Here is a 47,890-nt window from a genome sequence, read left to right as displayed (position 1 = left end):
CACAAGCGCCCACACGAATTGTCTGATATGTTTTTAAAGAACCTGCTTGAAGCACTCGAAAGCGTCTTAATTCAAACTCTGAATCGGCGTCGGTGCCGATCAGCGAGGCCGCTATATTACCGCGACCGTTTTCGTTGTCAAGCACTGATGTTTCAGAACTTGAAAACACGCTGAACATCTCCTCTTGTTTTCGAAGAAGAAAACCTCGTTCAACGGCGACGCATTTTACTGCGTTAACTTGTTATGTCAACAGCTGCTTTCGCAATAACAAAACAAGTTGTCTGAGCCGGTACATCTCTGCTCCGAATCAGTGGGCATAGACTAAGCGTTAGAATGTTTCTTCGCCAGCTCGGTTTACACGTAATTCTTAATATTTTTATTCAACTAATAAGAGTCATTAGTCCCAACACTACCCATCCTGAAACAGGCTACCAATATAGTGAGCTTTTTCCTCTTTATGCTGGGATACGTTATATAAAGTAGCGATGACAATGATGGTTAGGTGAACGGGATGTATCAGGTCTTTCTGTCTACCCTTATTAAGAGGGGTAGTCCGGAATAGCATTCATGGCTGAAAACACAATAGCGGCGGGGCCGGTAGCAGATTACTCAGCTCCCGCCGATCGTGCTGAAGCAGCCAAACACCCGGAGGCAAAGTTATTCGGGCGGAGACTTACCGTTATCCCTGACAGTAAAGTTCAGAAGTACACCCCTCCTAAAACCGGTAATTCAAATCAACCCAGTACTGCTTCTTCGCAAAAACCTATTTCAGAGCGTATTGTTAAGGCAACACAACCTTCTCCAGTTTTGTCAGCAGATCCTTCAAAGACAGTAGCGCTCTCTACTTCAGCCGAAAAGATTGCTGCTCACCAGTTAGTTACTCGTGCCACTCAGACTGGAGTAAATCAAAGCCCTATTGATCTGGACAACAATCCCTTCCTGAAAACAGAAGGGAAGCAGTTGAAACGCTCAAAATCTCAGGAAACACCTTCCAGAAGAAGGCGCAGTTTTGGCGATGTTGCCAAACAGGTCGCACAATCAAAGACAATCAGCAAAGCTTTCGGCAGCCAGGGGCTGGATAAACATGTACTCATCGGTATGGAAAATGTTGCCAACTATAAAAATCAGGGGATACCAAGGAGTTACCTGGAAGGTTTTCAAAGAGTCGCAGAAAAAGAGAACACGATAGTAGCAGTCAGACCTGTAGAGCGTATTTGCCGAACTTTAATTGAGGAAGGTTATGAGTCAAAAGGTCTTGGTATAAAAGGCAAGAGTTCCAACTGGGGGCCGATGGCTGGATTTATTCCTGTTGATCAGTCCCTTAGCAAGCTGACTGACTCCTCTCCAGAGAAAATAGCCGCTTCGAATGCCAAGAATCATGAGGCGCTTTATGTCACTCACTCAGCCACACAAGAGCAACTTCATATTTCCACTCGTCGTATCGATGAACTTAAAGAGTTGGGTTTACTCGAGAATTCCAAATCAATCACTCCGGCTGATAATTATCAAAAGGCAGAGCAGTTTCAGTCGAGCTCAAAAGGTGGCGTGACTAAGACCTTTGAGGCTCATCAGTGCAGTGATGGTCGATGGGATATTTTTGCAGGAACGGGTGACGCGCGTGAGAAGCTTATGGTTATTCCTAAAACTGCAGACTTCGATCTACTATTCTGCTTTTCTCCTAAAGAGTCTTTGGATCTGGCCACTACCGATAAGAAACGAGCTTTCGATTCGAAACTTGGCGTTCTCTCGGACAGAACCCGTACTGTTATTGATTCTTTAAATACCGAATTTAATCGTGGTGAAGGGAAGGATATGGTTCACCACGGTGCTGACACCGAAAACCCTGTCACCGATATGGATGCAAACTTTCCTTGTACTGTCTTCTTTCCTACTGACATCAGCCGGTCACTCGGAATCTATCAAGAGTCCCCTATTCTTATTAAGACTGAAGAAGAGCTATCGAGAATGTTCCGCGCTATGAGAAGTGCAGGCTTCGACGTTCAGGCTAACCCTTTGTGGGATTTATTGACAGATGTCGTAAAAGAAGAGTTCAGAGAAAAAGTCGCTTACTACGAGAATAAAGGAAACGGAAAAGGAAGAAGGCATTCAACCTGATCAATGTTTTACTTGTCGAGAAACTCTAAGGCATAAAAAAAACCCGACAGGTGTCGGGTTTTTTTTAAACCGCAGTAAAAAGATCGCTTAACAACCCATTTACTTACGAATGTACTGAAGAGTACGTAGCTTGGCAGCAGCTTCTGCCAGCTGGGATGCAGCTCGGGAATAGTCAAATTCACCGCTCTGGTTAGCCAGCTCTTTTTCAGCCAGTTTCTTGGCTTCTTCAGCAGCGGCTCCATCCATATCTTCTGCACGCAGGGCAGTATCAGCCAACACTTTGATCATGTTTGGCTGAACTTCCAGGAAACCACCAGAGATGTAGTACACCTCTTCTCCACCGCCTTGTTTAACAATGCGGATAGGGCCTGGACTCAAATCAGTTAGCAGAGGCGCGTGACCAGGTGCAATACCCAGGTCACCAGAAGAACCAGTGGCAATGAGCATTTCCACCAGTCCGGAGTAGATCTCCTCCTCGGCGCTAACGATGTCACAATGAACTGTGATCGCCATATTGTCACCTCCTAGGTATGAAAGTCTTCCTTCTGCTCTTTATATAGAGAACGAAGAAAGACTTTCAGACAATTACATGGACTTGGCTTTCTCGATCGCTTCGTCGATACCGCCAACCATGTAGAACGCCTGCTCAGGCAGGTTGTCGTATTCGCCAGCCAGAATACCCTTGAATGCAGCAATGGTATCTTTCAGGGAAACGTACTTACCAGGAGCACCGGTGAATACTTCAGCTACGAAGAACGGCTGGGACAGGAAGCGTTCAATCTTACGAGCACGGTTTACGGTCTGTTTGTCTTCTTCAGACAGTTCGTCCATACCCAGGATCGCAATGATATCCTTCAGTTCCTTGTAACGCTGCAGCACTGTCTGAACGCCACGAGCTACGTCGTAATGTTCCTGACCAATAACCAGCGGATCCAGCTGACGGGAAGTAGAGTCCAGAGGGTCGATCGCAGGGTAAATACCCTTGGAAGCGATGTCACGGCTCAGTACTACAGTCGCGTCAAGGTGGGAGAAGGTTGTCGCAGGAGACGGGTCAGTCAAGTCATCCGCAGGTACGTAAACGGCCTGAATGGATGTGATAGAACCTTGCTTGGTGGAGGTAATACGCTCCTGCAGGGCACCCATCTCTTCAGCCAGTGTTGGCTGGTAACCTACCGCAGAAGGCATACGACCCAACAGAGCAGATACTTCTGTTCCCGCCAGGGTGTAACGGTAGATGTTGTCAACGAACAACAGTACGTCACGACCTTCGTCACGGAACTTCTCAGCCATAGTCAGGCCGGTCAGCGCTACGCGCAGACGGTTTCCTGGTGGCTCATTCATCTGACCATAAACAAGGGATACCTTGTCGATTACGTTGGAGTCGGTCATTTCGTGGTAGAAGTCGTTACCCTCACGAGTACGCTCACCAACACCTGCAAACACAGAGAAACCGGAGTGCTCGATCGCGATGTTACGGATCAGCTCCATCATGTTTACGGTCTTACCAACACCGGCACCACCGAACAGACCAACCTTACCACCTTTCGCAAAAGGCGCTACCAGGTCGATTACCTTGATACCGGTTTCCAGCAGCTCGTTAGAAGCAGACTGTTCCGCGTAGGAAGGTGGCTTACGGTGAATAGCCATTCGCTCTTCTTCACCGATAGGGCCCTTCTCATCGATAGGGTTACCCAGAACGTCCATGATACGGCCCAGGGTTTTTGTACCCACTGGAACCTGAATCGGAGCGTTGGTGTTTTCAGCCACCAGACCACGTGCTACACCTTCGGTGGAACCCATGGCGATAGTACGAACGATACCGTCGCCCAGCTGCTGCTGAACTTCCAGTACCAGTTCTTTGCCTTCGACGTTCAGGGCGTCGTAGACCTTAGGGACAGAATCCCTTGGGAATTCGACGTCAATTACGGCGCCGATAATTTGAATAATACGACCGCTACTCATAGCCTTGCCTTTCCTCTACCCTTTAATCTTTTATACCGCCGCTGCGCCACTGACGATTTCAGACAGTTCCTGGGTTATCGCAGACTGACGAGCCTTGTTGTATACCAACTGCAGGTCATCAATCAGGTCACCCGCGTTGTCGGTCGCACTCTTCATTGCAACCATACGCGCTGCCTGTTCACAGGCATTGTTTTCCACTACAGCCTGGAACACCTGAGACTCAATATAACGAAGCAGCAGACCATCCAGTAATGCTTTGGCGTCTGGTTCGTAAATGTAATCCCAGGGCTTGTTCAGCGACTCATTGTCATCAGCTACCAGAGGCAGAAGTTGCTGCACTACTGGAGACTGGGTCATGGTGTTGACAAATTCATTATGAACTACGAACAGACGATCAATGTCGCCTTCTTCATATTTGTCCAGCATGACTTTCACACTGCCGATCAGATCAGCAATGCTGGGCGAGTCACCGATATGGGTTGTGGCTGCCACGACGTTACCGCCGTAACTTTGGAAAAATGAAACAGCCTTGCTGCCAATTAAGCAGAAATCTATTTCAACGTTTTGATCGTCCCACTGCTTCATATTGGCAATGGTTTTTTTGAACAGGTTAATGTTCAAACCGCCACACAGGCCACGATCAGTAGAAACGATGATATAGCCAACACGCTTGGCAGGACGCTCGGTCATGTAAGCGTGTTTGTATTCAGCTCGAGCATGAGCAATATGCCCAACCACCTGACGAATACGCTTTGCATAAGGGCTGCTGGTTTCCCGGCGTTCCTGGGCTCTGCGCATTTTACTCGCCGCAACCATTTCCATGGCGCTGGTGATCTTTTGCGTACTTGTAATAGACGCTATTTGCGTCCGGATCTCTTTTGCGCCTGCCATTGTGATTCCTCAGCTACCTGTTACCGGATGCCCAGGCGGACAACCGGTAACAATAAGCCTGTTTTACCAGGACTGGGTGGCCTTGAACTTCTCAATGGCCTCTTTAATGCCCGCTTCGATCTCGTCGTTGTAGTCGCCCTTCTCGTTGATACGAGCCATCAGGTCGGCAAACTCGGAGTTAATAAAGCTCAGCAGAGCGGCTTCAAAGTCCAGGATCTTGTTCAGAGCAACGTCCTGCAGGTAGCCTTTTTCAGCGGCGTAGATAACTACACCCATATCAGCTACAGACATTGGAGCGTATTGCTTCTGCTTCATCAGTTCGGTAACACGCTGACCGTGTTCCAGCTGGTTACGGGTCGCTTCATCCAGATCAGAAGCAAACTGGGCAAATGCCTGCAGTTCACGATACTGAGCCAGTGCCAGACGAATACCGCCACCGAGTTTCTTGATGATCTTGGTCTGGGCTGCACCACCTACACGGGATACAGACACACCGGCGTTCATTGCAGGACGAATACCTGCGTTAAACAGATCGGTTTCCAGGAAGATCTGACCATCGGTAATAGAAATTACGTTGGTTGGTACGAACGCAGATACGTCACCAGCCTGGGTTTCGATGATTGGCAGAGCAGTCAGAGAGCCTGTCTTACCTTTCACTTCACCATTGGTCATTTTTTCTACGTAGTCAGCATTTACGCGAGATGCACGCTCCAGCAGACGGGAGTGCAAGTAGAAAACGTCACCAGGGTACGCTTCACGACCTGGTGGACGACGCAGCAGCAGGGAGATCTGACGATACGCCCAGGCTTGCTTGGTCAAATCATCAAATACGATCAGGGCATCTTCACCGATGTCACGGAAGAATTCACCCATGGAGCAACCAGCAAACGGAGCCAGATATTGCATGGACGCAGGATCGGAAGCACCAGCAGCAACAACAATGGTGTGATCCATTGCGCCGTGCTCTTCCAGCTTGCGTACTACGTTAGCAATAGAGGACTGCTTCTGACCGATAGCCACATAGACACACTTGATGCCTGTGCCTTTCTGGTTAATGATCGCATCGATAGCGACAGCAGTTTTACCTGTCTGACGGTCACCGATGATCAGCTCACGCTGACCACGACCAACTGGTACCATGGCGTCAATCGCCTTGTAACCAGTTTGAACCGGCTGATCTACACCCTGACGATCAATTACGCCTGGTGCAACTTTTTCGATCGGAGAAGTTTCGGTAGCTTCGAGTGGGCCTTTGCCATCAATGGGGTTACCCAAAGCGTCAACAACACGACCCAGCAACTGCCTGCCAACAGGTACTTCAAGAATTCGTCCGGTACACTGTACGGTCTGGCCTTCAGCCAGATCCAGATAGTCACCTAAAACAATTGCGCCGACGGAGTCTTGCTCCAGGTTCAACGCCATTCCGTATACATTGCCAGGGAACTTAATCATTTCCCCGTACATTACGTCTTGCAGACCATGTATACGAACGATACCGTCAGTAACACTGACGATGGTGCCCTCATTGCGGGCTTCACTGGACACCTCAAGCTGCTCAATGCGGCTCTTGATGATGTCACTGACCTCGGAAGGATTCAGTTGCATAGCTTACCTGCCAAACCTTTAACTATGAAATCATCGCATCGGATAGCTGGTTCAATCGTGCGCGTACGGAGCTGTCTATAACCAGGTCTCCGGCTTTCACGATGACGCCACCGATTAAGTAGCTGTCTATCTGCGTATGCATTCGTACTGAGCGACCAAGACGTTTTTCAACTTGTTTGGCAATTTTCTGCTGCTGATCTTCGTTCAGCGGATAAGCAGAAATTACCTCAATATCTTGATAACTCTGATCCTGTGCTTTCATCTGCTCGAATAAAAATTCGATATAGGGCAACAGCGAGATCCGTTTCTTGTTCGCCAGAATTCGAATGTAGTTTTCAAATTCTGCGGTCAGGCTGCCTTCGCACAGTTTAATAAAAGCGTCAGCCTTACTGTCACCACTACTGGCTGGATCAGCCAATAGTTCAGCTACGGACTCATGCCTGGAAACAGCTGCAGATAAAGTTAGCATTTGAGACCACTCATTGAGTTGGTTTTTCTCTTTTGCTAATTCAAAAGCAGCTTTGGCATAAGGGCGGGCACATGTGGTTAATTCCATGGTCTCCCCCTTTTAGAGTTCCGCAACCAGGTCATCAACCAGTCGACTGTTCGCAGATTCATCCAGGTTTGCACCCAGAATACGCTCGGCACCAGCCACAGCCAGTGTTGCTACCTGAGCGCGCAGAGCTTCACGAGCCCTGTTTGCTTCCTGCTCGATTTCAGCCTGAGCAGCAACTTTGATACGTTCAGCTTCCTGACGAGCTTCTTCTTTCGCTTCGTCAACAATCTGGTTGGCACGCTTGTTAGCCAGCTCAATGATACCTTGAGCTTCACCACGAGCAGCACGCAGCTCTTTACCAGCTCTGTCTTGAGCCAGCTTCAGATCTTTGTGTCCGCGAGATGCAGCTTCAAGACCATCAGCAATTTGTTTCTTACGGTCATTGAGGGCCTGCATGATTGGTGGCCAAACATATTTCATGCAGAACCAGACAAAGACAGCAAACGCTATCGTCTGGCCAATGATCGTCGCATTAATATTCATACGAACTCCACCTGCTCCAGTTTTCTGTTTTCTAACCCTGTTCTATTGCCAGTGACAAAGATCGGGTTGTATTCGGCTTTGTCAGCAAAACCAGAGGACTTTAAGCCCTCCGGCCTGCCTGAAAGCCGGAAACTAACTGCAGCTATTACTGAACCAGAGCTACGAACGGGTTAGCAAAGGTGAAGAACAAAGCGATACCAACGGCGATCATTGGAACGGCGTCCAGCAGACCAGCAACGATAAACATCTTGGTTTGCAGCATTGGAGCAGTTTCAGGCTGACGAGCAACACCTTCAAGGAATTTACCGCCCAACAGACCGAAGCCAATTGCAGTAGCCAGAGCCGCCAGACCCATCATTACAGCAACACCAATTACAGTCAGACCAACTACCAGTTCCATATTTCCTCCCGACTTTTGCGTCGATGATTTAGTTAAATGAAATTATTTAAGTTTCAGGGAGACACTTTTTCCTCAACTTCCTTAGGAAGGATCAGAAAAAATGTCAGGGTTTACTGACACAGACGTATAAAACGAAAGTGTAAATTAATGATCTTCAGACGCCATGCTGAGATAAACAATAGTCAGCGTCATGAAAATGTAAGCCTGCAAAGCAATAACCAGGATGTGGAATACCGCCCAACCGAAGTGCAGTGGCAGCTGTCCATAACCAATCATCGCTATCAAGATAAACAACAACTCACCAGCGTAAAGGTTTCCGAATAAACGAAGGCCCAATGAGATTGGTTTAGCGATCAGGGTTACAAATTCCAGGATAAAGTTAACAGGAATCAGGAAAGCCTGAGCAACTTTATTGCTGGTGTTGAATGGGTGCAGTGTCAATTCACCGATAAAACCACCGATCCCTTTTACGCGGATCGAATAGAAAATAACCAGAGCGAAGACACTAAACGACATTGACAATGTAATATTAGGATCCGTACTTGGTACGATCTTCATATATGGAATGCCTACCAGTGTCGCCAGACCTGGAATCCAGTCTACCGGCACAAGATCCATCAGGTTCATGAAGAAGATCCAGACAAAAATGGTCAACGCCAGTGGTGCAATAAGGTTGCTACGACCGTGATACGTGTCTTTAACACTTTTATCAACAAACTCGACAAGCATTTCAACCAGATTCTGGAGGCCGCCTGGAACACCCGATTCTGCCTTTTTCGCAACAGAACGGAAGAGTGTAATAAACACCAGACCAAGCAATACGGACCAGAATAAACTGTCCACATGAAGCGCCCAGAAGCCCATTGCTTTAGCTTCCGCAGCCGTCTGGGCAAATGTCCAGGTTTCAGCCTGTAACGAACCTAACACATTACCGTGCGCATCAATGCGCTCAAAACCTGCAGGAAGCTTACCGTAGGTAAGATTCTGCAGGTGGTGTCCTATATACTCAGATGCAGTATTTGCCATGGATTTTCCCGTACACCATCATTATCTATATCTATTTCAGTGAGCTGGTTCAGCGGTTCCGAATAATGAACGGTGTAAACCAACTTACTGCTTGTATTAATACAAATGCGCTGAATAACGGCAGTGGTTTCACTGATGGAAACAGCACAAAAATCAGGGTGAATGCTGCAGCGGTCAACATGAATTTGCCGGCTTCGCCTTGATAAAATGACCTGACGATTTTTTTAGCGGAACCAGCTCCACGATAACGAAAGGCCTGCCATACCAGGTACGCATTTGGAATACTACACGCCAGACCACCTGCCAGAGCTGAAACCGCCTCAATATTTCCAAAAGGCAAAACCAACAGCGCTAGGCAAAATGTAGCCAACAACTGGGCAACTACAACCCGATGCATCTTCGGTTGTTGAAGATGTGCATATTGTGCCTGGCTGCTCGAGTTAAACATTATGTTTCGTTACTCTATTACGTCCTGACTTCAGACTCAGAGAACAGCCTTCATTACCTTGCGGGAACAGCTGCTTCAGATCTTCAGCACCTGAGAACCAGTCTGGAAAGTCCTGTGAGTTCGATAAAAAGATGAATCCTCAACAAGACATAACACGTATGACAATTATGAAACTTTTTTTCACTCTTTCCGGCGCGCGCAAGTATACTAGTGACTTGTACCTACGTTCAACTAATATCTTAAGCGTGTCGGATTAACTATTGATCTGACCCATTGCAATTATAACCAAAAAGCTGATAGGCCTTTATTTCAGCTGGGAATTTTTCCTTCCCAGGCTAGAATAAACTCCGACAGTTTTTGTACAACACCGCTCTTATATCTCCTTTTGTTAAGGAGCAGATAAAAGTGTCGTTTCAAAGCCAGCTCTTTCACGTTGATTGTTGAAATCAGCCCCGCTTTCTTCGCTCGCCACACAGCTAAGTGCGATATACAGCCTATACCAAGTCCTGCCATGACTGCCTGTTTAACGGCTTCAGCCCTGTTAAGACTCATCACCATACTGGGCGGTGTTTTCAGGCTGACTGCCAGAACCTCATCAAATAAAGCTCTTGTACCAGAACCACGTTCCCGAAGAATCCAGTGTTCTTCTGTCAGATCTTTCAACTCAACAGTTTGACCTGAAAGCGGGTGACCCGGGCTGCAGATAATCACCAGTTCATCTTCCTGCCAGGCTATCGCCTCAAGGTCAGGATGCAGACAACTACCTTCAACAACAGCTAGATCGACCTCCATAGAAAGTAGACGCTGTTTGATATTTCTGGAGTTATCAATTTGAATTTCAGTACGGATGTTTGGACAGGTTTTCTTGAAGCCTCCTATTATGTGAGGCATCAAATTATTCCCAATCGTTGAGCTGGCACAGATTCTCACGGTTCCCTGCTCATAACAACCACCCTCCATAAACTGGCTTTCTATCTCTCCGGCCCGATCAAGCATTTCTGTTGCCATCGGCAAGAGTGCTCTGCCAGCATCGTTCAAAGTCATGGATGCACCAGAATGGCGATCAAACAATGGTCCCAGGTGCTTCTCCAGTTCGGAAAGCGCCATGCTGGCAGCTGGTTGGGAGATATAGAGGGATTCTGCTGCTGCAGTTACTCTGTCACTTTGAGCAACAGCACGAAATATTTCCAGCTGTCGCAGGGTGATATGCATCGACTTATACAACTCCATGATCGTACGTTATCTGCGATCATCCTTAGCCTCAAGAGCTATAAGTATATCTTATGCCCCGTCATTAACTTATTGATTATTCAAAGTCTTTACATCGGTTTATGGTCTGACTAACAGGTTTGTTGCCAGAGGGCATGGATAGAGTGACTCATAGCGACACAAGATCAGGTAGAAAAACAATGAGCAGCCCAATCAGTAAGTGGATTGAACTGAAAAAAATCAACAATGCCATGCAACTGGTATTACGGACTAAACAAAAGGCCAGGGGCGACCGTCCTTTTGACGACTTGAATAATTTCTTCAAAGAAGCCAATAAACAAATCAAATAATTGACAGATAACAGTTAACTCTTCCTGCTCCCCAAAAAAAGACTGCTCTCAGCCGTCTTTTTTACCACTCATCAAAGTTCTTTCTTCCTTATTAAGCCTGAACTCCGGTTTATCGCCAAACTCAATATTAACTCCTCTTAAATAATGTTGGGATCTATATGCTTGAGTCGGGAAGTACCATTCCAGGTACATACGTTTTCTCCAGAGCCAATGCATTAAAAGCAGCTGGGCTCGCCTATAAAATGGAGCGTGCCGGGCAAGATAGTACTGGCAAAAAAGGCAAAATAGCCAATGCCTTAAGAAAGGGTTGGGCGGCTTTCAGATCCAGACAGGTAACACTTCCTAAACATGAAGATGTGTCCGTAACACAGCCACCTTCAGATATTGACAAAATTATTCAGAAATATACAAAGAAAAGAATCTGTAGAAGAAAGTTAACCCCCTTTGAACTCCCTGCTGGCTGGAAATGGAGTCAAGGCGCCGCTAAAGCATCTCCTCGCCATGTAGTCATAAAACACTGGAGTTCTCCCGGTGTAGAAGACAGCAGTAGACATACAGCAATGACTCTTAGAGACCGACCTCGTGAAATAAATCAGTATGTTGGCCTAATGTACGGGCATGACAAATCTGACTCATGGGTGTATTCCAAAAACCCGCTCAAGAGTCGACTAGCGGTAAAACTAGCCAAACGGTCAGGGTTGAAAATAGCCCACTACTCACAAGATAAAAAACTGTATGTTAAACCTGAAGCGAGAGGCAAGCTCGAAGCAGAGGACCAGAAAAAGGAGTCCATAGAATCATCTAAATCGCGCATGCAGCTTGCAAGCAGTGCATTTAAGGATGGACTACAGATGTTTCGTGAATCAACTTCCTATGGTGAACTTCGTGAAATAGTTGGTTTAACGTGGAAACGCCTGGCTTCCATTCCTGAAAAACAACTTAAGGCCAAAAATATTGAACTTGATCCTAGTATCAGGCCATTTGCCTTTCAAAAGAAAAATAAAAAAACCGGAGAGTGGGAGCGTAGAGCTGAGAAAGTATACCTGCCATGCCAGGGCACAGCGGATTCCAGTGACCAGTTTGTCATGTTTGGATTGCAGTTCGATAAAATGCATGAGTCCTGGGCTCGTTTCACCTCTGCTGACAACCCTGACTTTTATTACAGAGAAGTCAGTAAATACAACAACTGCAGTGGATCTGTATTAAAGGTGATGAAAGATGGTGGTTCTGACCAGTATTTGCCTATCAACCCAATCCTTTATACCGACCAACCAATGGTAGATCGGTACTCCCACAAACTGATGGAACGACTGGAAGCACTAAACGATAAGTCATCACACCTCTTAGCCTTGAGTACAGATGCAGACATCTCTACTCCTTATGAAGCAGCTAACCTGGCAGCAGCCGCACTAAAAAAATCTTCAGGGAAGTTAGGGACAAGGAAGTTCAAAAAATGTCTTTCTTCTCTTGCCTCACAGGCCTTAAAACTTGATCAGAAAAAACAGGATATAGATTCACTAACATCATTCGCCATCAAGTATGTAGAGACGCTAGAACTGGCTTATTCGCAAACAGAAGGAAATTATAACCTGGAGCAAGCACTGAAACCTGCCTTATCTATTTTTATGGACTTAAGAGACAGAATGAAGGTGGCATCGAAAGCAACCACCGAAGTAGATACTCATTAAATTTGACAATTGAACTTGGTGAATGCCTTTATGAACACTGATGGAGCAATAAAATCCGGAATCTATTTATTCTCCAGTCGGGATGCATTCAAGGCGGCAAAGCTTGCATACAAAGTTGAGTTAGCCAGACAGGAAGTTGCAACTGGTAGACCTGATAAATTCAAAGCATTACGCCATGGACTGAAAGCATTCAGATCTCATCGTGTCTCCATTCCAGAATTGAATCCCTCTGAACCAAACTCACCTGAAATCAAAGGTAACTACCATCAAGAAGTCACTCACCTGGTAGGAATGCTTACCAAAAAAAACATATGCGCCAGGCAACTAACACCTTACGAGATACCAGCAGGTTTTAAGTGGCGTGTTGGGCAAGCTCAAGATATGCCTAAACACATCGTTGTCAGGAACTGGGTTGACCCCAGAATCAAGGACAGTAGCCGACACTCGGCCTTGTCTATAAAAGACACAGACAGAAATATTCACGACTATGTATCTTTGGTTCCAGGAGATAATGGTCTGAGCTCAAGTAACCGAATACTCCAAAGTATTCTAACGTTGAGGAGTTATTTCAAACGTATCAAGCCGGACACAATTCCGACTTACGCTAAAGACAAGTATCAATACATTGCACAGAGAGCTCGGAGCAGGTTGGTTCTTGCAGATGAAGAGCTATCAGAAAAGCAGTTCGAGCATGAACAAAAAAGAACAGAGTCTTTGAGAGCTAAAGCGACTTTCAGGCGAATAAGGAGGCATTTGGGCCAAGCATATAACGACTTACGAGGGCTGGATTCGTATAGTTTCAGTCGTTTGAAGTCAGTAGCAGTGCCTCTGATGAAAAACTTATGGGCAACGCCCCAAAAAACTGAGGACGAAAAAGAATTAGAAATACCAAGATCTGTAATACCTTTCGCAACACAGAAAAAGAACAGCAAAACAAAAAAGTGGGAAAGAAGGGCTCAAAAGGTTTACCTTCCATGCCAGGGATTTTCCAGTCAGAGACCAGACAGAAACAATCAGTTCACTATGTTTGGTCTGAATTTTGATGACATGAGAACCTCCTGGAAAGAGTTTAAATCTCCTGATAATCCTGACTTCTATTACAGACCGATGAGTAAATATAACAACTGCAGTGGAGCAGCACTCAGGTTATTAAAAATAGGCGGTTGTGACCACTACTTACCCATCCGGCCTATTCTTTACACTGACCAGAAAATAGTAGAGAGATATTCCAATAAGCTGGTTCAAAGGCTTGATAGCTTAAATATGAAGTCTGACTTTCTAATCAGAAAGTGCAACAGTCCAGAGTTTGAGGCCGCGGATTTTCAAGAAAAAGAAGCTTTACAGTCTCTTAAGCAACACACCAAAGAAGCCTCGAACAAACAGCTTAAAAAACAGCTTCTCACATTAGCTAAACTGGCAAATAAATTAGCCAAAACTGAAGACAAAAAAGAACTATTAACACCTATAGCTGTTGAGTATGTTGAAGCTCTCAGTAGAGCATTCGAAATCACAGCAAATGATCCTACACTCTCTAAGCCTTTAACCCCTGCATTATCAGTATTTGTTAATTTAAGGCGAAGAATGATGCAAGTCAGTAGTCAATTTCCTGACGGGACTAACGACAGCCACTAGCTTAGTCATTATTTTTAAACAATATATTCCTGACAGTCTCTAAAATCAGTCATCCATCAGATTTTCTATTCGTCATGTGCAGGTGATTTGTTTAGAAAGTTATATTTAAAGACAGTACTTTTGAATATGGGTGAGTTATGTCTGGCACAAGGGTTGGCACTGAATCAAATTTTCATACCGCCTCTAACTCTGTTGTTGATTATTTTGAGCCTACTAGTGACTCAACTAACGCAGAGTATAAAACTGTTACTGCCGAAAAAAACATTCCAGATTCTGAACAACGCCCTGACGCGAGCAAACCTGAACAAAAACCCGTTGCTCAACGTTACCTTACCAAAACAGGCTGGTACCCCTTCAAAGGGAGTGTCAACTACGCTTGGAAAAGCCCTATAGGTGCCGAATCTGCCTCCACTGTTGTACCTAGTAAAGTACCTGATAATACAGCAGTGCTGTTATTGCAAGGCGAACACACCGCTATTCTTATGGGAGGCTTTGATTCTGAAGCACTGATAAATCCTTCAGCAAAACCAGACTTCAGCGTTCATGACCAGAAAGTAAAAGAATTGGATTTTTACATCCCACTTTATCAGAAAAAATTATCCGCTCTCACTGAAAAACTTAGTGAGTTAATAACAAATGGGGATGATGAAGAGATTAGAGAAGTACAACCAAAAATTGCTGAACTTAAAGAGACACTTAACAGTAAAATTGCAGAAAGAGATCAAAAAACTCAAGAAAGATCAAAAGCCACAGCAAGCATAGAAGCGGCAAAAGAGCATATTTTCAGTTGGTATCCAGACAAAAAAGTTGCTGGTGCAGAATTTGCAGCCGCTGCAGGCAGTATTCTTGTTGGCAGCCAGGTAGCAGGCAAGGCAACAGCCTATTCTCTGGCTGGTAGTATTATAGCGCCCCTCCCCACCTTTGCCGTTACCGCACTGTCATCAGCTATCAGCTATGCCATATGGGGGCGAGGCTTTAGTACCCCGTCAGAAAATAAAGTTATGTCCTTAACAACCAAACCTGGCAGTAACTACCTCAGGCCCGATGAGGGCGTGTTTGCTATTCCTATACAAGGTTTAGATGTTGAAGCCATGAAGGCAAAAGCAAAAGAAATAAAAGAAAGCCGTAATTTTGAGATGCTGAGTATGAATTGCTCTAAAAGCGTTCTTGAAATCATTAAAGCAGGCCTACCTGCTGAAGCTGCGAGTCAAGTGCCTGAAGCCTGGGGGTGGACAACACCAACTGACGTAGAAAACATAGTTGCTTCCCTGATTGAAAATAGTTCTATCACCTCTGGAGAAATTGATAGCACTGGGGAAATTCACTTTACAGATGATGATGAAGATATTTGGTTTGATGCACAACCAGACTTCCCCACAGCTTAAAAATGAGCACTCAAGAGAGTGGATCTAATACCTATAGCTTAAGCACTTAAGTTTATCCGATAATAATTGGGTAATAGTGAAGCCGGAAATTAATGCATAAACTTTTAAAATTCGACAAATATGAAACTTACCCGAAATAATTCAGTAATTCATGAGACAAAGCGGTGGAATACGAAATAGAAATGTAGGCTTGAAAAACAGGGTCAACAGAACGCTGACCCGAATGGCTTATTTGATATGAGCCAGAACTCCATCCAACTCATCCAGAGAACTGTAAGAGATCACCAGCTTCCCTTTACCTTTGGCACTGTGCTGAATAGCTACGCTTGCACCAATCTTGTCCGACAGGTCATCTTCGAGGCGTTTGATATCAGGATCGATTTTAGTCTGAACCTTCTTCTTGCTCTGCTCTTTCTCCTGCAGCATACGGCGAACCATAGCTTCGGTCTGTCTCACAGAGAGGCCTTTGGCAACAATGGTTCTGGCCGCTTCCAACTGTTCCATATCAGACAGTGACAACAGTGCACGAGCGTGACCCATTTCCAGATCGCCATACTCAAGCATCTTCTTCACATCATCACTGAGCGACATAAGACGCAGGATATTTGCGACCGCAGTTCTGGATTTACCGACAGCTTCAGCCACCTCCTGCTGAGTCAGCTCAAACTCTTTTTGCAGGCGGGAGAGAGCAATGGCTTCTTCAATCGGGTTCAGGTCTTCACGCTGAATGTTCTCGATCAGCGCCATGGCAATGGCAGCTTCATCAGGAACATCACGAATCAAAGCAGGAACTTCAGCAAGACCAGCAATCTGTGCTGCACGCCAGCGTCGTTCACCGGCAATGATTTCATAACGGTTGTTGCTTAGCGGGCGAACCACAATAGGCTGCATAATGCCTTGGGCTTTAATGCTTTCAGCCAGTTCTTCCAGAGCATCCGGGTGCATATCTCGTCGAGGCTGATACTTGCCTCGAGAAATAAATTCGACAGGTAACTCTCTTAACTCTTTGTCTTTCGCAGTGCTTTTAACATTGTCTTTCACGACAGCAGGCTCGTTTGCTACTGCTTCCGGTGCAGAAAGGTCATTGGAAATGGAGGAATCGAGTTTGGCCCCTCCCATCAATGCACTCAGGTTAGTTCCCAGACGTCTTTTAGCCATCAGCTCGCAGTCTTCCTTTCTGTGTTGAGCCCTTTCACCTTATCTTGCCGGCGAACCACTTCTCCCGCCAGTGCCAGATAGGCTATCGCACCTCTGGAGTTCTTGTCGTAGTTCAGAACAGGTACTCCATGGCTTGGTGCTTCAGCTAGGCGAACATTGCGAGGTATTACTGTGCGATAAACCTGTTCGCCAAAATGACTGATCAGCTGTCGGGATACTTCGTTGGTCAGACCGATACGCGGGTCATACATAGTCCGCAGCAGCCCCTCTATATGAAGCCTGGGGTTTATGGTCTGACGAATCCCGGTGATGGTTTCCATCAATGCGGTCAGCCCTTCAAGGGCATAGTACTCGCACTGCATAGGGATAATAACGCCTTCGGCCGCAGCAAGAGCGTTAAGGGTCAACATGTTTAACGACGGTGGACAATCAATCAGAATAAAGTCATAACGATCAGCGACTTCTGCAAGGGCGTCTCGTAAACGAGTTTCCTTGCCTTCCATAGTCATCAGTTCAACTTCAGCAGCAGTGGTGTCGGCGTTGCCCGGCAGAACGTCATAACCGGACTCTTCCGGCTTCTGAATGGCATCATGAATACTGCCCTGCCCTGTCAGAACATGATAAACAGAGCGCTCCAGCTCATGCTTATCAACGCCACTTCCTGTAGTGGCATTGCCCTGAGGGTCCATATCAACCAGCAGCACTCTGCGCTTGGTCGCTGCCAGGGAGGCGGCAAGGTTAATACAGGAAGTGGTTTTCCCTACGCCGCCCTTCTGATTAGTTACCGCTAGAATTTTTCCCACTGCTGCTACCGTTGTTATAGCTATATTCTTTATTCAGTAGCTGACGTTCCTGTCAGCCCCGGGGGGCTCTGCTAGCAGTGCCCCATCCACCAGATAAAAATCTGTTTACTCAAACAGCTTACTGACCTGACCTCAAAATGACCAGATGTCTCTGCGCTTCACAGCCAGGAACTTCCAGAGCATGACTTTCTGTCATGACAATTTCAGGGTGTTTTTCCAGCAAGTCTTTGTACTCCTGATCAGGATAAAGACCTTTCATTGCCAGAAACTTTCCGCCTTTGGCCAGCAAATGTTCAGTACCATCAACCATATCAATCAAAGAGCTGAACGCTCGAGACATAATGACATCAAAAGGTTGGTCAGCTTTAAACGACTCACAACGCTCATTGGTAACAAATACATTTTTCAAACCCAATTCAGCCACTGCCTGAGTCATAAATCGGGTTTTTTTGCCATTGCTGTCAACACAGGTGAACTGCTTTTCAGGATTCAGAATGGCCATGGGTATACCTGGCAAACCGGGACCAGAGCCAACATCCATCAGGTGCTCGCCTTCCATAAACGGCGCGATGCTGAGGCTGTCCAGAATATGGCGAGACACCATTTCTTCAGGGTCGCGGACAGCCGTAAGGTTGAAAGCCTTGTTCCATTTGACCAGTAATTCAACATACCGGGTCAGCAGGTCAGCCTGAGTATCGGATAAAGAAACAGAAAGCGCTTCGGCGCCCTGGCAGATGCGATTACGCAACGACAGAGATGACATCAGGAATTCAGCCCAGAGATATAAAGAGTAGTAGGCTAGTTTATTGCAATTCTGAAACTCAGTCGAATGACAAAGCAGTGGATACTTAGAAGTCATTTCCCCGCATACAGGGGGAAATGACAATCTAAAATTTGACGATGTGTGTGCACACTCGGGAAGGAAAAGTGCGGGCTGTGAATAACCCGCATTCTAATCAATCAGGATGCTTTAGAAAACTTCTTCATGTGGATAAGCAGCAAAGAAACAGCGGCAGGCGTCATTCCCTGAATTCGGGAAGCTCTGCCAAGAGTTTCAGGCTTGTTTTCCAGCAACTTCTGGCGAATCTCGTTGGACAGACCTTCAATTTTCTCGTACTCAAATGCCTCAGGGATACGAGTATTTTCATACCGTCTCAGCTTGGCAATTTCTTCCGTCTGACGATTGATATAGCCTTCGTACTTGGCCGCAATTTCTACCTGCTCTCTAACTTGAGCATTGGAATCAGCTTCACCGGTCAGACTTGAAACATCGTCGTACGACAACTCTGGTCTGCGCAACAGCTCCATCAGGTTGTATTCACGGCTGATAGGATTACTGAGCTTCAGGTTCACTTCTGCTGCCTGATCCGTGCCCGGATGAATAAAGGCACTCTTTAAACGCTGATTTTCCTGCTCTATGCGCTCTTTTTTGTCGCAGAACGCTGCCCAGCGAGCGTCATCGACCATTCCCAGTTCACGACCTTTCTCGGTCAGACGCAGGTCAGCATTATCTTCACGGAGAATCAGGCGGTATTCCGCACGGCTGGTAAACATACGGTAAGGCTCACTGGTGCCGTTGTTGATCAGGTCGTCAACCAGTACTCCAATGTAAGCCTCGTCGCGACGTGGACACCAGACTTCCTGTTCTTTGGCCGCCAGAGCAGCGTTCATACCTGCCAGCAGGCCCTGCGCAGCAGCTTCTTCATAACCGGTTGTGCCGTTAATCTGACCCGCAAAGTACAAACCTGGAATAGCTTTGGTTTCCAGAGAGAATTTCAGATCGCGTGGATCAAAGAAGTCGTACTCAATGGCATAACCTGGACGAGTGATGTGGGCATTTTCCAGTCCACGGATGGAACGGATGAATTCAATCTGCACATCAAACGGCAGACTTGTGGATATCCCGTTTGGATAGAGTTCATGTGTGGATAAACCTTCCGGCTCCAGGAAGATCTGGTGAGAGTTCTTATCCGCAAAGCGGGTAATTTTGTCTTCGATGGAAGGACAGTAACGTGGACCAATACCTTCTATCACACCGGTAAACATAGGTGATCGATCAAGACCGCCACGAATCAGGTCGTGGGTTCTTTCATTGGTATGGGTAATGTGACAGGCCACCTGCTCTGGATGCTGTTCAACAGACCCCATATACGACATAACCGGTGTAGGAGTATCACCCGGCTGCTCATCCATTACCGAAAAATCAACAGAACGGGCATCAATGCGTGCAGGTGTACCTGTTTTTAATCGGTCAACACGCAAATCCAGCTCACGGAGTCGATCAGCCAGTTTAATGGACGGTGGATCACCGGCTCGGCCACCACTGTGGTTTTCCAGACCAATGTGAATACGGCCTCCCAGGAAAGTACCTGCTGTCAGCACCACCTGACCCGCAAGGAAACGAACGCCCATATTGGTGACAACACCGGCTACTCGACCCTGCTCCATAATCAGGTCGTCAGCGGACTGCTGGAATATCGAAAGATTTTCCTGATTTTCCAGAATACTGCGAATAGCGGCTTTGTAGAGTGCACGGTCTGCCTGAGCACGAGTCGCTCGTACAGCAGGCCCTTTTCGAGCATTCAGTACACGGAACTGGATACCACCGAGATCAGTGGCCAGCGCCATTGCACCGCCCAATGCATCCACTTCCTTAACAAGATGACTCTTGCCTATACCACCGATAGCCGGGTTACAGGACATCGCGCCCAGCGTATCAATGTTGTGGGTCAGCAATAACGTTTTCACGCCCATACGTGCTGAAGCCAGCGCAGCCTCGGTACCGGCATGGCCGCCACCTATCACAATCACATCAAACCGAGTCGGAAAATCCACAGCCAAGGGGAAGTCACCTGCTTATTAATAAAACCTTTATCGAACCAGTGATTATACCTCAGCCCGACAACCTGCAACATTGATCATTTTGTTCGGGCAAGCATATCGACAGCACGGTAGTGCTTTCAGTCGTATTGCCCGAAACTGCACTCCGTAGCTGTTGTGGAAAACTACCGATTTTGCCTATTGATGTTTGTTATTGTTGTTATAATTATGTTGATAGTTTCTGTGGATAACTCACTTAACACCTTTATTACCAATAGATTGCAGGTTGAATAACCCTGTCGATGAGCTGTTAGGATACAGTGATTAACCTGTTCTTATCTGGTGGATAACTCACCAAGTTATACACAGACAAATACTCTCTTGAAATTCGTACTTTTGTTTCTGTGCACAAACCTGTGGATTAAGAAAATCACGTTTTTCACAGTTATTCACAGCCTGTTTGTGTCCAGCTACTCAATTACTTCTTATCTACTACGCCCAGAGTTCAGTCCGAGCTGTGTTTTTCTCGTCTCACCTAATGGATGAAATTGCCAACTTCATGGATAAACAAACCAAAACACCGAATCACAAAAAACAAACATGAAAAATTTGATATAAATCAAAGTGTTGATAAGGCATTCGTTTTAAAACCTATATCCAGATTTCCAGTGCAACTGCCCGTGGTCAGGTTAGATCTCATCAACAGACCCGCTACCAGTTGTAAGAACAAATTCAAGAAGTAAGGATTAGTAGTATGGCTAACGTAACCGTAGGCGCTCCTCTGCCAGCTTTCACCCTGCAAAAAGAAGGCAAAAACATTGGCAAGGGCAAGTACGAGCCATTCAGTTCCTCTGAACTGGCTGGTGAGGCAACTATCTTTATTGCTATGGCTGGTCATCCGGCTGTTCCACCAAAAATGGAACCTGTTAACAAAGCTGTAAGTGAGAAGTTCCCTGAATTCCGCGTTGCCAGCTTGATCAACACCAAAGAATCTCCTATGGGTGCTGGCATCTTTGTTAAAGGTGAATTCAAGAAAGCTTACAAAAAAGCACCGACCAACTTGTACCTGTTGGATGCTGAAGCTGTTGCTCGCGACACTCTGGGCCTGGAAAAACTGAGTGCTTTCGTTGCTGTTCTGAACGCTGCCGGTGAAGTCGTGTACGCATTCGAAGGTCAGACCGGTGATACTGAAGTAGCAGCTATTCTGGAAGCTATCGAAAGCGTTAAGTAAGCACACACTTAACTGCCTCAAAAAACCGCCACTTATTAGTTATGACTGGCGGTTTTTTCTAACTCTTTCTAATACCAACCTTTGACCTAAGTCACTCCTTCCTCAATACCTCTTTTTTTATTTCAAAAGTACTGGCGTTCAAGACAAAAATACGTACAATTCGCGAATGATAATGTTTCTTGTTTAGTTTTACGGATACCAACCATGCTCAAGAAGGCTCTTTTTACCCTTTCTACCGCCAGTGTTCTGGCCGCTTCTGTAACTGCTAACGCAGCAGACAAGGAAGTAAACGTTTACTCCTACCGTCAGCCTTTCCTGGTTGAGCCTCTGTTCGCAGACTTCACCAAGGAAACCGGTGTTAAGGTAAACGTTGTTTTTGCCAAGAAAGGTCTGATTGAGCGTGTTGAACGTGAAGGCAAACTGAGCCCTGCAGACGTTGTTTTGACAACCGACATCAGCAACCTGATGAAATTAGTCAACAAGAATCTGAGCCAACCTGTTGATAGCAAGTCCATCAGCGAAGACATCCCTGCCCAGTTCCGTGATCCTAAAGGTGAATGGTTTGCACTGACTACCCGTGTTCGTAACATCTACACCACCAAGCGTGATGGAAAGCCTCAAAGCATTTCCTATGCCGACCTTGCTGACCCTAAATACAAGGGCAAGATCTGTACCCGCAGTGGTAAGAACAAGTACAACGTAGGTCTGGTTGCTTCCTACATCGCTAACAACGGTGAAGCTGAAACCAAACAGTGGCTGGAAGGTGTAAAAGCTAACCTGGCCCGTCGTCCACAGGGTAATGACCGTGCACAGGTTAAGGCTGTTAAAGAAGGCGTTTGTGACCTGGCCATCGGTAATAGCTACTACTACGGCGCGATGCTGAAGAAAGCTGACCAGAAAGCATGGGCTGATTCTGTCTACATCAACTTCCCTGATCAAAACGGTCGCGGCTCACACGTAAACGTCAGTGGTATGGTTCTGACCAAGCATGCACCAAACAAGAACAACGCCGTTAAACTGATGGAATACCTGGCAGACGACAAAGCTCAAGGCATCTACGCTGAAGTAAATATGGAATACCCGGTTAACCCAGCTGTTAAACCATCTGAACTGGTTACTTCTTGGGGTGAGTTCAAGGCTGACTCCCTGCCTGTTTACAAGCTGGCCGAGAACTATGCCTCTGCACAGAAGCTTCTGGATGAAGTAAAGTTCGACCTGTAATTATCAGGTCTTATAACTTTCTTCATAACAAGAGTCTCAATGAAACATAGTATTTCACTGAGCTGGAAAGCTGGCAGTTGGTTGCTGGCTTTTCTGCTTTTTACTCCGGTGCTCTCACTCTTCTATGAAGCTGTGTCACCTACCGGAGAAATCTTCTCTCACCTTCTTAATACAGTCCTCGTTGACTACATCATAAACTCGATCATTTTGATCACGGGTGTCGGTGTTCTGGGCCTGCTCTTTGCTCTACCGCCAGCCTGGATTATGGCCAACTGCGATATTCCCGGTAAACGCTATCTTCAGTGGTTGCTGGTCTTGCCTTTGGCGATGCCTTCGTACGTTGTCGCTTATATTTATACTGACCTGTTTGAATACGCAGGCACTGTTCAAGTATTCCTTCGTGATCTGATGGGCTGGCAAACCGCTGCCGATTACTACTTTCCGGATATCAGAAGCATGGGCGGCGCTGTTTTTATTCTCGCTCTGGTGCTTTATCCCTATCTCTATATGCTGGCTCGAACAGCGCTATTAGAACAATCAGAAAGCCAGAGGCTAGCCAGCCGTTTACTGGGTTGTTCGCCGTTACAAAGTGTTCTGAAAGTATCACTACCCATGGCAAGGCCAGCGATTATTACCGGCCTTTCGCTGATGGGAATTGAGGCGCTGGCTGACTTTGCTACGGTCAGCTATTTTGCGATTCCAACCCTGACTACCGCTGTATACGACACATGGCTGGGTTATGGCAGCCTGAATGCTGCTGCAAAGCTATCAGCCATTATGCTGCTGGTTGTCACACTGCTCATATCCACCGAGAAATATAGCCGCCGACGTTTAAAGCTGTTTCAGAAAACCGCCGGTCATGAACAAAAAGAAATGCTGAAGCTAAAAGGCTGGGCAAACATACTTGCTCAGAGCTGGTGCTGGCTATTAGTCATAGCAGGATTTGCCTTTCCTGCAGCGGTTTTAATGAATTATGCGGTGGATAACTTCGCTATTTCATTTAACACTCAGCTCTTAAATTACGCACTGAACAGCCTGAAAGTAGCTACAGGTGCAGCGCTATTCGCAGTAATCACAGCTATTCTGCTGGGGATATACCAGCGTCTGGAGTCCAACAGGCTGGCATCTGTACCCTCCCGCATTGTATCCACAGGCTACGCACTGCCCGGAAATGTGCTGGCTATTGGCGTTTTGATACCTCTAACTCAGCTCGACCATGGTGTGAATAACCTGATCATGTCGTTTGGTTACGATCCAATAGGACTGATCTTCTCCGGTTCTGTTTTTGCCATTATCTTTGCTTATGCTGTGCGTTTCTCTGCAGTTGCAGTAGGTAGTGTTGAGTCCAGTCTGGGTCGGATATCACCATCACTGGATATGGCCAGTCGGTCACTCGGCTGCACACCAGCCAGTATGGTCAGTAAGGTTCATTTACCGTTGATTCGAAGAGGTATTCTGACCGGCTTTCTTCTGGTCTTTGTCGAGTCTATGAAAGAGCTTCCAGCTGCTCTGTTATTGCGCCCTTTTGGTTTCGAATCACTGGCAACCTGGGTATTCCAGTACGCTTCTGATGAAAAGATGGAGCAGGCTGCAATCGCAGCTCTGTTATTGATAGTGGCAGGTTTGATACCGCTTATTCTGTTAAACCGTTCTCTGGAGTCTGACCAACGATGACTGCACTGGATATTTCAGAGCTGAACTGTCGCTACGGCGACACCGATGTGCTCTCTGGTTTGAATCTGAAAATAGAAGACGGCGAGATCGTCTGTCTGTTGGGTCGCAGTGGTTGCGGCAAAACAACTCTGCTGAAAGCTATATCCGGTCTGCTTCAGCCAGCAAGTGGAGATATTTCACTCCACGGTCAGACAGTTAGTTCTTCAACCAAAACACTGCCACCAGAGCAACGTGGTATCGGGATGATCTTTCAGGATTATGCCCTTTTCCCACACCTTACCGTGGCAAAGAATATTGCCTTTGGCTTGAAAGACCTTTCCCGATCAGACGTTGAGCGTCGTGTGGATGAAATGCTGGAACTGGTCAACTTGCAAGGTTTAGGAAAACGTTACCCTCATGAGCTTTCGGGTGGCCAGCAACAACGTGTCGCTATTGCCAGAGCGTTAGCCAATAACCCTTCTGTGCTATTGCTGGATGAGCCCTTCTCCAATATCGACAGTCAGGTACGACAACGATTAGTGCAGGAAATCAGGGATATTCTGAAACAACAGAAAGTGGCGGCCCTGTTTGTTACCCACAACAAAGACGAGGGTTTTGCCTTTGCTGACTCAGTGGCAGTTATGCACAAAGGACAGATACTTCAGCACGATCGTTCGTTTAATGTGTATAACCATCCGGTCAATAAATTCGTTGCTGAATTGATGGGTGTGGGTAACCTGCTGGACTGCCAAGTTATCAACAAACGACAGGTCTCTACAGCCATAGGCATCATAGAATCTTCTGCAGAGCTTTATGCACAGCCTGGAGAAAAGGCGCAGTTGTTTGTTCGACCGCAAATGCTGCAGATTAAGAAGTCTGCTGATTCTGTGGATAAGCGAATAGTAATTAAAAATCAGCAGTTTATGGGGCAGAATTTAAAAACGGAAGTACAGTTCAATAAACAGGTTTTAGTGGTGGAAAACAGTTATCCACTGCCGTCTGAAACGGCAGTGGATATTTCAGTTCTGCCTCACGACCTTGTACTTTTTGACGACAGTGGATGCACAATTAAAATTTCAGGTTAGAGCTCAGTATGAGCATTATGATGTTGAGTACTTTCTCGTTTAGCCTGCTCAATGGGATAGTTATTGACATCACATGGGATATTAAATGCCTGTAATTTTTTGCAGGCAAATTTTGCTATTTCATAATGAGCTTCAGCACTTGGGTGAACCGAATCAGCATAGAAAGCCGTTCCTTTGGTTGTCTGAAAAGGCGATTCAATACGCTCATTGCCATCAGCACTCATGCTTAAACGCCAGTTGTCTCTGAACGCTGCATTGGCTGCAAGTTCCGCCGTTATATGATCGCCCTTCTTATCGGCTTCTCTGGATAGTTTTTCTTCCGGCTTATCAACTCCGGGAATGGGGATATTCAGCAGTGGAGTATCAAAGTCCCAGCCATCCATTTTCATCAGTTCTATGAACATTTCAGTACCATCGATAGTGACTAGCTGATGGTGGTCTTCCTCTAAAAATTCCTCACGCAGATTGTTTAGTCTCATTGTGAGAAATGTATTGTATTGCTCTATAAGGCTTTTTATTTCCTTTCCTTCCGGAGTACCTTTGAATCTTGGTGTCACAGAAATATCAGGCATGGTTACTACGGCGACTTTACGAGCACCGGAAGCCAGCACGTTCCACACATCATTGTACATTTCCCGGGCAACATCATCAGGCTCCTGCCATTTATTCAGAAAATCATTGGCACTGTTAAAAAACACGACCAGAGTATCTTCAGGAATTATCTGTTCACCCAGTTCTGGTCTGCGGCCAGAGTCATTTCTAAGCTCTTCCCGACGCTGATTAAGATAAGATTTGACGATCAACCCCTGACAGGGAGGAACAATACTGCCCTGAAACAGCTTGGTCATACTGTCTTTCACACCACTGGTACTATCCAGAAGCGTTTTCAACGCCTCAACCTTTGCAGGAGCACAGAGAGTCCAGCTACCAGCCATTGCACGGTTATCAAGACTTACCTTCTGGTCATCAGTCGACATCATCCTGACCAGATACTCTACCCAGACCTTGTCCAGTTCTCTGCCAGCAGTCCACTTACCTTTCACATAGTAATGAGGGTCAGGAATTACCGGAATAAGATCATCCAGATGACCGGTGATGTTCAATAATCTCTCCTCTGCAAAATTTATTATCTCGTCAGCGGCATCGTTATCAATCACAGTAATTAAGTAGTTAACCTGTCTGTGTAATGATTGAAGTATTGATTCTACGGCGGAGCCTGGCCTGTGTTCTTTAACTTCCCTGGCAAGTCGCTCCGCAAGTGGTTCCAGCAGCTTAAGCGCAAGACTATCCATCTTACCTTCCGTGCTTTCAAAAATAGTAACTGCCTTGCTAAGCAAACCTCCTAATGCGACCAGTGAATTTGCCTCAATTTTGGCTAAAAGTTTACCCAAAGGGCCTTTTTCTTCCGCTTCTCGCTCAATCTCTCTGGCATTCAATTCCATAGTGAATTCAATGCTCTTAAGCGTACCTCTGCGACCAATGATTTCACTGACATCCATTGGTTGTACTTTACCGCCATCCTCTGTTGTATTTTCTTCTCCGTTCAATGTACGCAACAGGTTGTAAGTTGAATGAGCGTATTCGGGACGCCGAAAATCATCGCCGTTACTGTCGCTTAAACTGTCTCCAAAGAAGAGAAAATTTGATGGTTGAAAGTGTTTTGGTTCTATAGGAATGGGCCTACTGATCTCAGGATCAGCCTGCACTAATACAGTGAGTATCAGGCTTAAAAGGCTAAGAGGCTTGGCTATCGCTTTGAAAGTCATAACAGGCACTCAAGTTAAACTCTATCTTGTTTAGCACATGGGGATTCCAGCCCTAGTTGAATACATTCTTTGAAAAAAAATACTGACTGCAAAACTGAATATGCAACATTTAAACGACGAAGACTTTTTATGTACAGCCTTAAAAAGAAGGCTACCAGAAAAGCCTGCAGGCTCTTTACTTGATTCGTGAAAGCGCAATAAAAGTTATAAGTCGTATGATGGGATTGATACTGGCAGTTCATGGAGTTCAATTATTTATTGAGGGTATACATGGAGCGATGAAACTGCAGTTTTGATGCACGTCTATCGAATATAGACGTGCATGGATAATTAAATTACTTACCAATACAGAAAGACGAGAAAATTCTGCCTAAGAGGTCATCGCTACTAAAGATTCCGGTGATTTCTCCCAGCGCTTTTTGTGCATGCCTTAAGTCTTCTGCTAAAAGCTCTCCAGCTCCCATGTATTCCAACTGTAAGCGGCCGTTATCAAGAAATTCGCCCGCTCTACGCAGAGCATCCAGATGACGGCGACGAGCAGAGAAACCTCCTTCCATAGCGCCTTCATAGCCCATACAGCTCTTCAGGTGCTCTCTGAGCGCGTCGAGACCATGCTCTGACATAGCGCAGGCTCGAATCATGGGAACCTCTCCAGAGTCATCCAGACCCGCCTGTTCACCGGTCAGGTCAATCTTGTTACGAATTACCGTCAGCTTGTCTCGTGAAGGCAGTCGATCAACAAATTCTGGCCAGATATCATGAGGATCGATGGAACTAGTCGTAGATCCATCCACCATCAGCAAAACCCGGTCCGCGTCTTCGATTTCCTTGAAAGCTCGTTCCACACCAATTTGTTCAACCTTGTCATCCGTTTCTCTGAGGCCAGCAGTATCGATGATGTGGAGCGGCATACCATCAATATGAATATGCTCACGCAAGACATCTCTGGTGGTTCCGGCAATGTCGGTGACAATGGCAGACTCCTTGCCAGACAAGGCATTCAGCAGGCTGGATTTGCCTGCATTAGGGCGACCTGCAATAACCACAGTCATCCCTTCACGCTGAATGGCACCCTGCCCGGCTTCCCGTATAACCTTGCTCAGATCCTCTGTAACGGCTTTAAGGTCACTACCCACCTTGCCATCCGCCAGAAAATCAATCTCCTCCTCAGGGAAGTCTATGGCCGCCTCAACGTAAATTCTAAGTGCAATCAGGGATTCAACCAGTTCATTCACTCGCTTGGAGAACGCCCCCTGCATGGAACGCAGAGCTGAACGTGCTGCCTGCTCGGAAGTACTGTCGATCAGATCCGCAATAGCTTCCGCCTGAGCCAGGTCCATCTTGTCGTTAAGAAAGGCCCTTTCCGAAAACTCCCCCGGATTCGCCATTCTGATACCCAGAGCAACAATACGTTTCAGCAGCAAATCGAGAATTACCGGCCCACCGTGTCCCTGAAGTTCCAGCACATCTTCGCCGGTAAACGAGTTGGGGTTTGGAAAATAGAGTGCCAGACCTTCGTCCAGAGTGTTGCCATCAATATCGTAAAAAGGGCCGTAATGAGCGTAACGAGGTTTAGGCTCAATTCTCAGCACTTCCCTGGCCACTTTCAGGGCATCTTCACCGGAAACCCGAATAATGCCCACGCCCCCCCTGCCGGGAGCGGTAGCCTGGGCTGTAATGGTGTCTTTGTGGAGAGAGCTGAGGTCTGACATGAAATTCTTGCTGAGGCCTTAAAAATGGAGAGCTAGTCTACTGCCAGATCAGCTAAAGATCACTATGAAAGCAATACTAAGACTTGAGTCTAATAAACCAAGGTCACAAGGAACCATCTGTTTATTGCAACTAGTTTTATAAGCAAAGGAGAAATAAAAAACAGCGTTAAGAAGTAGAGCTAAGCCTGTGTCGTGAAAAGAACAAACATGACCTACTGAGCTGTATTTCCAAAACCGAATTTTATGACACAGGGAGTACTCTATATGGCATTAGCGGCAATCAAATCACACCTACCCAACTTCAGCTCTGTACTCAATCGGGTTAAAGAAATCTATCAACAAGTCAAGGCTCAGGGCCTGGGCAGAACTATCCAAAAACTGTTTAGCACTGAAAAGAATTACATGATCAGAAATGGCTCCAGTGGTTGTCACAAAGCTGGAGTGGAATACGAATGGAAGCACAAAAAAACGGGAGACATATTCGTCGAAACTCCAAAGAGACGTGTTTACTTTCTTAAGGATCGTGAGGGATGCGAAGTGAAAAGAAACTTCACTCAGTACTTAGCAGACCATCCTGCAAGACTGTTCTTAAAAGCTGTTCTGCCAGAAGACAAAAGTAAACTGCAGTAGACTTTTCTTTAGCGCATAAAAAACGGCCCTGATATGGGCCGTTTTTTTACTCAATTGAAACGTCAGACTTTCGTGTCTTCAGCCTCAATCTTCTTGGTGATGATGTACTGCTGGATAATGGACAACACGTTGTTGGTTACCCAGTACAGAACCAGGCCAGCCGGGAACCACAGGAAGAAGACGGTGAAGATAAGCGGCATCATCTTCATTACCTTTGCCTGCATTGGGTCTGGCGGAGTCGGGTTCAGCATCTGCTGCAGGAACATGGAAGCACCCATGATCAGCGGCAGAATGAAGTATGGATCCATCTGGGAAAGATCGTGAATCCAGCCAAGCCATGGAGCCTGACGCAGATCAACCGCTTCCTGAAGAGTCCAATACAGAGCAATGAATACCGGCATCTGCACAAGAATCGGAAGACAGCCACCCATAGGGTTCACTTTCTCTTTCTTGTACATCTCCATCATCGCCTGAGACATCTTCTGACGATCGTCGCCGTGCTTCTCCTTCATCTCCTGCATCTTTGGCCCAAGCTTACGCATCTTGGCCATTGAGCGGAAACTGGTCTGGTTCAGCGGATAGAAGACAGCTTTCACACAAACAGTCAGCAGGATGATCGCCCAGCCCCAGTTACCCACAATAGAGTGAATAAACTTCAGTAGAGCAAACAGTGGTTGCGCGATAAACCAGAGAATACCGAAATCCATGGTCAGTTGCAGACCATCAGCCAACTCTTCCAGCTGTTCCTGTTTCTTAGGACCTGCGTAGAGAGTTGCTCCGGTAGTTACTGTTTCACCAGGCTGAACAACCAGTGCATTGTCGTAGAAACCTACGATGAACGAACTGTTGTCACCACTGACATTGCTGTAGTAAGTGTGTGGACGACTTTGGTCTGGCACCCAGGCGCTGACAAAATAGTGCTGCAGCATGGCTGCATAACCACCTGTCACAGACTCCTTGAAAGGAGAGCTGGCGAAGTCATCGAATGGAAGTTTTTCGTACAGTTCATCTTTTGAACGAACGGCAGCACCCAGATAGGTACTGGTTGGCGCATTAGAACTTCTGGAGCTTGGATCTTCAGAACCGTCGCGCTTCAGCTGAGCATAGAACTGATCTTTCCATACCTGCTGACCACGGTTTTCAATCTGATACTCAACATGGAAGTCGTAGACACCACGTTCAAAGGTGTAACGCTTGGTCAGATGAATATCACCTGCTACGCGAGTCAAATCCACAACCAGCTCGTTACGACCTTCGTTCAACTTATAGCTGGTCTGAGCAGTGCTGTAGAGTCCACGCTGGTTTTTTGAATCCGGACCATCGGTTGCAACCAAAGCACTTTGTGCAGTGTATACACAGGTCTGATCAGCAATATTACAGTCCGGTTTGTTAACCATCATCTGGAAAGGGATGGATTTCTCCCCCTTCTCAGGCAGGAAGGCTGGGTACTCAGGCAGGCTGAGACCGATAATATCACCGCCGGCAGGATCGATCTGAACGTTCAGGGTATCGGTATGAACGTTGATCAACTGGGCAGTGGGTTGGACACTAGAGTCCAGAATTTGAGGTGCTGAAGAGCTCGACGTAATTGTGGGTACATCTGAACCGCTCTGCGCAGTAGAGACATTAGCCACAACGGCTTCACTGGCCGGCCGGGTCTGTGTGTAATCTTCATTCCATTGCTGGAGTGTCAATACACCAACAACGGCTATAGCACCTATCAAGAGTGTTCTTTGCAGATCCATGATGTCCGAGCCAAAGATTCTTGGTGATGGGGTTGATTGTCTGATTCTGTCTGCTGATGCTGGCATTCAGTGCCGGGCACCGGATCAAAACCTCCTGGATGCCATGGATGGCAACGCAGAAGTCGTAATGCAGTCAGTTTACTGCCTTTCAGAAAACCATGAGTTTCCAATGCTTCCTGGGCATAGCAAGAACAGGTGGGATAAAAACGACAATGTCTGGCCATTAACGGGCTCAGACAGTAGCGATAGACCTTGATCAGGCCCATAGCCAGATGTTTTGGCAACTGGGTAAGGGAGTGCATCACAGGTTCAGGCATGTCGGTTCCACTCAGTCGGTGCTGTGCCGGAAACTCTGGGCTGACTTGTGAGCAATTCACAGTTCTGCCAGAAAAAGTCTGGGACAGAAAGTGACAGGAGGTATTCGCTACCTCCACCGTCACTCAGCTTGCCTCAAGCTGCTGTTTTTGCTGGCTGGCCTGTCTTCTGGCCTGCCTGTCACCCAGTTTCTGGTGCAGTTTTGACCATTGCCGGGTCAGCAGTTTGTTGATGTCACAGCTTTCGAGCTCTCCCAGACCTCTTCGGGCCAGAACGACAATATCGAGATTCCCCAGATCGTCCTGATTCAGACGATAGGTTTCTCGAATATGGCGTTTCACCCGATTACGACCGGTAGCAAAACGGATATTTTTCTTGGCGATCACCAGACCGAGTCTGGGATGATCAAGATTATTCTCTCGAGCCAGTATCAACAGATGTCTGTTACTGACCTTGATATCCGTATGGTCGAAAACCTGCTTGAAATCAGCTGCTGAGCAAAGTCGCAGTTCGCGACCAAAAGCGAAGCTCACCTGTCAGGCCTGAATCAGGCTGCCAGGCTCTTACGACCTTTGGCACGACGACGGTTGATAACCGCACGACCGTTCTTGGTTGCCATACGTGCGCGGAAGCCGTGGGAACGCTTACGCTTCAGGTTGCTTGGTTGAAAAGTTCTTTTCATGACACTACTCGTAATTAGGGTGAATTTACAAAAAGACGGAGCATTCTAAGTAATTGCGGGTTTAGCGTCAATTTGGAGTTGTCAAGAGTTGCCCCTTTTGTCTAGTGGTGGGACTCCTATCCAATAAGTTCTTCTCTATATACATCAGTATTCATTACTAATGTTCCACTTCCTTTAGCGAAAGTAAGCCGCTTAATTCGGTTGGTTCCAACCTTTCAAGTTATCCACTGAACATGAAATAACTCATTCACTGAATAACCCAAACAAATTTCATGTGAGTTAAATATAAATTAAAAAAATATATATCTTGTGAGGTGATTGTTTTGTTTTTGTTATTGTTATTAGTGAACCCTTTTTCTGTGGATAAGGCCTGTTTTTATAGGGTTTTCTAGGGCTGGAGCCTGTGCACTATCCTGTAGAAAAGCAGCGACTAACTTGTGACTTTCTTGGTATTTAGTTGTGTGTAAGTAAGCGGGTTATGCACAGGTAATTTCCTCCACTGGTTATGCACAGCTCAATCACCTGCTTTTCAACCGTTAATTCACTGATCTATCCACAGCCCTATTGTGAATTTTTTTATTCACAGAGAATTCAGTGCCAACTTTTAACTTGTTGATAAACATAGAGAAAAACTAATTACTGGCCTTTAGTGCTATTTCTGCACGGTGTGGATAACTTTTCCGTAAAAAGATACAATAAGAGCTGTTTTATGAATTGGTTTCTATATTTAGGTGACCCTGCCCTGGTCCAGTATCCCATTCGTTTCCTGCCTTTTTAGAAGTTGTTAGCAGGCAGGCTGACAGGCTTCCGTGTCACTCGTTTTCAGGAGAACGCCAGTGCCTTTAGAGCTATGGCAAAAGTGTGTGGATTTAATTCAAGATGAACTGTCATCCCAACAGTTCAATACCTGGATTCGTCCACTTAAGGTCATGGGAGACGAATACGATCTTTGCCTGTTGGCTCCAAACCGTTTTGTAGCTGACTGGGTTCGGGAAAAATTTCTGCCGAGAATTGAAGAAATTCTTGATGAGCTGACGGATGGTCAGGGGCCTGCTGTTGCACTGGCTGTGTCTAACCGCAGACCCAAATCCCTGACTCGTCGTACTGCGCCGAGAAAGGTAACCAGACCTGCTCCAGCTCCGGAACCTCAACCGGTTTCAGAGGAACCTATATATAAAGAAGAAAGAACCGTTACTGAAAGTCTGGTCTCTGGCTTAAAGCAGCAGCCAACGAAAGAGCCGGAACGTCAACAGGATCTGATTGACAGCCAGCCAGCTATTCCTCAAAACCCGTTGAGAAAACAGTTCAGTAACCCTCTTAAAAGCACACTAGAACCAGAATTCCCCGAATTTGAAGCGGTTGAGCCTGCACCGGAAGTTGAGCAGAAAGCCGAAAAGCCTAAAGAACAGTTGATAATTACGCCTCCTTCCAAGCCCATTGTTACCAGCAGCAACCGGCAGGTGGAAGTTGAAGGTTCTATCAAGCATCACAGTTCCCTGAATACCCAGTTCACCTTTGATACCTTTGTTGAAGGTAAGTCGAACCAGCTAGCACTGGCCGCTGCACGACAGGTGGCGGAGAACCCGGGGGCAGCCTATAACCCGCTGTTTTTATACGGTGGTGTCGGTCTGGGTAAAACCCACTTAATGCACGCTGTGGGTAACTCGCTGGTCAAACAAAACCGTAATGCTAAAGTCGTTTATCTGCATTCCGAGCGGTTTGTTGCAGATATGGTTAAAGCACTGCAACTTAATGCAATTAATGACTTTAAACGTTACTACCGCTCAGTAGATGCCCTGTTAATAGACGACATTCAGTTCTTTGCTGGCAAAGAGCGTTCCCAGGAAGAGTTTTTTCACACCTTTAATGCTTTGCTTGAAGGTGGTCAGCAGATGATTCTGACTTGTGACCGTTACCCGAAAGAAATTAATGGTGTTGAAGAGCGTTTGAAGTCCCGTTTTGGTTGGGGACTGACGGTTGCCGTCGAACCGCCCGAACTGGAAACTCGTGTTGCCATTCTGATGAAGAAAGCAGAGCAGCAGAAAGTAGATCTTCCTCATGAAGCGGCTTTCTTTATTGCACAGCGTATACGTTCTAATGTACGAGAGCTCGAAGGCGCATTAAAAAGAGTGATAGCAAGTGCTCACTTTATGGGGCGTCGAATTGATATTGATCTTATTCGTGAATCTCTGAAAGATCTGCTTGCATTGCAGGATAAACAGGTCAGTATTGATAATATTCAGCGTACAGTGGCTGAATATTTCAAGATCAAGATTGCAGATATTCTTTCCAAACGGCGCAGTCGTTCGGTAGCCCGTCCCAGACAGATCGCTATGGCTTTGTCCAAGGAGCTGACCAATCACAGTCTACCGGAAATAGGTGATGCCTACGGTGGCCGTGACCACACGACTGTTCTCCATGCCTGCCGAAAGGTGAAACAATTGGTGGAGGATGATGGTGAGATACGGGATGATTATAAAAACCTGTTGAGATCTTTGACCAGTTGATTTTGTTATCAGTCTCATTAAATCATCTGGTCGAATAAAGCTGGAATTGTAGCTAAGACAACAATAGCTACAAGATAGGCACTGGATAAAAAATTAAGTGAAATTTTGAAAGAGAGCCATAAAGACTTTCTTTCAGTCAGCAAGAGAAAGGAAAGCGATGAAATTTACCATTAATCGGGAAGCATTGCTCAAGCCATTGCAACTGGTTGCGGGCGTAGTTGAACGAAGACAGACCCTGCCTGTATTGTCCAACGTCCTGATGGTGGTGGACGGCAATCAGCTCTCTCTTACAGGTACTGACCTGGAAGTGGAACTGGTAGGACGAGTCACTCTGGACGACGTCAGTGAAGGCGGCGAAATTACTGTTCCTGCCCGCAAGTTGATGGATATCTGCAAATCCCTGCCTGAAAGTGCAGTGATTGAGTTCTCTCAGGATGAGCAAAGGGTCAAGGTTAAAGCCGGTCGTTCCCGCTTTACTCTGTCGACTCTGCCAGCCAATGAATTCCCAAGTATCGAAGAAGAAGCCGGTTCCCTGACCTTCACTATTGGTCAATCCCGTCTGCGTCGACTGATCGATCGTACCGGCTTTGCCATGGCTCAGCAGGATGTTCGTTACTACCTGAACGGTATGCTGTTGGAAGTCAGCCAGAATAAACTGCGTTCCGTAGCCACCGATGGCCATCGTCTGGCTATGTGCGCACTGGATGCAGATATCAACCAGAGTGAACGTCACCAGGTGATTGTTCCTCGTAAAGGTATACTGGAGATGGCTCGTCTGCTCACCGAAGGTGATGAGATGGTTCATATCACTCTTGGCGCTAACCATATGCGTGCCAAGACCGGTGACTTTATGTTTACCTCCAAGCTGGTTGATGGCAAGTTTCCTGACTACGACCGTGTTGTACCACGCGGTGGTGACAAGATTATTATTAGTGATCGTCAGGAACTGCGTCAGGCTCTGCAGCGTGCTTCCATTCTTTCTAACGAGAAGTACCGTGGTATTCGCCTCATTCTCTCTGATGGTCAGCTGAAGGTTATGGCTAATAACCCGGAGCAGGAAGAAGCTGAGGAAGAACTGAACCTGAACTACCATGGCGAATCCATGGAAATTGGCTTCAATGTGAGCTATCTGCTGGATGTACTGTCCGTAGTGTCTGGTGAGACAGTGAAGATTACTCTGTCCGATCCTAACAGCAGTGCGCTTCTTGAAGAGTCTGAAGACTCTGATTCTACCTACGTTGTTATGCCAATGAGACTCTGATGATTCTTGAACAGCCTGAAATTTCATCGCTGCTATTCATTATTGCAATTGCTGCTATTGAAAGCTGAGGGCTGTTTTGAAGCATGAGTATCAATAAGCTTATGGTGAAGGATGTCAGGAACCTGGCATCCATTACTCTCTCCCCTTCTCCCTCAATTAATATCCTTTATGGTCTTAACGGCAGCGGCAAAACCAGTGTTCTGGAAGCCATTCATCTGCTTGGTCTAGCACGCTCTTTCAGGAGTGCCAAACTAAAGCCGGTTGTTCGTCATGGACAGGATAAAAGTACAGTTTTTGCTCAGGTAGAAGCCGGCAAAGGCCGAGTGCTTCCAGTGGGGGTTTCCCGTGATTTGAATGCTGAAAGCTTCCAGGTACGGGTTGCCGGGGAAACACTGAAGTCCACTGCTGAACTGGCTCACCTGCTGCCCTTGCAGATTATAAATCCTGATACCTTCAAACTTTTAGAAGGCTCTCCCAAGCAGAGAAGACAGTTCCTGGACTGGGGTGTGTTTCACGTGAAACATCACGATTTCCTGCCATTATGGAAACGTGCACAGAAAGCACTCAAACAGCGGAACAGTTTGCTACGACATGGTAAAATAAAGGGTTCCTCATCCTTGGCTGCTCAGTTACCTGCCTGGGATCAGGAACTTGTCAGAGCTGCTGAATCTGTTGACCAGCTTAGGCAAGAGTATTTTAAGCAGCTCCTGCCTGTATTTCAGGATGTATTAAGTGAGCTGACCAGCCTCAGTGATATTGAAATTAACTATTACCGAGGTTGGGATAGAGAACGATCGCTGGCAGATGTACTTCAAGAAAATGTCAGTAAAGATATTCAAAGTGGATATACCCTGTCTGGGCCACAAAGAGCTGACCTGAGAGTAAAGGTTGGTCGAACCAGTGCAGTGGATATTCTGTCGCGGGGACAATCAAAACTGGTTGTTTGTGCGTTAAAGCTTGCACAAGGGCATCTGTATTCACGGATCAGTGGCAAGAAGTGCATTTTTCTTGTGGATGACCTGCCATCCGAGCTGGATGGACCTCATAGAAAAGGTATGTGCAGATTATTGGAAAAAATGAAAACACAGGTATTTATAACCTGTGTTGAAGCGGGTGCCCTCAATGACTGCTGGCAACCCGATACGGACTTAAGAATGTTTCACGTGAAACAGGGAACTGTGAACTTGGAATCTGGGCGTGAGATTCGCCAGACTGAACTCGCTGGAGACAGAGCATGAGTGAAGAACAAAATTACGATGCATCCAATATCAAGGTATTGAAAGGCCTGGATGCAGTTCGTAAGCGCCCGGGGATGTACATCGGCGATACGGATGATGGAACCGGCCTGCACCATATGGTGTTTGAGGTCGTTGATAACTCTATTGATGAGGCCCTTGCTGGGCACTGTGACGAGATCTCCGTTATCATTCATCCGGATGAATCCATTACCGTTAAAGATAACGGTCGTGGCATTCCAGTGGATATCCATGAAGAGGAAGGCGTTTCAGCCGCTGAAGTTATCATGACCGTGCTGCACGCAGGCGGTAAGTTTGATGACAACACCTACAAGGTTTCCGGTGGTCTGCACGGTGTAGGTGTTTCCGTAGTTAATGCTCTGTCCAAAGAGTTGAGGCTGACCATTCGCCGAAATGGTGAAGTTCATCAGCAGCTCTACTCTCACGGTGTTCCTCAAGCACCTATGAAGGTTACCGGGGAAACTGAGCGAAGCGGTACAGAGGTCCATTTCGTACCGTCTGAAGAGACCTTCTCTAACATTTTATTCAGCTACGATATCCTGGCTAAGCGTCTCAGAGAACTCTCCTTCCTGAACTCTGGCGTCTTTATTCGCCTTCATGATGAGAGAACTGGTAAGGAAGATGAGTTCCGCTATGACGGTGGTCTGAGAGCCTTCGTTGAATATTTGAATACCAACAAAACAAACATCAATAACGTATTCCACTTCACCAAAGAGCGTGAAGATGGCACTACTGTTGAAGTGGCTATGCAGTGGAACGATAGCTTTCAGGAAAATATTTTCTGCTTTACCAACAACATTCCTCAGCGTGATGGTGGTACTCACCTTGCTGGTTTCCGTGCCGCCCTCACTCGTAACCTGAACAGTTATATCGAACGTGAAGGCTTCTCCAAGAACCAGAAGGTTTCTACTTCCGGTGATGACGCTCGTGAAGGTTTGACCGCGATTATTTCGGTGAAAGTGCCTGATCCGAAGTTCTCATCCCAGACTAAGGATAAGCTGGTGTCTTCCGAAGTGAAGACCGCAGTTGAGCAGGAGATGGGTGAAAAACTGTCTGATTACCTGCTGGAAAACCCGCAAGAAGCCAAGTCCATTGTTAACAAAATGCTGGACGCTGCCCGAGCTCGTGAAGCGGCCCGTAAAGCCCGTGAAATGACTCGACGCAAAGGCGCTTTGGATATTGCCGGTCTGCCAGGCAAGCTGGCTGACTGTCAGGAGAAGGACCCCGCTCTCTCTGAACTGTACATAGTGGAGGGTGACTCTGCGGGCGGTTCTGCTAAGCAGGGACGTAACCGTAAGACTCAGGCCATCCTGCCACTGAAGGGTAAAATTCTCAACGTGGAGAAGGCTCGTTTCGACAAGATGCTCTCTTCTCAGGAAGTTGGAACACTGATTACTGCACTGGGTTGTGGTATCGGTCGAACCGATTTTAATCTGGAAAAACTGCGTTACCACAACATAATCATCATGACCGATGCGGATGTCGATGGTTCTCACATCCGTACCCTGCTGCTGACCTTCTTCTTCAGACAGCTTCCTGAGCTGATCGAAAACGGTTACATCTATATTGCCCAGCCTCCTCTTTATAAGATTAAGCGCGGCAAGCAAGAACAGTACCTGAAAGATGATGTGGCTCTGGATGCTTACCTGACTCAGTCTGCACTGGAGAATGCCTCCCTGCATGTGAATGAAAATGCACCGGGTATTTCTGATGGACCTCTGGAAGCTCTGGTAAAAGAATTCCGAGCGGTCATGTCCAAGATCGACAGGCTTTCCCGCGTTTATCCGGGTGAGATTGTTCGTGAGATGGTTTACTTGCGTGGTCTGGAAGATGAAGATCTGAAAGATCAGTCTGCTATGCAGGCATGGGTTGATGAGTTGGCTGCCAAAGTTATGGAACTTAAGCTTGCTGGTCGGACCATGGACTTCGGTATTTTTGAAGATCGTGAAAATCAGGTTTGGCTGCCGAAGGTAACCATCACTGCCCACGGTGTTCCTACCGAGTACACCTGGAAGACAGACTTCTTTTCATCCGGTGACTACCGCAACATTAAGAAACTGGGCAGTCAGTTACAGGGTCTGTTGGAAGATGGTGCATTCATTCAGAAAGGTGAGCGTAAGAAGGCGATTACCAATTTTGAGGAAGGCTTGAGCTGGTTGATGACGGAGTCCACTAAACGTCACAATATTCAGCGCTATAAGGGGCTTGGTGAGATGAACCCGGAGCAGCTCTGGGAAACCACTATGGATCCGGATGTGCGTCGTATGCTGCGAGTAACCATCGAAGATGCGATTGCTGCTGACCAGATCTTTAACACCCTGATGGGCGATCATGTTGAGCCGCGTCGTGACTTTATCGAGTCTAATGCTCTGAAGGTTGCTAACCTGGACGTCTGATTTTCTTATCATGATATCCTCCAAAGCCGGCCTTAGTGCCGGCTTTTTCATACTTCTCAGATGCGAATTGCTCTCGGTTAGCTGCGCCAGAAAGGTTATACTCCCTCTCAATTAATCCAATGATTTAGAAATATGTACCAGTCACTGATTCGTAAAGAGCTTGAAGAAGCACAACAGGTGCTTGACCGTTTTCTGAATGATGACGCCAATATTGAGGCGATTAACTCGGCAGCAGAGTTGCTGGCTGGTTCCTTCAAGTCGGGTGGCAAGGTTATTTCCTGCGGTAATGGCGGCTCACACTGTGATGCCATGCATTTTGCAGAAGAGCTGACTGGCCGCTATCGTGATGACCGTCCAGCCTACCCTGCTATTGCTATTTCCGATGTCAGCCATATATCCTGCGTATCCAATGACTATGGCTATGATCATGTGTTTTCACGCTATCTCGAAGGTGTAGGTTTCAAAGGCGATGTGCTGTTTGGCCTGAGCACCAGTGGCAACTCTGGCAATATCATCAAGGCTGTGGAAATGGCTCGCCAGAAAGGCATGAAGGTTATTCTGTTAACCGGCAAGGATGGCGGCAAGATGGATGGAATGGCTGATGTGGAAATCCGTGTTCCGCACTTTGGTTATGCTGACCGTATTCAGGAAATCCACATTAAAATTATTCATATCATGATTCAGTTGATCGAAAAGCATATGGCTGTTTGACCAACTGAGTTAGAAAAAACTTCTTCAAGAAGGCTCAGCAGGAAGGCTGTCTGATTGAGTTCAGTCTTTCTTCTATCCATTCTCGTGTTTGATCATTCAGCTCTTTGGCTGTGTTTTCGTCAGTCCGGATTTCTTCTCCGATATGGAGATGAATAGTCCCCGGTGTTTTCAACCAGGTGCTTGCAGGCCAATGATCAGCAGCATTATGGGCAACTGGCAGAATGCTTACCTCTGCTTTCTTTGCCAGGTTTACGCCACCTCGTGAAAACTTTCCGAGCCCTCCATCCAGAGTCCGGGTTCCTTCAGGGAAAATCAGTACCCAGCGCCCTTCTTTCAAAGCAACAGTCCCCAGTTCAACGACATCTCTCAGAGCTGCCCTTGGGTCGTCACGGTTGATAGCAATTGGGTGAAGCAGATAAAAAGCCCAGCCAAAAAATGGAATCTTCAGAATCTCTTTCTTTAAAACCTGAGACTGAGGAGTGAATACCATCTGCAGGAAAAAGGTCTCCCAGGTGCTTTGATGATTACTGATAATCACACAGGGCTGTTCAGGGATATTCTCTTTGCCATGAATCTCATAGCGAACACTACAGGTTACTTTCAGCAGCCAGATAACAACCTTTGCCCAGTTGGTCACCATTAACGGGTGGCGCTTATTGGTACTGACAAAAGGAATAATGAAAAACATCACGGATACCCAGAGTATCGTGAAGATGGCCAGAGTGCTGTAGAACAGCACTGTTCTTATTAGTTGGATGAAGGACAACATTTATAGCCTGTTTATAAGTCTTCAGTCAGTAAGAATAAAGTGAGTAAAATCGGCGAGGTCTTCAAATACAGGGATATCTTCAAGTCCTTCACCTTTAGCAAGAGTTCGTATGCCCTTACCTGTTTTGACCAGTGCCACATTGCAGCCGGCAGCCTGACCCGCCTGAAGGTCTCGTAGAGAATCACCAACCATCCAGCTCTCTGCTGGAGAAATCTGAAATTCTTCTATCAGCTCATTCACCATGCCGGGAAGAGGCTTGCGGCATTTGCACTGATCGTCAGGACCATGAGGGCAATATTTAATAGCAGCAACAACACCCTGCTCTTCTGATAACAGAGCATTCATTTTGGCGTGCATGGCATTCAGAGTTTCAATATCAAAATAACCACGGGCGAGACCGGACTGATTAGTAGCAACAGTCACTGTAAAACCAGCCTGATGCAGTCGAGCCATAGCCTTGATACTGCCAGGCAGCGGGAGCCACTCTTCAGTGCTGCGAACATAGTTGTCGGAGTCTTCGTTGATCACTCCGTCACGATCAAGGATTATCAGTTTGGTCATAGGTGCTCGGACATATGAATACAAGCTATCTAATATTCGATTAGCTGTGTCTACACATTTATAGGGCTGTTGATAGCTCAACTGGAAGATTCAGCTAAAAAAAATGCGGCCATAGGCCGCATTTACTCTAACAGGCATTGTCCGGAAGTTCTGTTACAAACAGTCATTACCGGACAAGCTGTAGTCATTTGCTGTTACAAACGTTTCTTATAGAACAGAGATATCAGCAACATGCAGGAACAGGCTGCGTAGCTGCTTCAACAGAGCGTAACGGTTCAGCTTTACCTGCTCGTCTTCAGCGTTAACCAGAACTTCGTCGAAGAAGCGGTCTACTGCTTCTTTCAGAGGAGCCAGCAGTTCCATGGCTTCAGCATACTGACGCTTGGCCAGAACCGGGTTCACAGTTTCCTGAGCGTTAGCCAGAGCTGTTGCCAGCGCCTTTTCAGCGTCTTCTGTCATCAGGCTTGAATCTACGGAATCCGGAATAGCCAGATCACCGGCCTTGGCCATGATATTGGAAACGCGCTTGTTAGCTGCAGACAAAGCTTCAGCTTCAGCCAGCTTGCTGAAAGCGTGAACCGCTTTAACACGCTGATCGAAATCGAAAGGTCTGGATGGTTTCAGAGCCTTAACCGCCAGGAAGATTTCCACAGGAATGCTTGCGTCCTGGTACCAGGCACGGAAACGCTCCAGCATGAAGTCGAGAACGGTATCAACCAGCTTGTCCCCTGCTGGCAGTTCAACGCCTTGAGCTTTATAGCTGGCGATGGACTGTTCAATCAGGTCACGCAGGTCCAGGTCCAGCTTCTTCTCTACGATAATACGCAGCACACCCAGAGTGGCACGACGCAGAGCAAACGGGTCCTTGTTACCGGAAGGTGGCTGGTTGATGCCAAAGATACCGGTAATGGTGTCCATCTTGTCGGCGATGGCAACAGCGCAACCAGTCAGGTTGGAAGGCAGAGCATCACCGGCGAAACGAGGCATGTACTGCTCGTTCAGAGCGACACAGACTTCTTTTGCTTCACCATCGTTAGCGGCGTAGTACTGACCCATGATGCCCTGCAGTTCAGGGAATTCCAGAACCATTTCAGAGTTCAGGTCAGACTTGCACAACTCACCGGCACGGGCTGCCAGCTCTTTCTGCCCGCCTTCTGTCTCAGCGATGAAACCGGCCAGTTTGGCGATGCGTTCGGTCTTATCAAAGATAGAACCCAGCTGAGCCTGAAAGACCACTGGTTTCAGGTTTTCACGGTGTGCCTGAAGTGTGGTCTTTTTGTCCGTATCGAAGAAGAATTTGGCATCTGCGAGACGTGGACGGATTACCCGTTCATTACCGGATACTACATGCTCAGGTGCTGAACTCTGAATATTAGAAACGGTTATAAAATGGGGAAGAAGCTTGCCGGAGGCGTCAACCACGTGGAAATACTTCTGGTGACCCTTCATGGAAGAGATCAGAGCTTCCGCTGGAACCTGCAGAAATTCATCGTCAAAACGACCGGACAGAGCCACTGGCCATTCGTTCAGAGCGCTTACTTCGTCCAGAAGATCTTCATCGATTACGGCTTCACCACCCAGGTTGGCTGCAACTTCAGTAACCTGACTGCGGATCATGTCATGACGAACATTGAAGCGAGCGTAAACATGGCCCTGCTGTTCCAGAACGTCAGCGTAGGAAGCTGGCTCGCTCAGGGTAATCGTTTTGTTAGCGTGGAAACGGTGACCACGGGTAGCGTTGCCACTCTTGAGGCCGAGGATTTCGCAATCCACAACTTCTTGCCCCATCATCATCACCAGCCAGTGAACCGGACGAACAAATTCAGTACGGCTGGCACCCCAACGCATGCGTTTTGGAATTGGCAGTTCGTTCAGTGACTTGGTTACGATAGCTGGCAGCAGGCTGGTTGTTTCAGACCCCTGCTGTACCGCACGGTAAACCAGCCATGCACCTTTGTCGGTTTCCAGAGTTTCCAGCTGATCAACCGTCACGCCGTTGGAGCGGGCAAAGCCTTCAGCAGCGCGGGTCGCTTTACCTTCAGCATCGAAAGCTGCTTTAACAGCCGGGCCACGACGTTCAAGGTTTTGATCAGGCTGTGCAGTTTCCAGCCCCTTGATCAGCAGCGCCAGACGACGAGGAGCCGCAAAAGACTCGAAGCTGTCAAAAGACAGTTGAGCATTCTTCAGGCCATGAATGATGCCCTGAGTGAAAGCGTTGGAAAGGGTTTTCAGAGCTTTTGGAGGTAGCTCTTCGGTTCCCAGTTCAACCAGAAAATCCTGTGTGTTAGTGCTCATTACTTGGATTCCTCCTGCGCCAGCTGGGCCAGTACTTCGGTGCGGATATTGTCGCTGGCCATCGGGAAGCCTAGACGGTGGCGGGCATCAAAGTAAGCCTTGGCAACGGCGCGAGCCAGAGTTCTGACACGCAGGATGTAGCGCTGACGCTCAGTCACGGAAATAGCGTGACGTGCATCCAGCAGGTTAAAGGTGTGAGACGCTTTCAGAACGTATTCGTAAGCAGGCAATGGCAGGCTTTCTTCAACCAGGCGTGCAGACTCACCTTCATAGAAGTCGAACTGGTGGAACAGCTCTTTGGTGTCAGCGTGTTCGAAGTTGAAAGTGGACATTTCCACTTCCTGCTGATGATAAACGTCGCCATAAGTAACAGTACCCTGTGGACCTTCAGTCCATACCAGGTCGTACACGTTATCTACATCCTGAATGTACATGGCCAGGCGTTCCAGACCGTAAGTGATCTCGCCGGTTACCGGAAAGCATTCAATGCCGCCAACCTGCTGGAAGTAAGTGAACTGAGTCACTTCCATGCCGTTCATCCAGACTTCCCAGCCCAGACCCCAGGCTCCCAGAGTCGGGGATTCCCAGTTGTCTTCTACAAAGCGGATATCGTGAACCAGCGGATCAACACCCAGCTCGCGCAGAGAGTCCAGATACAGCTCCTGAATATTGGCAGGAGACGGCTTCATCACCACCTGGAACTGATAGTAGTGCTGCAGGCGGTTCGGGTTTTCACCATAACGGCCGTCAGTTGGACGGCGGCTTGGCTGAACGTAAGCAGAGTTCCAGTTTTCCGGACCAATAGCACGCAGGAATGTGGCTGGGTGGAATGTACCCGCACCCACTTCCATATCCAGTGGCTGCATCAGTACACAGCCCTGGCGGGCCCAGAATTGCTGCAGGGCCAGAATCAGGCCCTGAAAGGTTTTGATATCAGGCGAGCTTTGCGAAGTCACTTTACTACCTCATGGAGGCTTGAATCCGGATGATGCCAGAGGAGTGATAAGCCTCTGTCTGGCAACGAAAAACCGTATTTAATGCCTAGAACGAAAGAAAAATATTCTGCTTGCTCACTGACAAGGCAAGGTACAGGCAGAATACTTTTCATGACAAATTAGCTGCGGATTATAACGGGTTGGCCGGAAAGCGCATACAGCTGAGGGGGAAATGACGGCGTTTAGAGTCTTCTTAAAGTCACTGGCATTTAATGAGCAGTAGTTAGTGACACTGACAGGTGTGTTATCAGGATGGATAAAATCAGCCGGAAGGAACTCCAAGACATATAAATACATATGAATAGGTTTCATGAAATGGTGGATATATCAGGAATGATTTCAAGCTATAGCTCATACCTTTTGGGAGCCGATAGAGATACACAACCATCGTTGTCTGGAATACAACACGCTGAACAGCCTCTTCGAATAAACAAAGAAAATATTATTCAAGAAGGAACTATTGCAGGGTTTAATCGCTCCATCAGGCAAAGAGGTGTTGAACAACACAGTTGTTTAAAAATATATATGCATGAGAAGCACTTCTTTCTGAGCCTTCGGTCTCCTGACGTGGAGAATGATCTTATATTGGGAAAATACGGTGGTTATGACAGAAAAAATGAAGGTGCTACAGAGGGAAACTTTGATAGAAGCGCTCCACCGTTACACTATCTCTGTAAAAAAATAGAAGCACAATGCGCCAACAAAATGGAGGCAGAAACTACTGAAGACTGCGTTATTTATTGTGGATCAAATGTTGTTGCAGCACTGGCAGGTATCAATACGGCTGGGTCAGCTTCTGAGGTGCTAATGCGTGGTGGATTACCAGCTTATTTGGGAGTTGCAGGTTGTAGTTTTCTATTTGTTTTTCCCGAGGTTGGAGGAGCTATCCGCCCCTATAAGTGGAAGGGGTTTATTGAAGAAGAAGACGGTTTTCTCACAGCTAATGGCTGTGAAATACAAGAATTGCCTGGTATTGAGTTTTGCTTAACCGATAAACAAACTGCTCACCTGAGGAGGTGGTTGGAAGCCAATAAAAAAAGTACCGGTGAGTTTTCTTATATCTCTAATAATTGCATTCAGTTCTGCCAGGATGCCTTATGGCAGGCAGGATTTCCGGGGTATTTAGCTGACTATTTTGATTCAGACTGGAAAAAGGAAAGCTGCTCAACATACTTGGAACCATTGGTAATGTTTAAAGGTGGTCATTATGCAGAAGGCATAAAAATGATTGCACTTGCAATTTATAACAGCAATTTTAGTGATCAAAAATGGTTGCCTGACATTGCACTTGAAGTAATTGAGTCAGAAGAAAAGAAAGCATCTGAATTACTGGCTGAGTGCCAGAAAAGACAAATTGCTCTTGATAAGTTAAAACGAAGTGAAGAGATTTTAGATCAGATAAAAGAGACTATTAAGAGCTTAAAAGAGAAAAAATGGCTAGAAACAAAAAAATCTGAGCGGTATCACATTCTGGTTAAGGCCAGAGTTGCAGTAAATAAGCTCAGTAGTTTCATTGCAGACGAACGGTCTTATATCTCACTTGCAGATACCCATGAAAAGCTAAGTGAGTTACTGAAGCAAGCACCTGATACAGAAGTGAAGTTTGGGGTATTTGAAGAGATAGAGAAGCAGCTGAATGATATAGAAAAAGCTCTAAAAGATGAATTCATTCAAGAAAATTGTGAAACTGATGATGAAAATCGAGACCAAATATATGCTCGTTTACAGAAGTTACAGGCTGAGCTTCAGTCAGCCTTGGATGGTTTCAGTACGCCACTGGATCTAGGTTTAACCGGGTTTCTTCAATAACGCCAGAAAGTCGGGGTAAACAAAACCAATAATGTGAAGATTTCCAGACGTCCCAATAACATCGCAAAGCAAAGAATCCATTTGGCTGCATCGGGCAGAGATTCATAATTTTCAGCCGCTTCACCCAGTGCCGGACCCAGGTTATTAAGGCAAGATGCAACAGTTGAAAAAGCCGTTTCAAGATTCAGCCCTGTTGCCATTAACGCCAGAAACATAACAGCGAACAGGAAGACATAAGTTGCAAAGAATCCCCAGACAGCCTCACCTACTCTGTTGTTTACCGCCTTACCACCCAGCTTGATACTGAAGATTGCATTGGGATGAACAAGACGGCGAAGTTCTCTCATTCCCTGTTTAAAAATCAACAGTACTCGAATTACTTTCATGCCACCGGCTGTTGAACCGGCACAGCCGCCAGCAAAGCTGGTCATAAACAGCAGCATTGGCAGGAATGTCGGCCAGGCGGAGAAACCGCTGGAAGCGTAACCTGTTGTTGTTGCTACAGAAACTACTTCGAAAACGCCGTAGCTCATGGACTCATCAAGGTCGTAAGTACCAGAGAAATAGAGTCCAAAAACAGTGATAAAAGAGACAGCTATAAGAATAAACAGGTAGGCTTTTACTTCCGGATCCTGCCAGTAGTGTTCCACTGACTTATAACGCCAGGCAAAGAAATGCAGTGCGAAGTTGATACCTGCAACCAGCATAAAGAAGGTTGCCATGGCATTAATCAGTGGCGAGTCAAAATATCCCATGCTG

Annotated in this window: 42 protein-coding genes (1 of these 42 only partly in view); 17 read left to right on the top strand and 25 right to left on the bottom strand. The window is 46.7% G+C overall.

The genetic code is table 11. The features are described 5' to 3' along the window. Positions 1-567 precede the first annotated feature (567 nt). Complete coding sequence (locus EOPP23_RS10460; protein WP_153765879.1) at positions 568-2,115, top strand: anthrax toxin-like adenylyl cyclase domain-containing protein; 1,548 nt, start codon at positions 568-570, stop codon at positions 2,113-2,115. A gap of 99 nt (positions 2,116-2,214) precedes the next feature. Here EOPP23_RS10460 and EOPP23_RS10455 read toward each other — a convergent pair whose 3' ends face one another. The 10 genes from EOPP23_RS10455 to EOPP23_RS10410 form a co-directional block, all read right to left on the bottom strand. Beyond that, positions 2,215-2,628 carry a F0F1 ATP synthase subunit epsilon gene (locus EOPP23_RS10455; protein ID WP_153765878.1) on the bottom strand — a complete coding sequence of 138 codons (414 nt, stop codon included), beginning with the start codon at positions 2,626-2,628 and terminating at the stop codon, positions 2,215-2,217. A 72-nt stretch (positions 2,629-2,700) separates the two neighbouring features. Continuing rightward, positions 2,701-4,077 (bottom strand): F0F1 ATP synthase subunit beta, encoded by a 1,377-nt coding sequence (gene atpD / locus EOPP23_RS10450; protein WP_153765877.1) that lies wholly within the window; start codon positions 4,075-4,077, stop codon positions 2,701-2,703. Between the two features lie 30 nt (positions 4,078-4,107). Then, on the bottom strand, positions 4,108-4,968 hold the full coding sequence (gene atpG, locus EOPP23_RS10445; protein WP_153765876.1) for a F0F1 ATP synthase subunit gamma: 861 nt from the start codon (positions 4,966-4,968) through the stop codon (positions 4,108-4,110). A 63-nt stretch (positions 4,969-5,031) separates the two neighbouring features. Next, positions 5,032-6,573 (bottom strand): F0F1 ATP synthase subunit alpha, encoded by a 1,542-nt coding sequence (atpA, locus tag EOPP23_RS10440; protein ID WP_153765875.1) that lies wholly within the window; start codon positions 6,571-6,573, stop codon positions 5,032-5,034. Positions 6,574-6,595: 22 nt separating this feature from the next. Then, on the bottom strand, positions 6,596-7,129 hold the full coding sequence (locus EOPP23_RS10435; protein ID WP_153765874.1) for a F0F1 ATP synthase subunit delta: 534 nt from the start codon (positions 7,127-7,129) through the stop codon (positions 6,596-6,598). A gap of 12 nt (positions 7,130-7,141) precedes the next feature. Next, positions 7,142-7,612, bottom strand: coding sequence for a F0F1 ATP synthase subunit B (locus EOPP23_RS10430; protein WP_153765873.1), 471 nt, complete (start codon positions 7,610-7,612; stop codon positions 7,142-7,144). 145 nt (positions 7,613-7,757) lie between these two features. Continuing rightward, entirely contained in the window at positions 7,758-8,012 is a 255-nt protein-coding gene (gene atpE / locus EOPP23_RS10425; RefSeq protein WP_153765872.1) for a F0F1 ATP synthase subunit C, read from the bottom strand. Positions 8,013-8,156: 144 nt separating this feature from the next. Then, on the bottom strand, positions 8,157-9,038 hold the full coding sequence (atpB, locus tag EOPP23_RS10420; protein ID WP_153765871.1) for a F0F1 ATP synthase subunit A: 882 nt from the start codon (positions 9,036-9,038) through the stop codon (positions 8,157-8,159). A 49-nt stretch (positions 9,039-9,087) separates the two neighbouring features. After that, complete coding sequence (locus tag EOPP23_RS10415; RefSeq protein ID WP_153765870.1) at positions 9,088-9,486, bottom strand: ATP synthase subunit I; 399 nt, start codon at positions 9,484-9,486, stop codon at positions 9,088-9,090. 309 nt (positions 9,487-9,795) lie between these two features. Further along, the gene (locus EOPP23_RS10410; RefSeq protein WP_194842568.1) at positions 9,796-10,698 is read right to left on the bottom strand and encodes a LysR substrate-binding domain-containing protein; all 903 of its coding nucleotides are present in this window, start codon (positions 10,696-10,698) and stop codon (positions 9,796-9,798) included. A 197-nt stretch (positions 10,699-10,895) separates the two neighbouring features. Here EOPP23_RS10410 and EOPP23_RS10405 point away from each other — a divergent pair, with 197 nt between their 5' ends. The 4 genes from EOPP23_RS10405 (at position 10,896) to EOPP23_RS10390 (ending at position 15,750) form a co-directional block, all read left to right on the top strand. Beyond that, the gene (locus EOPP23_RS10405) at positions 10,896-11,045 is read left to right on the top strand and encodes a hypothetical protein (protein ID WP_153765868.1); all 150 of its coding nucleotides are present in this window, start codon (positions 10,896-10,898) and stop codon (positions 11,043-11,045) included. Between the two features lie 242 nt (positions 11,046-11,287). Then, positions 11,288-12,733 (top strand): hypothetical protein, encoded by a 1,446-nt coding sequence (locus tag EOPP23_RS10400; protein WP_153765867.1) that lies wholly within the window; start codon positions 11,288-11,290, stop codon positions 12,731-12,733. Positions 12,734-12,763: 30 nt separating this feature from the next. After that, positions 12,764-14,365, top strand: coding sequence for a hypothetical protein (locus tag EOPP23_RS10395; RefSeq protein WP_153765866.1), 1,602 nt, complete (start codon positions 12,764-12,766; stop codon positions 14,363-14,365). Between the two features lie 137 nt (positions 14,366-14,502). Then, the gene (locus EOPP23_RS10390; protein WP_153765865.1) at positions 14,503-15,750 is read left to right on the top strand and encodes a cell division protein ZapB; all 1,248 of its coding nucleotides are present in this window, start codon (positions 14,503-14,505) and stop codon (positions 15,748-15,750) included. 228 nt (positions 15,751-15,978) lie between these two features. Here the strand turns inward: EOPP23_RS10390 and EOPP23_RS10385 are convergent, their stop codons facing one another. The 4 genes from EOPP23_RS10385 to mnmG all read right to left on the bottom strand — a co-directional run bounded on the left by EOPP23_RS10385 (position 15,979) and on the right by mnmG (position 20,546). Then, on the bottom strand, positions 15,979-16,908 hold the full coding sequence (locus tag EOPP23_RS10385) for a ParB/RepB/Spo0J family partition protein (RefSeq protein WP_153765864.1): 930 nt from the start codon (positions 16,906-16,908) through the stop codon (positions 15,979-15,981). Next, a complete protein-coding gene (locus EOPP23_RS10380; protein ID WP_370514746.1) occupies positions 16,908-17,711 on the bottom strand; it encodes a ParA family protein in 804 nt (267 codons plus the stop codon). The genes EOPP23_RS10385 and EOPP23_RS10380 overlap by 1 nt, the downstream gene beginning before the upstream one ends. 118 nt (positions 17,712-17,829) lie before the next feature. Then, entirely contained in the window at positions 17,830-18,474 is a 645-nt protein-coding gene (rsmG, locus tag EOPP23_RS10375) for a 16S rRNA (guanine(527)-N(7))-methyltransferase RsmG (RefSeq protein ID WP_153765863.1), read from the bottom strand. Between the two features lie 197 nt (positions 18,475-18,671). After that, entirely contained in the window at positions 18,672-20,546 is a 1,875-nt protein-coding gene (gene mnmG, locus EOPP23_RS10370) for a tRNA uridine-5-carboxymethylaminomethyl(34) synthesis enzyme MnmG (protein ID WP_370514751.1), read from the bottom strand. A gap of 739 nt (positions 20,547-21,285) precedes the next feature. Here mnmG and EOPP23_RS10365 point away from each other — a divergent pair. The 4 genes from EOPP23_RS10365 to EOPP23_RS10350 all read left to right on the top strand — a co-directional run bounded on the left by EOPP23_RS10365 (position 21,286) and on the right by EOPP23_RS10350 (position 25,721). After that, positions 21,286-21,762 (top strand): YtfJ family protein, encoded by a 477-nt coding sequence (locus tag EOPP23_RS10365; protein WP_153765861.1) that lies wholly within the window; start codon positions 21,286-21,288, stop codon positions 21,760-21,762. Between the two features lie 204 nt (positions 21,763-21,966). After that, positions 21,967-22,983: a Fe(3+) ABC transporter substrate-binding protein gene (locus EOPP23_RS10360; protein WP_153765860.1), complete on the top strand. Its 1,017-nt coding sequence runs from the start codon at positions 21,967-21,969 to the stop codon at positions 22,981-22,983. Positions 22,984-23,022: 39 nt separating this feature from the next. Continuing rightward, positions 23,023-24,657, top strand: a complete 1,635-nt coding sequence (locus tag EOPP23_RS10355; protein WP_153765859.1) for an iron ABC transporter permease — start codon at positions 23,023-23,025, stop codon at positions 24,655-24,657. Then, a complete protein-coding gene (locus EOPP23_RS10350) occupies positions 24,654-25,721 on the top strand; it encodes an ABC transporter ATP-binding protein (protein WP_153765858.1) in 1,068 nt (355 codons plus the stop codon). The genes EOPP23_RS10355 and EOPP23_RS10350 overlap by 4 nt, the downstream gene beginning before the upstream one ends. On the opposite strand, the gene EOPP23_RS10345 is transcribed toward EOPP23_RS10350, so the two are convergent. Next, complete coding sequence (locus EOPP23_RS10345; RefSeq protein WP_153765857.1) at positions 25,718-27,487, bottom strand: SGNH/GDSL hydrolase family protein; 1,770 nt, start codon at positions 27,485-27,487, stop codon at positions 25,718-25,720. The two genes, EOPP23_RS10350 and EOPP23_RS10345, sit on opposite strands and share 4 nt — an antisense overlap. 179 nt (positions 27,488-27,666) lie before the next feature. Here EOPP23_RS10345 and EOPP23_RS21775 point away from each other — a divergent pair, with 179 nt between their 5' ends. After that, on the top strand, positions 27,667-27,783 hold the full coding sequence (locus tag EOPP23_RS21775) for a MarC family protein (RefSeq protein WP_370514745.1): 117 nt from the start codon (positions 27,667-27,669) through the stop codon (positions 27,781-27,783). A gap of 39 nt (positions 27,784-27,822) precedes the next feature. Here the strand turns inward: EOPP23_RS21775 and mnmE are convergent, their stop codons facing one another. After that, positions 27,823-29,199 carry a tRNA uridine-5-carboxymethylaminomethyl(34) synthesis GTPase MnmE gene (mnmE, locus tag EOPP23_RS10335; RefSeq protein WP_153765856.1) on the bottom strand — a complete coding sequence of 459 codons (1,377 nt, stop codon included), beginning with the start codon at positions 29,197-29,199 and terminating at the stop codon, positions 27,823-27,825. 264 nt (positions 29,200-29,463) lie between these two features. Between mnmE and EOPP23_RS10330 the strand changes: the two genes are divergently transcribed. Continuing rightward, entirely contained in the window at positions 29,464-29,829 is a 366-nt protein-coding gene (locus EOPP23_RS10330) for a hypothetical protein (protein ID WP_153765855.1), read from the top strand. Positions 29,830-29,891: 62 nt separating this feature from the next. Here EOPP23_RS10330 and yidC read toward each other — a convergent pair whose 3' ends face one another. From yidC to rpmH, 4 genes are all read right to left on the bottom strand, one after another. After that, positions 29,892-31,574, bottom strand: coding sequence for a membrane protein insertase YidC (gene yidC / locus EOPP23_RS10325; protein WP_153765854.1), 1,683 nt, complete (start codon positions 31,572-31,574; stop codon positions 29,892-29,894). After that, positions 31,550-31,891, bottom strand: a complete 342-nt coding sequence (gene yidD / locus EOPP23_RS10320; RefSeq protein ID WP_370514744.1) for a membrane protein insertion efficiency factor YidD — start codon at positions 31,889-31,891, stop codon at positions 31,550-31,552. The genes yidC and yidD overlap by 25 nt, the downstream gene beginning before the upstream one ends. 123 nt (positions 31,892-32,014) lie before the next feature. After that, complete coding sequence (gene rnpA, locus EOPP23_RS10315) at positions 32,015-32,422, bottom strand: ribonuclease P protein component (RefSeq protein ID WP_370514743.1); 408 nt, start codon at positions 32,420-32,422, stop codon at positions 32,015-32,017. 14 nt (positions 32,423-32,436) lie between these two features. Continuing rightward, positions 32,437-32,571 carry a 50S ribosomal protein L34 gene (gene rpmH, locus EOPP23_RS10310; protein WP_153765853.1) on the bottom strand — a complete coding sequence of 45 codons (135 nt, stop codon included), beginning with the start codon at positions 32,569-32,571 and terminating at the stop codon, positions 32,437-32,439. Positions 32,572-33,434: 863 nt separating this feature from the next. Between rpmH and dnaA the strand changes: the two genes are divergently transcribed. The 5 genes from dnaA to lpcA all read left to right on the top strand — a co-directional run bounded on the left by dnaA (position 33,435) and on the right by lpcA (position 40,702). Then, positions 33,435-35,078 (top strand): chromosomal replication initiator protein DnaA, encoded by a 1,644-nt coding sequence (gene dnaA / locus EOPP23_RS10305; RefSeq protein WP_370514742.1) that lies wholly within the window; start codon positions 33,435-33,437, stop codon positions 35,076-35,078. A 157-nt stretch (positions 35,079-35,235) separates the two neighbouring features. After that, a complete protein-coding gene (dnaN, locus tag EOPP23_RS10300) occupies positions 35,236-36,339 on the top strand; it encodes a DNA polymerase III subunit beta (protein WP_153765852.1) in 1,104 nt (367 codons plus the stop codon). A gap of 83 nt (positions 36,340-36,422) precedes the next feature. Beyond that, complete coding sequence (gene recF, locus EOPP23_RS10295) at positions 36,423-37,577, top strand: DNA replication/repair protein RecF (RefSeq protein ID WP_153765851.1); 1,155 nt, start codon at positions 36,423-36,425, stop codon at positions 37,575-37,577. Next, positions 37,574-39,991 carry a DNA topoisomerase (ATP-hydrolyzing) subunit B gene (gyrB, locus tag EOPP23_RS10290; protein ID WP_153765850.1) on the top strand — a complete coding sequence of 806 codons (2,418 nt, stop codon included), beginning with the start codon at positions 37,574-37,576 and terminating at the stop codon, positions 39,989-39,991. The genes recF and gyrB overlap by 4 nt, the downstream gene beginning before the upstream one ends. 132 nt (positions 39,992-40,123) lie before the next feature. Further along, positions 40,124-40,702: a D-sedoheptulose 7-phosphate isomerase gene (gene lpcA, locus EOPP23_RS10285; RefSeq protein ID WP_153765849.1), complete on the top strand. Its 579-nt coding sequence runs from the start codon at positions 40,124-40,126 to the stop codon at positions 40,700-40,702. A gap of 34 nt (positions 40,703-40,736) precedes the next feature. On the opposite strand, the gene EOPP23_RS10280 is transcribed toward lpcA, so the two are convergent. From EOPP23_RS10280 to glyQ, 4 genes are all read right to left on the bottom strand, one after another. Then, positions 40,737-41,471, bottom strand: a complete 735-nt coding sequence (locus EOPP23_RS10280; protein ID WP_153765848.1) for a 1-acyl-sn-glycerol-3-phosphate acyltransferase — start codon at positions 41,469-41,471, stop codon at positions 40,737-40,739. Between the two features lie 21 nt (positions 41,472-41,492). After that, entirely contained in the window at positions 41,493-42,032 is a 540-nt protein-coding gene (gmhB, locus tag EOPP23_RS10275) for a D-glycero-beta-D-manno-heptose 1,7-bisphosphate 7-phosphatase (RefSeq protein WP_153765847.1), read from the bottom strand. Positions 42,033-42,239: 207 nt separating this feature from the next. Further along, on the bottom strand, positions 42,240-44,327 hold the full coding sequence (gene glyS, locus EOPP23_RS10270) for a glycine--tRNA ligase subunit beta (RefSeq protein ID WP_153765846.1): 2,088 nt from the start codon (positions 44,325-44,327) through the stop codon (positions 42,240-42,242). Beyond that, complete coding sequence (gene glyQ / locus EOPP23_RS10265; protein ID WP_370514741.1) at positions 44,327-45,283, bottom strand: glycine--tRNA ligase subunit alpha; 957 nt, start codon at positions 45,281-45,283, stop codon at positions 44,327-44,329. The genes glyS and glyQ overlap by 1 nt, the downstream gene beginning before the upstream one ends. Positions 45,284-45,637: 354 nt before the next feature. Here glyQ and EOPP23_RS10260 point away from each other — a divergent pair, with 354 nt between their 5' ends. After that, entirely contained in the window at positions 45,638-47,131 is a 1,494-nt protein-coding gene (locus EOPP23_RS10260) for a hypothetical protein (RefSeq protein ID WP_153765845.1), read from the top strand. Here the strand turns inward: EOPP23_RS10260 and EOPP23_RS10255 are convergent. Then, a protein-coding gene (locus EOPP23_RS10255) for a TrkH family potassium uptake protein (RefSeq protein ID WP_153765844.1) crosses the window boundary here: on the bottom strand, positions 47,125-47,890 show its 3' portion. 683 nt of this gene lie beyond the right edge of the window; 766 of the gene's 1,449 nt are visible here — the last part of the coding sequence; the start codon falls outside the window, past its right edge; its stop codon occupies positions 47,125-47,127. The two genes, EOPP23_RS10260 and EOPP23_RS10255, sit on opposite strands and share 7 nt — an antisense overlap.

It is taken from the genome of Endozoicomonas sp. OPT23 (assembly GCF_009653635.1).
GTDB lineage: Bacteria > Pseudomonadota > Gammaproteobacteria > Pseudomonadales > Endozoicomonadaceae > Endozoicomonas_A.
The sequence above is the reverse complement of the archived record's forward strand: the minus strand, read 5'-3'. Positions and strand labels throughout refer to the sequence as shown.

Bases quoted from the DNA above. Each gene is read 5' to 3' on its own strand.
- EOPP23_RS10260 (WP_153765845.1), top strand. From the start codon at position 45,638: ATGGTGGATATATCAGGAATGATTTCAAGCTATAGCTCATACCTTTTG.
- EOPP23_RS10355 (WP_153765859.1), top strand. From the start codon at position 23,023: ATGAAACATAGTATTTCACTGAGCTGGAAAGCTGGCAGTTGGTTGCTG.
- gyrB (WP_153765850.1), top strand. From the start codon at position 37,574: ATGAGTGAAGAACAAAATTACGATGCATCCAATATCAAGGTATTGAAA.
- EOPP23_RS10405 (WP_153765868.1), top strand. From the start codon at position 10,896: ATGAGCAGCCCAATCAGTAAGTGGATTGAACTGAAAAAAATCAACAAT.
- mnmE (WP_153765856.1), bottom strand. From the start codon at position 29,199: ATGTCAGACCTCAGCTCTCTCCACAAAGACACCATTACAGCCCAGGCT.
- atpA (WP_153765875.1), bottom strand. From the start codon at position 6,573: ATGCAACTGAATCCTTCCGAGGTCAGTGACATCATCAAGAGCCGCATT.
- EOPP23_RS10430 (WP_153765873.1), bottom strand. From the start codon at position 7,612: ATGAATATTAATGCGACGATCATTGGCCAGACGATAGCGTTTGCTGTC.
- dnaN (WP_153765852.1), top strand. From the start codon at position 35,236: ATGAAATTTACCATTAATCGGGAAGCATTGCTCAAGCCATTGCAACTG.
- EOPP23_RS10360 (WP_153765860.1), top strand. From the start codon at position 21,967: ATGCTCAAGAAGGCTCTTTTTACCCTTTCTACCGCCAGTGTTCTGGCC.
- EOPP23_RS10460 (WP_153765879.1), top strand. From the start codon at position 568: ATGGCTGAAAACACAATAGCGGCGGGGCCGGTAGCAGATTACTCAGCT.
- EOPP23_RS10415 (WP_153765870.1), bottom strand. From the start codon at position 9,486: ATGTTTAACTCGAGCAGCCAGGCACAATATGCACATCTTCAACAACCG.
- recF (WP_153765851.1), top strand. From the start codon at position 36,423: ATGAGTATCAATAAGCTTATGGTGAAGGATGTCAGGAACCTGGCATCC.
- yidD (WP_370514744.1), bottom strand. From the start codon at position 31,891: ATGCCTGAACCTGTGATGCACTCCCTTACCCAGTTGCCAAAACATCTG.
- EOPP23_RS10390 (WP_153765865.1), top strand. From the start codon at position 14,503: ATGTCTGGCACAAGGGTTGGCACTGAATCAAATTTTCATACCGCCTCT.
- rpmH (WP_153765853.1), bottom strand. From the start codon at position 32,571: ATGAAAAGAACTTTTCAACCAAGCAACCTGAAGCGTAAGCGTTCCCAC.
- EOPP23_RS10280 (WP_153765848.1), bottom strand. From the start codon at position 41,471: ATGTTGTCCTTCATCCAACTAATAAGAACAGTGCTGTTCTACAGCACT.
- atpB (WP_153765871.1), bottom strand. From the start codon at position 9,038: ATGGCAAATACTGCATCTGAGTATATAGGACACCACCTGCAGAATCTT.
- EOPP23_RS10330 (WP_153765855.1), top strand. From the start codon at position 29,464: ATGGCATTAGCGGCAATCAAATCACACCTACCCAACTTCAGCTCTGTA.
- EOPP23_RS10365 (WP_153765861.1), top strand. From the start codon at position 21,286: ATGGCTAACGTAACCGTAGGCGCTCCTCTGCCAGCTTTCACCCTGCAA.
- EOPP23_RS10350 (WP_153765858.1), top strand. From the start codon at position 24,654: ATGACTGCACTGGATATTTCAGAGCTGAACTGTCGCTACGGCGACACC.
- glyS (WP_153765846.1), bottom strand. From the start codon at position 44,327: ATGAGCACTAACACACAGGATTTTCTGGTTGAACTGGGAACCGAAGAG.
- rsmG (WP_153765863.1), bottom strand. From the start codon at position 18,474: ATGTCATCTCTGTCGTTGCGTAATCGCATCTGCCAGGGCGCCGAAGCG.
- EOPP23_RS10435 (WP_153765874.1), bottom strand. From the start codon at position 7,129: ATGGAATTAACCACATGTGCCCGCCCTTATGCCAAAGCTGCTTTTGAA.
- atpG (WP_153765876.1), bottom strand. From the start codon at position 4,968: ATGGCAGGCGCAAAAGAGATCCGGACGCAAATAGCGTCTATTACAAGT.
- atpD (WP_153765877.1), bottom strand. From the start codon at position 4,077: ATGAGTAGCGGTCGTATTATTCAAATTATCGGCGCCGTAATTGACGTC.
- atpE (WP_153765872.1), bottom strand. From the start codon at position 8,012: ATGGAACTGGTAGTTGGTCTGACTGTAATTGGTGTTGCTGTAATGATG.
- EOPP23_RS10385 (WP_153765864.1), bottom strand. From the start codon at position 16,908: ATGGCTAAAAGACGTCTGGGAACTAACCTGAGTGCATTGATGGGAGGG.
- lpcA (WP_153765849.1), top strand. From the start codon at position 40,124: ATGTACCAGTCACTGATTCGTAAAGAGCTTGAAGAAGCACAACAGGTG.
- EOPP23_RS10395 (WP_153765866.1), top strand. From the start codon at position 12,764: ATGAACACTGATGGAGCAATAAAATCCGGAATCTATTTATTCTCCAGT.
- yidC (WP_153765854.1), bottom strand. From the start codon at position 31,574: ATGGATCTGCAAAGAACACTCTTGATAGGTGCTATAGCCGTTGTTGGT.
- EOPP23_RS10455 (WP_153765878.1), bottom strand. From the start codon at position 2,628: ATGGCGATCACAGTTCATTGTGACATCGTTAGCGCCGAGGAGGAGATC.
- EOPP23_RS10410 (WP_194842568.1), bottom strand. From the start codon at position 10,698: ATGCATATCACCCTGCGACAGCTGGAAATATTTCGTGCTGTTGCTCAA.
- EOPP23_RS10345 (WP_153765857.1), bottom strand. From the start codon at position 27,487: ATGACTTTCAAAGCGATAGCCAAGCCTCTTAGCCTTTTAAGCCTGATA.
- gmhB (WP_153765847.1), bottom strand. From the start codon at position 42,032: ATGACCAAACTGATAATCCTTGATCGTGACGGAGTGATCAACGAAGAC.
- EOPP23_RS10400 (WP_153765867.1), top strand. From the start codon at position 11,288: ATGGAGCGTGCCGGGCAAGATAGTACTGGCAAAAAAGGCAAAATAGCC.